51 protein-coding genes and 1 pseudogene (1 of these 52 running past the window's edge) are annotated in these 57671 nt (G+C 73.8%); 38 read left to right on the top strand and 14 right to left on the bottom strand.

Annotated features, from left to right (window positions below):
* The first annotated feature begins 146 nt into the window (after positions 1 to 146).
* The 8 genes from C8054_RS32065 (at position 147) to C8054_RS19525 (ending at position 12924) form a co-directional block, all read left to right on the top strand.
* Positions 147 to 470 (top strand): hypothetical protein, encoded by a 324-nt coding sequence (locus C8054_RS32065; RefSeq protein WP_158273872.1) that lies wholly within the window; start codon positions 147 to 149, stop codon positions 468 to 470.
* 366 nt (positions 471 to 836) lie between these two features.
* The gene (locus tag C8054_RS19495) at positions 837 to 1739 is read left to right on the top strand and encodes a lytic polysaccharide monooxygenase (protein WP_107158249.1); all 903 of its coding nucleotides are present in this window, start codon (positions 837 to 839) and stop codon (positions 1737 to 1739) included.
* A gap of 123 nt (positions 1740 to 1862) precedes the next feature.
* The gene (locus C8054_RS19500) at positions 1863 to 3164 is read left to right on the top strand and encodes a hypothetical protein (protein WP_146179938.1); all 1302 of its coding nucleotides are present in this window, start codon (positions 1863 to 1865) and stop codon (positions 3162 to 3164) included.
* 470 nt (positions 3165 to 3634) lie between these two features.
* The gene (locus C8054_RS19505; RefSeq protein WP_158273873.1) at positions 3635 to 6085 is read left to right on the top strand and encodes a glycosyltransferase; all 2451 of its coding nucleotides are present in this window, start codon (positions 3635 to 3637) and stop codon (positions 6083 to 6085) included.
* Complete coding sequence (locus C8054_RS19510) at positions 6082 to 7710, top strand: glycosyltransferase family 39 protein (protein ID WP_146179939.1); 1629 nt, start codon at positions 6082 to 6084, stop codon at positions 7708 to 7710. The genes C8054_RS19505 and C8054_RS19510 overlap by 4 nt, the downstream gene beginning before the upstream one ends.
* A complete protein-coding gene (locus C8054_RS19515) occupies positions 7707 to 9080 on the top strand; it encodes an alkaline phosphatase family protein (protein WP_107158253.1) in 1374 nt (457 codons plus the stop codon). Before C8054_RS19510 ends, C8054_RS19515 begins: the two co-directional genes overlap by 4 nt.
* A complete protein-coding gene (locus C8054_RS19520; protein ID WP_107158254.1) occupies positions 9077 to 11266 on the top strand; it encodes a hypothetical protein in 2190 nt (729 codons plus the stop codon). Before C8054_RS19515 ends, C8054_RS19520 begins: the two co-directional genes overlap by 4 nt.
* 59 nt (positions 11267 to 11325) lie before the next feature.
* Positions 11326 to 12924, top strand: a complete 1599-nt coding sequence (locus C8054_RS19525; protein ID WP_107158255.1) for a DNRLRE domain-containing protein — start codon at positions 11326 to 11328, stop codon at positions 12922 to 12924.
* Positions 12925 to 12936: 12 nt separating this feature from the next.
* Here the strand turns inward: C8054_RS19525 and mgrA are convergent, their stop codons facing one another.
* Positions 12937 to 13932: an L-glyceraldehyde 3-phosphate reductase gene (mgrA, locus tag C8054_RS19530; RefSeq protein WP_107158256.1), complete on the bottom strand. Its 996-nt coding sequence runs from the start codon at positions 13930 to 13932 to the stop codon at positions 12937 to 12939.
* Between the two features lie 65 nt (positions 13933 to 13997).
* Here mgrA and C8054_RS19535 point away from each other — a divergent pair, with 65 nt between their 5' ends.
* The 8 genes from C8054_RS19535 (at position 13998) to C8054_RS19570 (ending at position 22714) form a co-directional block, all read left to right on the top strand.
* Positions 13998 to 14966 (top strand): aldo/keto reductase, encoded by a 969-nt coding sequence (locus tag C8054_RS19535; RefSeq protein WP_107158257.1) that lies wholly within the window; start codon positions 13998 to 14000, stop codon positions 14964 to 14966.
* Positions 14967 to 14970: 4 nt separating this feature from the next.
* Complete coding sequence (locus C8054_RS19540; RefSeq protein ID WP_107158258.1) at positions 14971 to 15468, top strand: hemerythrin domain-containing protein; 498 nt, start codon at positions 14971 to 14973, stop codon at positions 15466 to 15468.
* 60 nt (positions 15469 to 15528) lie between these two features.
* Positions 15529 to 16779: a sensor histidine kinase gene (locus C8054_RS19545; RefSeq protein ID WP_107158259.1), complete on the top strand. Its 1251-nt coding sequence runs from the start codon at positions 15529 to 15531 to the stop codon at positions 16777 to 16779.
* Positions 16776 to 17426, top strand: coding sequence for a response regulator transcription factor (locus tag C8054_RS19550; protein WP_107158260.1), 651 nt, complete (start codon positions 16776 to 16778; stop codon positions 17424 to 17426). The genes C8054_RS19545 and C8054_RS19550 overlap by 4 nt, the downstream gene beginning before the upstream one ends.
* A gap of 74 nt (positions 17427 to 17500) precedes the next feature.
* Positions 17501 to 18559 (top strand): hypothetical protein, encoded by a 1059-nt coding sequence (locus tag C8054_RS19555; RefSeq protein ID WP_107158261.1) that lies wholly within the window; start codon positions 17501 to 17503, stop codon positions 18557 to 18559.
* A gap of 71 nt (positions 18560 to 18630) precedes the next feature.
* Entirely contained in the window at positions 18631 to 20148 is a 1518-nt protein-coding gene (locus C8054_RS19560; RefSeq protein ID WP_107158262.1) for a magnesium chelatase, read from the top strand.
* Between the two features lie 2 nt (positions 20149 to 20150).
* Positions 20151 to 22103, top strand: coding sequence for a VWA domain-containing protein (locus tag C8054_RS19565; RefSeq protein ID WP_107158263.1), 1953 nt, complete (start codon positions 20151 to 20153; stop codon positions 22101 to 22103).
* Between the two features lie 134 nt (positions 22104 to 22237).
* Positions 22238 to 22714, top strand: coding sequence for a hypothetical protein (locus tag C8054_RS19570; RefSeq protein WP_107158775.1), 477 nt, complete (start codon positions 22238 to 22240; stop codon positions 22712 to 22714).
* Here C8054_RS19570 and C8054_RS19575 read toward each other — a convergent pair.
* Positions 22688 to 23710, bottom strand: coding sequence for a GlxA family transcriptional regulator (locus C8054_RS19575; RefSeq protein WP_107158264.1), 1023 nt, complete (start codon positions 23708 to 23710; stop codon positions 22688 to 22690). The genes C8054_RS19570 and C8054_RS19575 overlap by 27 nt on opposite strands.
* A gap of 1 nt (position 23711) precedes the next feature.
* Between C8054_RS19575 and C8054_RS19580 the strand changes: the two genes are divergently transcribed.
* Positions 23712 to 25046, top strand: a complete 1335-nt coding sequence (locus tag C8054_RS19580) for an MFS transporter (protein ID WP_107158265.1) — start codon at positions 23712 to 23714, stop codon at positions 25044 to 25046.
* Between the two features lies 1 nt (position 25047).
* Here the strand turns inward: C8054_RS19580 and C8054_RS19585 are convergent, their stop codons facing one another.
* Together C8054_RS19585 and C8054_RS19590 are read right to left on the bottom strand one after the other, a co-directional pair.
* Complete coding sequence (locus C8054_RS19585; RefSeq protein ID WP_107158266.1) at positions 25048 to 25761, bottom strand: RICIN domain-containing protein; 714 nt, start codon at positions 25759 to 25761, stop codon at positions 25048 to 25050.
* A 57-nt stretch (positions 25762 to 25818) separates the two neighbouring features.
* Positions 25819 to 26103: a DUF427 domain-containing protein gene (locus C8054_RS19590; RefSeq protein WP_107158777.1), complete on the bottom strand. Its 285-nt coding sequence runs from the start codon at positions 26101 to 26103 to the stop codon at positions 25819 to 25821.
* 82 nt (positions 26104 to 26185) lie between these two features.
* Here C8054_RS19590 and C8054_RS19595 point away from each other — a divergent pair, with 82 nt between their 5' ends.
* From C8054_RS19595 to C8054_RS19650, 13 genes are all read left to right on the top strand, one after another.
* Complete coding sequence (locus C8054_RS19595; protein ID WP_107158267.1) at positions 26186 to 27571, top strand: FAD-binding oxidoreductase; 1386 nt, start codon at positions 26186 to 26188, stop codon at positions 27569 to 27571.
* Positions 27568 to 28911 (top strand): class I SAM-dependent methyltransferase, encoded by a 1344-nt coding sequence (locus C8054_RS19600; protein WP_107158268.1) that lies wholly within the window; start codon positions 27568 to 27570, stop codon positions 28909 to 28911. Before C8054_RS19595 ends, C8054_RS19600 begins: the two co-directional genes overlap by 4 nt.
* A gap of 89 nt (positions 28912 to 29000) precedes the next feature.
* A complete protein-coding gene (locus C8054_RS19605; protein WP_107158269.1) occupies positions 29001 to 29564 on the top strand; it encodes a helix-turn-helix domain-containing protein in 564 nt (187 codons plus the stop codon).
* On the top strand, positions 29557 to 30384 hold the full coding sequence (locus C8054_RS19610) for an SRPBCC family protein (protein WP_107158270.1): 828 nt from the start codon (positions 29557 to 29559) through the stop codon (positions 30382 to 30384). The genes C8054_RS19605 and C8054_RS19610 overlap by 8 nt, the downstream gene beginning before the upstream one ends.
* 85 nt (positions 30385 to 30469) lie before the next feature.
* On the top strand, positions 30470 to 30703 hold the full coding sequence (locus tag C8054_RS19615) for a zinc-ribbon domain-containing protein (protein ID WP_107158271.1): 234 nt from the start codon (positions 30470 to 30472) through the stop codon (positions 30701 to 30703).
* A gap of 2 nt (positions 30704 to 30705) precedes the next feature.
* On the top strand, positions 30706 to 30882 hold the full coding sequence (locus C8054_RS32070; protein WP_158273874.1) for a hypothetical protein: 177 nt from the start codon (positions 30706 to 30708) through the stop codon (positions 30880 to 30882).
* Positions 30883 to 30961: 79 nt separating this feature from the next.
* Positions 30962 to 32032 carry a hypothetical protein gene (locus C8054_RS19620; RefSeq protein WP_107158272.1) on the top strand — a complete coding sequence of 357 codons (1071 nt, stop codon included), beginning with the start codon at positions 30962 to 30964 and terminating at the stop codon, positions 32030 to 32032.
* Positions 32033 to 32075: 43 nt separating this feature from the next.
* On the top strand, positions 32076 to 33536 hold the full coding sequence (locus C8054_RS19625) for a hypothetical protein (RefSeq protein ID WP_107158273.1): 1461 nt from the start codon (positions 32076 to 32078) through the stop codon (positions 33534 to 33536).
* A gap of 92 nt (positions 33537 to 33628) precedes the next feature.
* Positions 33629 to 35182: a glycosyl hydrolase gene (locus tag C8054_RS19630; protein ID WP_107158657.1), complete on the top strand. Its 1554-nt coding sequence runs from the start codon at positions 33629 to 33631 to the stop codon at positions 35180 to 35182.
* A 141-nt stretch (positions 35183 to 35323) separates the two neighbouring features.
* On the top strand, positions 35324 to 37516 hold the full coding sequence (locus C8054_RS19635) for a trypsin-like serine protease (protein WP_107158659.1): 2193 nt from the start codon (positions 35324 to 35326) through the stop codon (positions 37514 to 37516).
* Positions 37517 to 37811: 295 nt separating this feature from the next.
* Entirely contained in the window at positions 37812 to 40004 is a 2193-nt protein-coding gene (locus C8054_RS19640; protein ID WP_107158779.1) for a bifunctional diguanylate cyclase/phosphodiesterase, read from the top strand.
* A 55-nt stretch (positions 40005 to 40059) separates the two neighbouring features.
* Complete coding sequence (locus C8054_RS19645) at positions 40060 to 40818, top strand: MerR family transcriptional regulator (protein ID WP_107158661.1); 759 nt, start codon at positions 40060 to 40062, stop codon at positions 40816 to 40818.
* A gap of 27 nt (positions 40819 to 40845) precedes the next feature.
* Positions 40846 to 41130: a putative quinol monooxygenase gene (locus tag C8054_RS19650; protein ID WP_107158663.1), complete on the top strand. Its 285-nt coding sequence runs from the start codon at positions 40846 to 40848 to the stop codon at positions 41128 to 41130.
* Positions 41131 to 41240: 110 nt separating this feature from the next.
* Here C8054_RS19650 and C8054_RS19655 read toward each other — a convergent pair whose 3' ends face one another.
* Both C8054_RS19655 and C8054_RS19660 read right to left on the bottom strand, forming a co-directional pair.
* Positions 41241 to 42758 (bottom strand): SLC13 family permease, encoded by a 1518-nt coding sequence (locus C8054_RS19655; protein ID WP_107158665.1) that lies wholly within the window; start codon positions 42756 to 42758, stop codon positions 41241 to 41243.
* 22 nt (positions 42759 to 42780) lie between these two features.
* Entirely contained in the window at positions 42781 to 44322 is a 1542-nt protein-coding gene (locus tag C8054_RS19660; RefSeq protein ID WP_107158668.1) for a gluconokinase, read from the bottom strand.
* 266 nt (positions 44323 to 44588) lie between these two features.
* On the opposite strand from C8054_RS19660, the gene C8054_RS19665 reads away from it, so the two are divergent.
* Positions 44589 to 45746: a hypothetical protein gene (locus C8054_RS19665; protein ID WP_107158670.1), complete on the top strand. Its 1158-nt coding sequence runs from the start codon at positions 44589 to 44591 to the stop codon at positions 45744 to 45746.
* 21 nt (positions 45747 to 45767) lie between these two features.
* Here the strand turns inward: C8054_RS19665 and C8054_RS19670 are convergent, their stop codons facing one another.
* Positions 45768 to 46361: a hypothetical protein gene (locus C8054_RS19670; protein ID WP_107158673.1), complete on the bottom strand. Its 594-nt coding sequence runs from the start codon at positions 46359 to 46361 to the stop codon at positions 45768 to 45770.
* 108 nt (positions 46362 to 46469) lie between these two features.
* On the opposite strand from C8054_RS19670, the gene C8054_RS19675 reads away from it, so the two are divergent.
* Positions 46470 to 47726, top strand: coding sequence for a phosphotransferase family protein (locus tag C8054_RS19675; RefSeq protein WP_107158675.1), 1257 nt, complete (start codon positions 46470 to 46472; stop codon positions 47724 to 47726).
* On the opposite strand, the gene C8054_RS19680 is transcribed toward C8054_RS19675, so the two are convergent.
* Positions 47723 to 48583 carry an AraC family transcriptional regulator gene (locus C8054_RS19680; RefSeq protein ID WP_107158781.1) on the bottom strand — a complete coding sequence of 287 codons (861 nt, stop codon included), beginning with the start codon at positions 48581 to 48583 and terminating at the stop codon, positions 47723 to 47725. The genes C8054_RS19675 and C8054_RS19680 overlap by 4 nt on opposite strands.
* A gap of 170 nt (positions 48584 to 48753) precedes the next feature.
* Here C8054_RS19680 and C8054_RS33355 point away from each other — a divergent pair, with 170 nt between their 5' ends.
* The 3 genes from C8054_RS33355 to yidD are packed head-to-tail and all read left to right on the top strand — an operon-like array spanning position 48754 to position 49683.
* Positions 48754 to 48960, top strand: coding sequence for a type II toxin-antitoxin system RelE/ParE family toxin (locus tag C8054_RS33355; protein ID WP_199199848.1), 207 nt, complete (start codon positions 48754 to 48756; stop codon positions 48958 to 48960).
* Positions 48960 to 49259 carry a helix-turn-helix transcriptional regulator gene (locus tag C8054_RS19690; protein WP_107158783.1) on the top strand — a complete coding sequence of 100 codons (300 nt, stop codon included), beginning with the start codon at positions 48960 to 48962 and terminating at the stop codon, positions 49257 to 49259. The genes C8054_RS33355 and C8054_RS19690 overlap by 1 nt, the downstream gene beginning before the upstream one ends.
* A 52-nt stretch (positions 49260 to 49311) precedes the next feature.
* On the top strand, positions 49312 to 49683 hold the full coding sequence (gene yidD, locus C8054_RS19695; RefSeq protein WP_233219725.1) for a membrane protein insertion efficiency factor YidD: 372 nt from the start codon (positions 49312 to 49314) through the stop codon (positions 49681 to 49683).
* A gap of 31 nt (positions 49684 to 49714) precedes the next feature.
* Here the strand turns inward: yidD and C8054_RS19700 are convergent.
* The 3 genes and pseudogenes from C8054_RS19700 to C8054_RS19710 all read right to left on the bottom strand — a co-directional run bounded on the left by C8054_RS19700 (position 49715) and on the right by C8054_RS19710 (position 51873).
* A pseudogene (locus tag C8054_RS19700) lies at positions 49715 to 50450 on the bottom strand (YqjF family protein).
* A 32-nt stretch (positions 50451 to 50482) separates the two neighbouring features.
* Positions 50483 to 50848, bottom strand: coding sequence for a VOC family protein (locus C8054_RS19705; protein ID WP_107158677.1), 366 nt, complete (start codon positions 50846 to 50848; stop codon positions 50483 to 50485).
* 35 nt (positions 50849 to 50883) lie between these two features.
* A complete protein-coding gene (locus tag C8054_RS19710) occupies positions 50884 to 51873 on the bottom strand; it encodes a hypothetical protein (RefSeq protein WP_107158679.1) in 990 nt (329 codons plus the stop codon).
* Between the two features lie 110 nt (positions 51874 to 51983).
* On the opposite strand from C8054_RS19710, the gene C8054_RS19715 reads away from it, so the two are divergent.
* Complete coding sequence (locus C8054_RS19715) at positions 51984 to 54146, top strand: MMPL family transporter (protein WP_107158681.1); 2163 nt, start codon at positions 51984 to 51986, stop codon at positions 54144 to 54146.
* Positions 54147 to 54155: 9 nt separating this feature from the next.
* On the opposite strand, the gene C8054_RS19720 is transcribed toward C8054_RS19715, so the two are convergent.
* Together C8054_RS19720 and C8054_RS19725 are read right to left on the bottom strand one after the other, a co-directional pair.
* The gene (locus C8054_RS19720; protein ID WP_107158683.1) at positions 54156 to 54818 is read right to left on the bottom strand and encodes a response regulator transcription factor; all 663 of its coding nucleotides are present in this window, start codon (positions 54816 to 54818) and stop codon (positions 54156 to 54158) included.
* Positions 54815 to 55954, bottom strand: coding sequence for a sensor histidine kinase (locus tag C8054_RS19725; RefSeq protein WP_107158685.1), 1140 nt, complete (start codon positions 55952 to 55954; stop codon positions 54815 to 54817). Before C8054_RS19725 ends, C8054_RS19720 begins: the two co-directional genes overlap by 4 nt.
* Positions 55955 to 56124: 170 nt before the next feature.
* On the opposite strand from C8054_RS19725, the gene C8054_RS19730 reads away from it, so the two are divergent.
* Together C8054_RS19730 and C8054_RS19735 are read left to right on the top strand one after the other, a co-directional pair.
* Positions 56125 to 56637: a DUF1772 domain-containing protein gene (locus C8054_RS19730; RefSeq protein WP_233219726.1), complete on the top strand. Its 513-nt coding sequence runs from the start codon at positions 56125 to 56127 to the stop codon at positions 56635 to 56637.
* 420 nt (positions 56638 to 57057) lie between these two features.
* Entirely contained in the window at positions 57058 to 57495 is a 438-nt protein-coding gene (locus tag C8054_RS19735; protein ID WP_146179940.1) for a hypothetical protein, read from the top strand.
* Here C8054_RS19735 and C8054_RS19740 read toward each other — a convergent pair.
* Positions 57475 to 57671, bottom strand: the end of a protein-coding gene (locus C8054_RS19740; protein ID WP_107158690.1) for a hypothetical protein. Its footprint extends 685 nt past the window's final position; the window shows 197 of its 882 coding nt (coding positions 686-882); its start codon lies beyond the right edge, outside the window; the stop codon is at positions 57475 to 57477. The two genes, C8054_RS19735 and C8054_RS19740, sit on opposite strands and share 21 nt — an antisense overlap.

Genomic DNA, 57671 nt, shown 5'->3' on the forward strand with positions numbered 1-57671 from the left:
CCGGCGCAGCGGGCCGTCGCGGAGCAGGTGCTGACCGCCGTCCCGGGTGGCGCCGACCGGCTGCTCTACGCCCGGGTCGACCTGATCCCCGGCCCGGACGGCGTGCCCGTGCTGGTCGAGTTGGAGCGGGCGCCGGGATCGGCCCGGTGCTGGTCGGCGTCGTGGCCGGGACGCTGCCCGGCGTCGGTGCGCCGCCGTCCGATCGCGCGCCGTCCGGTCGCGCGCCGTCCGGTCGCGCGCCGTCCGGTCGCGCGCCGTCCGGTCGCGTCGGACCGGCCGTCGGCGGGGTGGCGTCCGGGGGCCTGGCCGGGGTGTCCGGGGCGGTGGAGGTCGGGGTCTCGACGGCCGGCGGGGCGGTCTGGGCGGGCACGCTGGACGGGGTCTCGACGGCCGGCGAGGCGGCCTGGGCGGGCACGCCGGTCGGCGTCGGCTGGCCGGCGGCCGGGACCAGCGGCACGAACAGCGCGTAGCCGTGGGTGCCGGGCGGCACGACGACCGGGATCGCCCAGGCCGGTTGGCCCTCCCCGCCGGGCCACGGCACCGGCGGCGGCGCACCCTCCGTCGGCGGCAGCACCAGCAGGTACGGCTGTGCGGCGGGCGGCAGGTCGCCCGTCGGAGACCCGTCCGCGGAGGCGGGACGGGGCGGCTCGGAATGCTGTGCCGGCTCGGGCAAGACGCGCTCCTCGATCACAGGGTGTCGTCACTGTAGGGCCCGCCCCGACCGCTCCGCCGCCCCGGTTGTCCGTTCGGCCAGCCGAGCCTGACCGGTCGTGGCACCGGTGCGGATCGAACCTTTGCCGCTTCCGGCCCGTACCAGTGCGCGGGAGGTCGATCACATGGGCACACGTCGCGCGCTCGTCGCGTTCGCCGTCATCGGCACGACGCTGCTGCTCACCGCCGTCCCGGCGAGCGCCCACGGCGCGCCGACCAGCCCGCTGAGCCGCGCGGCGGCATGCGGGCCGGAGGGCGGGCGGGCGGACACACCGGCCTGCCGGGCCGCGATCGCGGCCGGCGCAGCGGTACGGGAGTGGGACAACATCCGGGTGGCCCGGATCGACGGGCGGGACCGGGAGCGCATTCCGGACGGCGAGCTGTGCAGCGGGGGGCTCTCCGCGTACCGCGGGCTGGACCTGCCCCGGACCGACTGGCCGGCCACCACGCTGACCGCCGGCGCCCGGCACACCTTCCGCTACCGCACCACCATCCCGCACCGGGGCACGTTCCGGTTCTACGTCACCACCGCCTCGTACGCCCCGGACTCGCGGCTGACCTGGGCCGATGTGGAACGCAAGCCGTTCCTGTCGGTGACCGACCCGCCGATCCGCGACGGCGCGTACGAGATGCCGGGACGACTGCCGGCCGGGCGCACGGGCCGGCACCTGATCTACGTGATCTGGCAGAACTCGAACACCCAGGACACCTACTACTCCTGCTCCGATGTGATCTTCCGCGCCGCCTCGCGGGCCACCCGGCCGGCCGCACCGGCGGCGAGCGCGGCGGCCCCGCGTACCCGCTCGGAGTCGGCGACCGCGGACGCGCCGGGAGTGCCGGTCGCGGCGGTGACCGGGACCGGCCCGTTCTCCCGGCCGCTGGTCGTCGGCGCGTCGGCGGCGGTGGTGGTGGTCGCCGCGCTGCTCGCGGCCGTGGTCGGCCGGCGGATGCGGCGGGCCGGCGGCCCGCCGCCCGGGCGGCCGTGCGGGGTCCGCAACCATCGCGCCGGGCGGCGCCGGATCTGGTGAGTCGACGGCCCGGGCGCGGCCCGGGTCGTCGCGCGGGCCGGTGACCGGCCGCGCAGTCACCCGACCGGTCGCTCCCGCGTTGCCCCGGTGTCGGACCCGCCAGGGCAACGCAGAGGAGTGTCGATGTTCCTACGTCTCGCAGTGGTACTCACGGTGCTGGCCGCCGCCGTGCCGGTCGGCCCGTCCGCGTCGGCGGCGCCACCTGTCGCCGCCGACGACTTCTCGCTGACCGTCGCGCCCGCCGCCGTCACGGCGGTGGCCGGACATCCGGCCCGGGCGACCGTCGACACGGCCACCACCGGCGGGGCGCCGCAGCCGGTGGCGCTGCGGGTGACCAACCTGCCCGCCGGCGTCTTCGCCACCGTCACGCCGGCCACGGTGACGAGCGGCGCCTCGGCCGCTCTGTCCGTCCAGACCTCCGTCTCCGCCCGTGCCGGCACCTTCACGCTCGTCGTCGAGGGCGTCGGCGCGTCGGCGCGGCACCAGGCGGCGCTGCGGCTTGTGGTGCGGACGCCGACCGCCGTCCGGGCCGCCTTCTACTACCCGTGGTTCCCGGAGGCGTGGCGTCAGCGCGGGCTGGACCCGTACACCAACTACCGGCCGGGCCGGGGACGCTACACCGTGGACGAGACGGTGGTCCGGGACCAGGTGGCGGACATGCGGTACGGCGGCATCACGGTCGGGCTGGCTTCCTGGTTCGGTCAGGGCACCACCACCGACCGGCACTGGCCGGCGCTGTTCCGGGGCGCCCGGGACACCGGGTTCGCCTGGGCGCCGTACTACGAGCCGGAGGGCACCGGCCGGCCCACGCCCGACCGGATCGCCGCCGACCTGCACCACCTGCGGAGCACGTACGGCGGGGACCGCTCGGCGCTGGCCGTGCTGCCCGGCCGGGGCATGGTGGTCTTCGTCTACAACGCCCACGATCTGACCATGGCCGACGGCTGCGAGACCGTCGACCGGTGGGTCCGCGCCCGGTCGCTGCTCCAGCGGCTCTGGGGCGAGTCCATCTATCTCAGCCTGAAGGTGTTCTCCGGCTATCGCCACTGCGCCAACAGCGTCACCGTGGACGCCTGGCACCAGTACGCCCCGGCCCACGCCGAGTCCGACTTCAGCGGGGCGCCGGGCGGCGGGTACTCCGTCTCGCCGGGCTTCTGGAAGGCCGGGCTGTCGTACGGGCACTCGCCGTTCCTGGCCCGGAGCCTGGACCGGTGGCGGGCCGGAGTGGCCCGGATGACCGCCTCCGGGGCGTTCTGGCAGCTCGTCACCACGTACAACGAGTGGGGCGAGGGCACGGCTGTCGAGAGTTCCGTGGGGTGCCGGGGCGTCGCGCCGGCCGGCGCGCTCTGCGACTGGAGCGGTGGTGGCCGGTCCGACTTCGTCACCGTGCTGCACGACCACCCGCCGATCGTGACGTCCGGCTGACGTCGACGCGCGGCGTCGACCACGCGCCGCCGCCGCGCGACCGTCGCGTTCCGCTGTCCAATTAACGCATTGCCGCCCCCGAGTCGGGGCGTCCCCATTCACAACTGCGCCATTGTTGCGACGCGGCGCGTCGCGGCGGTGGCGCAGTTTTTCGTGATGCCGGACGCGCGTGGCGCGGCGACGTGAAAGCCCTGCGCCTACCGCCTCTGGGCTGGGAATGTGTCTCGTCTATCTATGAACCACTGCGGGCCGGTTCGTTTATTGCACGTGTCGTGGTGCTGACGTTTCAGGAACTGGAAGTCCGCTGTTAACCCTCCGTACTCTTTGCGTATCCGAGCCGCCACCCCGTGCTGCGGGTTCGTCCCTTACCGGGCTCCGGGAAATCGATTCACTTCTCCGGCGGACGGTTCTGCATCAAGTACCCGTCATCAACGTGGCTCACGCCGCTCGTGCCGCCCATGGGGGTTGACATGAACAGAGTCGGATCCGGAGTTCGCGACCGGCGAACCGAGCCGGAGGCGCAGCTCCAGGTGCTGCACGAGGCGGACGAGGGCCGCCCGCCCCGACTGACCGTCATCGTGCCCACCCGAAACGAGGCGGAGAACGTCCCGATCCTGCTCGCGCGGCTCGGCCCGCTGCTGGCGCCGCTCGACGCCGAACTCCTCGTGGTCGACGACAGCGACGACGGCACACCGGGCGTGCTCACCCGGGTGGCCGCGGCGGCGTCGATCACCGTACGGCTGCTGCACCGGCCGCCGCACGACCGCGCCGGCGGACTGGGCGGCGCGGTCCTGCTCGGCACCGCGCACGCCCGCGGCGAGTGGGTGCTGGTGATGGACGCCGACCTCCAGCACCCGCCGGCCGCGGCGGCCACGCTCGCGCGGATCGCCATGCGCCACGACGTCGACGTCGTGATCGGCACCCGGTACGCCGGCAGCGGCTCCCCGGGCGGGCTCGACGGGGCTCTCCGGACGGCGACGTCGTCCTGGGCGACCCGACTGGTGAAGGGCATGTTCCCGCGTCGGCTGGCCACGGTGACCGACCCGATGAGCGGGCTGTTCGCCTTCCGCCGGGCCGCGGTACGCCTGGACCGGATGAACCCGACCGGCTTCAAGGTGCTGCTGGAGCTGCTGGTACGCCATCCCGGCGCCCGGGTCGCCGAGGTGGCGTACGACATGGCGCCCCGGCACGGCGGCCGGTCGAAGGCGTCCCTGCGGGAGGGCGTGACGTTCCTGCGGCACCTGGCCCGGTTGCGGGGCCGCCGCCTCGTCGGGCAGATCCGGCGGAGCCCGCGCACCCACGTCGAGCGGCTGCGTGAACTGGGCCGGATGATCGCGTTCGGCATGGTCGGGCTCTCCGGCATGGTGGTGAACACCGCCGTGCTCTGGTTCTGCTACGAACCCGCCCGGATGCACCACCTGATCGGTGCGACGCTGGCCACCCAGGTCTCCACCTCGTGGAACTTCCTGCTGATCGACAGCCTGATCTACCGGCGGAACCGGCACGGCTCGTTCGCCGCCCGAGCGGCGAGGTTCTTCCTGCTCAACAACGCGTTGCTGCTGCTGCGGCTGCCCGTGCTCCAGGCCCTGGTGTGGGCGGGGGTCGGCATCCTGGTGGCCAACGCGGTCACCCTGGTGGCGCTCTTCCTGGTCCGTTTCCTGATCAACGACCGGGTCATCTACACCGCCGTCGACAAGGCTCGACGCGACCCGGTGCGGTTGCTCGTCGCCGGCGCCTCCGAGACCCCCAGCACCCCGTCGCGCCGTCGCTACCAGTACCTCAAGTACCGCTACGACGTCGCCGGCGTGGTGACCATCGGCTCGCAGATCATGCTGCCGGAGCTGGAGTTCTTCCGGGCCCAGTGGGTGCCCGACTCCGAGGTGGACATCGCGGTGCGGGTCAGCGACATCGGCGGTCGCGGGCCGCAGCGCCGCGCGGCCATGACCCAGTACGCCGACCAGTCCGTGCTGCGCTACGAGGAGCAGCTCGGCCGGTGGGGGGCGAACTTCCGCATCCAGCTCGGACCGCCGATCGAGATCCAGGTCGGCCCGCTGCTGGCCCACTCGCCGCACGTGGTCTACACCAACATCATCGAGGCGCTGCTCCGGTTCGTCATGGTGGCCCGGGGGCACATGCTGCTGCACTCCGCGTGCGTCACGCTCGACGGGGTCGGGGTGATGCTCTCGGCGCTCACCGACACCGGCAAGACCGCCACCGTGCTGCGGCTGCTCCGCGACCACGGCGGTCTGTTCCTCTCCGACGACATGACGATCGTCCGGCCGGACGGGGTGGCGACCTGCTTCCCCAAGCCGCTCACCATCAGCGCGCACACGCTCCGTGCGGTGCAGGCGCAGGACCTGACGCCCGCCGAGTGGCGGCGGCTGCAACTCCAGAGCCGCCTGCACTCCAAGGGCGGCCGGTCCCTGGCGCTGACGCTCAGCCGGTTCAACCTGCCGATCATGGGGATCAACGCGGTCACCCAGTTGCTGATCCCGCCGCCGAAGTACAGCGTCGACCGTCTGGTGCCGTGCCGGATCGGCACCACCACCCGGGTGGAGGAGCTGTTCGTCATCGAGCGCGGCAAACCCGACATCACCGAGCTGGACGCCGCCGACACGCTCGACCGCATGATCGACAACACCGACGACGCGTACGGGTTCCCGCCGTTCCGGTACCTCGCGCCGTCCATCACGATCGACGGCCAGGGGTACGGCCAGCTCCGGGCGCGGGAGCGGGACATCCTCGCCAGCTTCCTGTCCCACGTCCGCAGCCGGGTCGTCGTCTCGGACAACTTCGGCTGGGCCGACGAGATCCCCCGGCTGCTGCGGGAGGAACGCGCCGGCCGGGGCGCCCCGATGGTGCCCGCCCAGCCGTGGCCGAGCTGGAGTGGTGACCTGACCGTGGCGGGAGAACCGGCGTGAGCGTGAGCCATCCGGCCACCACCGACAAGCTGCCCGAGCAGCGCGGCGGCGACGCGCAGCGACCGGCCAGGTCCGCGCCACCGTCCTGGCTGCCGGCGCTGCGGCGGCCACGGTGGAAGGTGGCCGGTGGACTGACCGGGGTCGCCGTCCTGGCGCTGTTCGTCCGGACGTGGCAGATCGACGCGTTCGGCTTCAACAGCGACGAGGCGGTGTACGCCGGGCAGGCCGCCTCGCTCGCCGGCAACCCCCGCTACACCGAGTACTTCCCGGTCTTCCGGGCCCACCCGATGCTCGTCCAGGCGCTGCTCTCGCCGTTCTTCCGGGCCGGCGAGGTGGACGTGGCGGGCCGGCTGGTCGTCGTGGCGCTGGGCGTGCTGACCGTGCTCGCCGTGTACCCGCTGGGCGCCCGGCTCTACACCCGGCGGGTCGGGCTCATCGCCGCGCTGTTGCTGGCCGTGATGCCGTACCACGTGGTGGTGACCCGGCAGGTGCTGCTGGACGGGCCGATGGTGCTGCTGGCCACGCTCACGCTGTACTGCATGGTCCGGTTCGTCCAACGGCAGGACGCGCTCTGGTACGTGGCCACCGCCGCCATGCTCGGCCTCACCATGCTGGCCAAGGAGACCAGCATCGTGCTGGCCGGCAGCGTCTACGCGTTCCTGGCGCTCACCCCCGGCGTACGCCGGCCGGTGCGGGCCACGCTGCTGGCGTTGCCGGTGCTGGCGCTGGTCTTCGCCACCCATCCGATCTCCCAGGCGCTGGCCGGCCGCACCGAGACGGGCCGCAACTATCTCGTCTGGCAGTTGTTCCGGCGCCCCAACCACCCGATGTCGTTCTACCTGGAGAACGTGCCCTCGTCGATCGGGCTGCTGGTGCTGCTCGCCGCGTTCGGGGGTCTGTGGTGGGCCCGCCGGCAGCGGAGTTGGCGGGAGACGCTGCTGCTGTCCTGGATCGCCGTGCCGGTGGTCTTCTTCCAACTCTGGCCGGTCAAGGGTTTCCAGTACCTGCTGCCGGTCGTGGTGCCGGTGGCGGTGCTCGCCGCGCGGGCGTTGGCCGTCCTGCCGGTGCCGGCCCGGGTCGCCGCCGTCCCCCGGCGGGTGATGCCCCGGGCCCGGGTGCACCTGGTGGTCCGGCTGGTGGCCGTCGCCACGGTCGCGCTGAGCCTCCTCGGACCGTGTTGGCGGGCGGTGAGCCAGCAGGGTGGGGCGCACTTCCTGGCCGGCTCCGGCGGCGTGCCGGGCGGCCGGGAGGCCGGACGGTGGTTGACCGACCACACGCCGGACGGGTCGGTGATCCTCACCCTCGGCCCGTCCATGTCGAACATCATCCGCTACTACGGCCAGCGGCAGAGCTACGGGCTGTCGGTCAGCCCGAACCCGTTGCACCGCAACCCGTCCTACGTGGCGCTCAACAACCCGGACGGGTGGCTGCGCAACAACAACCTGCACTACATCGTCTGGGACTCGTTCTCCGCGCGTCGCTCGACGTTCTTCGCCGACCGGCTGGCGACCCTCGTCCGGCGCTATCACGGCCGGATCGTGCACACCGAGTACGTCGGCGGCGCCGACGCCTCCGGTCGCGCCGTTCCCGTCCCCGTGATCATCATCTATGAGGTGCGTCCATGACCCGTCGGATCGTTTCCGTGCTCCGGCGCCGCGCCGGACGGCTGGTGGCCGTCGCCGTGCTGCTGGCGCTGTCCGTGGTGACGGCGACGTCGGCCGCCGCGTCGGCCGCCCCGGCGACGCCGGCCACACCGACCACGCCGATCGAGAACGTGGTCTTCCTGATGCAGGAGAACCACACGTTCGACAACTACTTCGGCACCCGGCCCGGGGTGGACGGCATCCCGAAGGGCGTCTGCATGCCGATGCGGGCGGACCTGCCGGAACCCTGCGTCAAGCCGTTCCACATCGGCAAGCTCGGCGCGATCGACCTCGACCACTCCGCCGACGCGTTCGCCCAGCAGTACAACGGCGGCCGGATGAACGGCTTCGTGGAGGGGGTGAGCAGGGCGGGGAAGGACGGCCGGATGGCGATGGCCTACTACGACGACCGCGACCTGCCGTACTACTGGAACCTGGCCGACGAGTACGTGCTCTTCGACCGCTTCTTCAGCTCGTCGCACTCCGGCAGCATCCGCAACCACATGTACCGGGTCACCGGTGGGCCGGGCGCGGCCGGCAAGGCGGAGACCATCCCGGCGACCGGCTGGGGGAACATCCCGACCATCTTCGACCGGCTGGAGGCGGCCGGGATCAGTTGGAAGTTCTACGTGCAGAACTACGACCCGACCATCACGTTCCGGTCCCGGGTCGAGGAGGAGGACATCGACCGGGGCGCGCAGGTCATCTGGGTGCCGCTGCTGGGGTACGCCCGCTACGTCGACGACCCGCGCCTGTTCTCCAAGATCGTGGATCTCGACGAGTACTACGCGGACGCGGCCCGGGGCGACCTGCCGGCGGTCTCCTTCATCGCGCCGGCCGGCAACAGCGAGCACCCGCCGGGCAACATCGGCGCCGGTCAGAACCTGGTCCGGGCGCTGCTGACGCAGCTCATGCGGTCCCCCGAGTGGTCCTCCTCGGCCTTCATCTGGTCGTACGACGACTGGGGCGGCTGGTACGACCACGTCAAGCCGCCGAAGGTCGACCAGTACGGCTACGGGTTCCGGGTGCCGGCGCTGCTGGTCAGCCCGTACGCCCGGCGCGGACGGGTCGACTCCACCACGCTCGACTTCACCTCGGTGCTCAAGTTCATCGAGGTCAACTGGCGGCTGAAGCCGCTCGCCAGCCGGGACGCCAAGGCGAACACGTTCCTCGACGCGTTCGACTTCGACGCGCCGCCCCGCCCCGGCGTCCTGCTCAGCGCCGAACGCACCACCGTCGCGTTGCGGCGGCCCGACCCCCGGCCGGTCTACGGCTCGTACGCCACCGCGCTGCTGCTGGTCGGCGCGCTGGTCGGCGCCGCGGCCGTCCGGGGCCGGCGGCGGTCGCGGTGAGCGCCGCCCGTCGGCTGCTGCCGCCGCTGCTCCTGGTGCTCCTGGTCGTCCTGCTCACCCCGGCCGCCGCCACCGCGGCGCCCCGCTCCGCGCTGCCCGGCACGCTGCACCTGCAGATGGTGCCGCCGATCCGGGGCGTGCCGGTCGCGGTGGACGGCAACACCGGCCGCTCGGACGCCAAGGGCCGGGTGAACATCCGGGTGAAGAACTTCCTCGGGCTCGACAATCGGCTCACGGTCGGGTCGGCGACGGTCGGCGTCGACCGGAAGGTGGTGCTCGACCGCATCCGGGGCAGCGTGGACCACGGCGTCCGGGACCGGATCGTCGAGGTGGGCCTGCGCACGATCCGGCGGGTGAGCTGGCGCTACACCGACCGGTTCGGGTCGCCGGTGCCGCTTGAGCGGGCGACCGCGATGCGGCTGCGCAGCAACACCGGCGAGATCATCGAGCTGACCGGCGACCAGTTGGCCAAGCCGCTCTGGGTCGCCGAGAGCCGCACCCAGCAGGGGCCCCGGGGGCTCGTCTCGAAACGTCTCTACTACGTGGTGGACGCCGTGGTGGTGGACGGCACCTCGGTGGTCAACCGGGCCGGCCAGAAGTTCGTGCCCTGGGACCGGCAGGCCTGGGTGGTGCAACTGCTCTTCTTCAAGGTGTCGTTCACCGCCTCGGACATGCTCTTCCCCCGGCGGGCCGGCAGCGGGATCCAGCTCACCCGGGCCGACGGGCGGGTGCAGCGGCTGGGGTTCGGCCCGGACGGCACCGTCCTGGTCCCCGACCTGCCCCGGGGCACCTACACCCTGACCGTCCGTGGCGGCGGCCTCTCCTTCGGCCGGCCGGTGACCATCAGCCGGGACCAGGAGGTGACGCTCACCGTGATCAGCATCGTCGACCTGACCCTGGTGGCGGTGGGCGTGCTCGGAGTGGCCGTCGGGTTGGTCCTGCTGGGCCGCCCGCACCTGCGCCGCCCGTTCCGGGCGCTCCGTCGCGCCGCGCGGCGCGACGGTCGGCGTCGCTGGCGGCCCCGCGCCGCCGCCGGCCTGGTGCTGGTGCTGCTGGCGGTCGCCGCGGCGAGCCTGCCGGCGGGTCGGGCCCAGGCCGCGTCCGCCCGGTCCGGGCCCGGGCCGGCGGCGACCCCGACGTCGTCGCCGGTTCCGGTGCTGGCCTACTACTACATCTGGTTCAACCCCAGCTCGTGGAACCGGGCGAAGAGCGACTACCCGGTGCTCGGCCGCTACTCCAGCGACGACCAGGAGATCATGCGGCGGCACGTCCGGATGGCCAAGGCGGCCGGGATCACCGGCTTCCTGGTCTCCTGGAAACACACCGAGCAGCTCGACGAACGACTCGCCGCGCTGGTCGAGGTCGCCCGCGCCGAGAGCTTCCGGCTCGGCATCGTCTACCAGGGCATCGACTTCAGTCGTAAGCCGTTGCCGCTGGCCACGGTCCGGACCGACCTGGCCCTCTTCGCCGAACGCTACGCCGCCGACCCGGTCTTCGGGATCTTCGACCAGCCGGTGGTGATCTGGAACGGCAGCGACAGGTACTCCGCCACCGAGGTCGCGGACACCGTCCGCCAGGCCCAGGAGAAACTCCAGGTCCTCGGCACCGCCAAGAGCGTCTCGGTGGTGAACAGCCAGTCGACGTTGGACGGGCAGGCGTACTACTGGTCGTCCGCCGATCCGCTCGTCGACAAGAGCCGGGACAAGCTCACCGCGATGTCCCGGGCCGTCCATCTCCGGGGCGGGCTGTGGATCGCCCCGGTCTCGCCCGGCTTCGACGCCCGCCAGATCGGCGGGAGAAGGGAGGTGCCCCGCCGGGACGGCGAGACCCTGCGCGCGTCCTTCGCCGCCGCCCGGCTCTCCCAGCCCGACGCCCTCGGCGTCATCAGCTGGAACGAGTTCACCGAGAACACCTACGTGGAACCGAGCGAACAGTGGGGCAGCAGGTACCTGGAGGTCCTGGCCGACCTGCTCGGCGTCGCCCCGCACCCGGACGCGCAACTGGACAGCAGCGCCGAGGGTGACGACTGGGGCCTGCCCGCCTGGGCCGCGCTGATCCTGGCGGTCGGCGCGGTGGTCCTGGTGCCGCTCTGGCTGTATCGCCGTCGACGGCGCGCGCGAGCCGCCGCCACACCGTCGACCCCATCCGGCGCCACGCGGTCCGAGGAGGCGCCGCTCCACCACTGACCGGGCGACCCGATGTCGCGGCCGGCCCGGACCACCCTCCACATCGTTCTGGAGGACCGATGACAACTCGATCCCGATCCCTGGCCCGTCTTCTCGCGCCGGCACCCGTCCTGCTCCTGGCCGTCACCGCCGTCGCTCCGCCTGTCGCCGCGGCACCCGCCGGCACCCCGGCGAAACCGCACGTCACCACCGCGGCCCAGGTGGCCCGGGCCGCCGCGGCCGTGACGCTCAACCCGGTCGCCGACGCCTGGGTGGACGCCTCCCACCCGACGGTCAACGCGGGGCGGACCGCCTCGCTCCGCGTCGACGCCGTGCCACGGCAGGTCGCCTACCTGCGCTTCGAGGTCGCCGATGTGGCCACGGACCCGACCGCGGTGCTGCGTCTCTACGTGGAGACCGCCAGCAGCACCGGGGTGGACGTACACCCCGTCGCCGACAACAACTGGGACGAGAACACCATCACCTATGGCAACGCCCCACCGATCGGCGCGACTGTCGTCCGCAGCGGACCGGTGGGCGCGGACACCTGGGTGTCGGTGAACGTCTCCTCGCTGGTCACCGGCAACGGGCCGGTGACCATGGCGCTCACCACCACCAACGACACCGGCCTGCGGGTGACCAGCCGGGAGGGCGTCGACAAGCCGCAACTGATGACGCCGGCGCCGCCCAACCCGTCGCCGTACGTGGTGACCAGGACCGGGGCGACGACCTACCGGGCGGCCTCCGACGTCACCGGGGAGACCTACACCGGCAGTCTCAAGACCGTGCTGGAGAGCGCCGTGGTCGAGCTGAACCGGCTGGGCGGCGGCACGGTCCGGTTCGAGGCCGGCACGTTCGACTTCGGCGCCGAATACATGAAACTGGAGGGCGTCCGCAAGGTGACCTTCGTCGGCGCCGGCATGTACGACACGCTGATCCGCAACGACAACTCGTCGGCGGGGGACACCGAGCCGTTCAACACCAAGGGCTGGGACGGCGTGGTCGTCCGGGACCTCGCGGTCTCGGCCGGCGGGGCGTTCCGGAGCACCAGCGACGCGCTCGACTTCGACGACGGCAACAACATGGTCGTGGAGCGGGTGCGGGTGACCGCGTCCCGGGGGCGGGGCATCGTGTTCGACGGCAAGAACCAGACCTGGACGTCGATGGGCAACACGGTTCGGGACTGCGTCATCAGCGGCGCCCAGAGCGACGGCGTCGAACTGCTGGCGACAAGCGGTGACACGGTCACCGGCTGCACCATCACCAACGTGGGCGGGCACGGCATCCAGGTCAACCGCGCCTCGTCCACCGCCGACCAGCCGAACAAGACGGCCGACCACAACCTGATCAGCGACAACGTCATCGACCAGGCCGGGCAGGACGGCATCAACATCAACAGCGGCACCGGCAACCAGATCATCGACAACCACGTCACCGACAGCTCCGACGACACGCCGAACCGGGACGGCATCCGGGTCACCACCGCGACCGGGATCACCTGTGTCGACACCGTGGTCAGTGGGGACGTGGCCATCGACGACCAGACCGTCAGGACGCAGCGTTACGGGCTCTACGTCACCGAGGGCTGCAACGCGACTGTGGTCGGGCCCGGCAACACGTTCACCCCGAACCGGGTGAGCGCGGTCCGGGACGCCGGCAACGGCACCATCTTCCGGTAGCGTCGCGCGTCCTCAGGCACCGGCGAGGATCTGGTCGATCTCGGCCAGGTCCTCGCCGGCGAGGTCCAGGTCGTCCAGCGCGGCGACGTTGCCGGCCAACTGCTCGACACTGCTCGCGCCGATGATCAGGCTGGTCATCCGGGGGTCGCGCAACGCCCAGACCAGGGCGAGCTGGGCCAGGCTCTGCCCCCGCCGCCGGGCCACCTCGGCGAGCGCGCGGACGGTCGCCATCCGCGACTCGTCCAGGTCGCTCTCGTTGAGGAAGACGCTGGTCCGCACGCGCGAGTCGGCCGGGATGCCGCCCAGGTAACGGTCGGTGAGCAGGCCCTGGGCCAGCGGGCTGAACGCGATGCACCCGGCGCCGACCTGGTCCAGCGTGTCCAGCAGGCCGTCGGACTCGGTCCAGCGGTTGAGCATCGAGTACGACGGCTGGTTGATCAGCAGCGGGGTGCCCAGGTCCCGGAGGATCTCGGCGGCCCGGGCGGTCTGCTCCGAGTCGTAGTTGGAGATGCCCACGTAGAGCGCCCGGCCCGAGCGGACGATCGCGTCCAACGCGCCCATCGTCTCCTCGAGCGGAGTGTCCGGGTCGAACCGGTGCGAGTAGAAGATGTCCACGTGATCCAGGCCCAGCCGGCGCAGCGACTGGTCCAGCGACGAGATCAGGTACTTCCGGGAACCCCACTCACCGTACGGGCCGGGCCACATCAGGTAGCCGGCCTTGCTGGACACCACCAGCTCGTCCCGGTACGGCTTCAGGTCGGTGGCGAGCAGCCGGCCGAACACCTCCTCCGCCGCGCCCGGCGGCGGGCCGTAGTTGTTGGCCAGGTCGAAGTGGGTGATGCCGAGGTCGAAGGCGCGGCGGACGATGTCGCGCTGCCGTTCGAAGGGCCGGTCCGGCCCGAAGTTGTGCCACAGGCCGAGGGAGATGACGGGCAGCTTCAGCCCGCTGCGGCCGCTGCGCCGGTAGAGCATCGAGTCGTAACGGTCGTCGCTGGCGAGGTAGGTCACCCGATCATTCTGCGCCCACCGCCGAACCGGTGTGCGGGCACCGGGGCGCGGGTAGCGTCGGAGCCATGCGTTTCGTGCGGCTCGACACTCCCAAGCCCATTTCCAAGATCGGTCTCGGCACGTGGCAGTTCGGCTCCCGCGAGTGGGGCTACGGCGCCGACTACGAGCGGCGGGCGGCCGAGATCGTGCGGCGGGCGCTCGACCTCGGGGTCACCCTCTTCGACACCGCCGAGCTGTACGGCTTCGGCCGCAGCGAACGCATCCTCGGCGCGGCGCTCGGCCACGACCGGGCCAAGGTGGTGGTGGCCAGCAAGATATTCCCGCTGCTGCCGGTCGCCCCGGTGGTGCAGCAGCGGGCGGTGGCCTCCGCCGCCCGGCTCGGCGTCGACAGCATCGACCTGTACCAGGTGCACCAGGCCAACCCGGTGGTCGCCGACACCACCACCATGCGCGGCATGCGCACGCTCCAGGACGTCGGGCTGGTCGGCGAGGTCGGGGTCAGCAACTACGACCTGCGCCGGTGGCGGTTCGCCGAGGCCGCGCTGGGCCGCCGGGTGCTGAGCAACCAGGTCCGCTACAGCATGATCGACCGTGGCCCGGAGGAGGACCTGATCCCGTACGCGGAGCAGGCCGGCCGGATCGTCATCGCGTACAGCCCGCTGGCACAGGGGTTCCTCTCCGGCCGCTACGACGCCGCCAACCCGCCGTCCGGGGCGGTGCGCCGGGCCAACCCGTACTTCCTGCCGGAGAACCTGGCCCGGGGTACCGAACTGATCGCCACGCTGCGCGAGGTGGCCGACGCGCACGACGCCACGCCGAGCCAGATCGCGCTCGCGTACGTGCTGCGGCACCCGAACGTGGTGGCCATCCCCGGCGCGTCCGGGGTGGAGCAGATGGAACGCAACGCCGCTGCCGCCGACATCGACCTGACCGACGACGAGTACGCCGCGCTGGTCGCCGCCGCGCACGCGTTCCGGCCGGTCACCGGCCTGGCCGCGATGCCCCGGCTGATCCGCGCCCGACTGGGGAAGTGACCGCATGGACGACGTCACCGCACTGATCCTGGACGACCACGCCGCCTTCCGGCGCGGCTTCGCCCGACTCGACGACGCCCGCGACCCGGCCGAGATGCTGGCGATCTGGGAGGCGCTCGCCCTGCACCTGGACATCCACGCCGAGGCGGAGGAGGCCATCCTCTATCCGCACCTGGTGAGGCACGGCGACGACGGTGAGGACGAGACCGCCGACGCGATCGGCGACCACAACAAGATCCGCGACGCGATCGCCGAGGCCAAGCTGCACGAGGTCGGCTCGGACGCCTGGTGGGCGGCGGTCGGCACGGCCCGCCGGGAGAACAGCGAGCACCTGGCCGAGGAGGAGGACGAGGCGCTGCCCGACTTCCGCCGGCACGCGAGCGTGGAGCTGCGGGCCGAGCTGGGCGCGCGGTGGCTCACCTTCTACGGCGAGCACAAGAACGGCCGGGACCTGCCGTTCCGCGACAAGGACCCGCAGGGCTACGTGCGCGACCACCGCTGACGGGCCGATCTCCCCGGCGCGGGGGAGTCGCCCGGCGACCGGCGACGGGACAATGACCGGATGACGGTCCGGGGCGTGCTCGAGCCGCTGGTGCGCGGCAGCACCTGGCGGCGGGCCGTGTTCCTGCTGCTCGGCGGCGTGCTCGCGCTGCCGTACGCGCTGCTGGTGGTGGCGTTCGCGCAGCTGTTGACCAGCACGGAGGTCCCGCGCCCGCTCGGGTACGGGCTGCTGCTGGTCGGCGTCGGGCTGGCCGTGGTGCCGGTGTTCCTGGCGGGCAGCCGGGCGCTGGAGATCGCCGCCGCCCGGGCGCTGCTCGCGGTCGACCTGCCGGAGCCGCTGCCGGGCCACCGCGTGGACCGGGAGACCCGGTTGCGCGCCGCGCTCTGGATCGCCATGCACCTGGGCACCGGCGCGGCCGTGCTGTTCGCCGCGATCAGCGCGTTCCCGATGGCGCTGGTGTTCGTCGTCGGCCTGACCGGGATCGACACCGGGGCCGGGCCGGGCGAGCGGTTCGGGCCGTTCGACCCGACCCGCCCGGTGCCGGCCGGGCTGGCCGGGGTGGCCCTGCTGGTCGTGCTCGGGTACGCGGTGGCCGGGCTGGGCGCGCTTGCCGCCTCGATGGCGCCGGTGCTGCTCGGCCCGGCCCAGGCCGAGCGGATCGCCGCGTTGGAGGCCCGGGCCGTGCGGCTGGCCGAACGCAACCGGCTGGCCCGGGAACTGCACGACTCGGTCGGGCACGCGCTGACCGTGGCGACGCTCCAGGCCGGCGCCGCCCGGGAGCTGCTCGACACCGACCCGGAGTTCACCCGGCGGGCGCTGCGGGCCATCGAGGAGACCAGCCGGCGGGCCATGGACGAGCTCGACCAGGTGCTCGGGCTGCTCCGCGAGACGGACGCCGGGCGGTCCTCCGCGTCCACCGCGCCGCAGCCCACCCTGGCCGGTCTCGCCGACCTGGTCGCCGCCGCCCGGGCCGCCGGGCTGGTCGTCGAGTCCCGGGTCGACGGCCCGCTGGACGCGCTGCCCGCGGTGGTGTCCCGCGAGGGCTACCGGATCGTGCAGGAAGGGCTGACCAACGCGGCCCGACACGGCCGGGGACCGGTCACGCTGCGGGTCGGCGTACCCCCGGACGGGTTGGCCATCGAGCTGGTCAACACCGTGCGCGGCGGCACCGGCCCGACCGGCGGCGGACGCGGGCTGGACGGCATGCGGGAACGGGTGCTGCTGCTCGGCGGGCGGCTCGACGCCGGCCCGGTCGGGGACCGGTGGCGGGTCCGGGCCACCCTGCCGGCGCCGAGGAAGGAGCCCGGGTGACCATCGACGTGCTGATCGTGGACGACGACGAGCTGATCCGGGTCGGGCTGCGGGCCATCGTGGACGCCCAGCCGGACCTGCGCGTGGTCGGTGAGGCGGCGGACGGCGCGGCGGTGCCGCCACTGGTGGCCAGGCTGCGGCCACGGGTGGTGCTGATGGATGTGCGGATGCCGGCCATCGACGGCATCCAGGCCACCCGCCGGCTGCGCGCCGCCTCCGCCGACCCGCCGCGCGTGCTGGTGGTCACCACGTTCGCCAACGACGAGTACGTCTACGAGGCGCTGCGCGCCGGCGCGAGCGGCTTCCTGCTCAAACGGGCCCGCCCGGCCGAGGTGGTGGAGGCGATCCGGGTGGTCGCGGCCGGCGAGTCGCTGCTGTTCCCGGCCGCGATCCGGCAGCTCGTCGGCGCGTACGGGCGACGCGGCGGGGACCGGCTGGCCGCCGCCCGACTCACCGAGCGCGAGGCCGAGGTGCTGCGGCTGATGGCGGCCGGGCTGTCGAACCCGGAGATCGCCGCCCGGCTGGTGGTCGGCGGGGAGACGGTCAAGACACACGTCGGGAACGTGCTGGCCAAACTCGGGGTGCGGGACCGCACCCAAGCGGTGATCGCCGCGTACGAGTCGGGGTTCGTGGTCCCGACCGGCTGAGTTCCCCCGGCCGGGGGAGGCGTCTCACTCCGCCTCGGGAGGGCTTCGGGTCGCCGGGGGCCGAGGCTCGAACCATGACCGCCACGTCGCTCGCACCGACCCGTCATCGGTCCCGGACCGCGCCGCTCGCCGCCGGCTGGCTCGCGTTCTGGGGCGTGCTCGCCCTGATCTCCACCGTGACCCGCGCCGGCTACCCGTTCGGCGTGCACGACCGGGACCGCGACGTCAACCTGCTCCGCCTGGTGCCGGTGTCGGTCGGCCCGGCGCTGTTCGCGGCGCTGCTGCTCACCGCCGCGGTCGCCGCGCTGGCCATGGCCGGCCCGGTCGCCCACCCGTCCCGGCCGCTGCGCGCGCTGCTGCTCGGCTACGGCTGGACGGTCGCGTTCGGGCTGGCCGTGGTGGTGCCGGACACCCGGGTGCTGATCACGCTGGGCTACGCGCCGATCCTGCTCGTCGGCGCGCCGTTCGGCTGGCCACCTGTCGACTACGCCGACGTGTTCACCTGGACGCTGCTGTGCAAGACCGCCGCGATGGCGGGCGGGGTGCTGCTCGCCCTGGCGGTGCTCGGCTGGCAACGCCGTACCGCCGGGGCCTGTGCCGCCTGCGGCCGGGACGACGCCGGGCGGGGCTGGACCACAGCGGCCGCCGCGGCCCGCTGGGGGCGCTGGGCGGCCTGGACCGCCGCGGTCATCCCCACCCTGTACGCGCTCACCCGGCTCGCCTGGGCCGCCGGCATCCCACTCGGCATCTCCCGCGACTTCCTCGACGAGATGCACGACAGCGGGCTCGTCTGGGCGGGCGCCGGGCTGGGCGCCTTCGCGGTGGCCGGGGCGGCGCTCACGCTCGGGCTGGTCCGACCCTGGGGCGAGCGGTTCCCCCGGTGGATGGTCGGTCTGGCCGGCCGCCGGGTGCCGGCGTCGCTCGCCGTGGTGCCCGCCACGCTCGTCGCGCTCGCGGTCACCGCCGGCTCCCTCGGGCTGCTCACCGCCCCACGGTTCTGGGCGTTGACCGGCGGGTTCAGCCTCACCACGCTGCCGATGCTGCTCTGGCCGCTGTGGGGCGTGGCGCTCGGCGCCGCCGCGTACGCCTACCTGCTGCGCCGCCGCGGTGCCTGCCGCCGCTGCGAGCGCTGACCGCCCCCGGTGGTCGGTCCCGGTCACGGGGCGGGACCGACCACCGGGCGACGCGGGAAAACTGAGCTAGCGTGGTGCGGGTGAGCGCTCACTCCCAGGTTTCCCCGGCTCCGCCGGCCGAGCTGCCCGCCACGCTCGGCGCGCTGCGCGCGACCGGCCACCACTACCGCACCGTCAAGCAGGAACTCCGCGACAACCTCCTCGCCCGGATGCGGTCCGGCGAGGAGCGCTTCCCCGGCATCGTCGGCTACCAGGACACGGTGCTGCCCGAGGTCGAGCGGGCGCTGCTCGCCGGCCACGACATGGTGCTGCTCGGCGAGCGTGGGCAGGGCAAGACCCGGCTGATCCGCGCGCTCGGCGGGCTGCTCGACGAGTGGACCCCGGTGATCCCCGGCTCGGTGCTCAACGAGCACCCGATGCACCCGCTCACCCCGGCCAGCCGGGCCCGGGTGGCCGAGGCCGGCGACGACCTGTCGATCGGGTGGCTGCACCGCTCGATGCGCTACGGCGAGAAGCTCGCCACGCCGGACACCAGCGTGGGCGACCTGATCGGCGACGTCGACCCGGTCCGGCTCGCCCAGGGGCGTACGCTCGGCGACCCGGAGACCATCCACTTCGGCCTCGTCCCGCGCACCAACCGGGGCGTGTTCGCCGTCAACGAGCTGCCCGACCTGGCCGAACGGATCCAGGTGGCGCTGCTCAACGTGCTGGAGGAGCGGGACATCCAGGTCCGCGGCTACCAGCTCCGGCTGCCGCTGGACCTGCTGCTGGTGGCCAGCGCCAACCCGGAGGACTACACCAACCGGGGCCGGATCATCACCCCGCTCAAGGACCGCTTCGGCGCCGAGATCCGCACCCACTACCCGCTCGACCTGGAGCTGGAGCTGGAGCTGATCCGGCAGGAGGCCGACCTGGTCGCGACCGTGCCGGAGCACGTGCTGGAGGTGCTCGCCCGGTTCGCCCGCGGGGTGCGCGAGTCGCCGTCGGTGGACCCGCGCTCCGGGGTGTCCGCCCGGTTCGCCATCGCCGCCGCGGAGACCGTGGCCGCCGCCGCGCTGCGCCGCTCCGGCCTGCTCGCCGCCGGATCCGCCGGTGACACCGGATCCACCGGCGACACCGGGTCCACCGGTGACGCCGCCGACGCCGGGTCCCGCCGCGCGCCGGAGGAGGCGGTGGCGCGCGTCGGCGACGCGGTCTCGGTGACGTCGACGCTGCGCGGGAAGGTCGAGTTCGAGAGCGGCGAGGAGGGGCGCGAGATCGAGGTGCTCGCGCACCTGCTGCGTACCGCCACGGCGGAGACGTTCCGGGCCCGGCTGTCCGGGCTGGACCTGTCCGGCTTCACCGCGCTGGTCGCCGAGGGCGGCGCCGTCGAGACCGGGGAGCTGGTCTCCGCCACGGAGCTGCTGCGCCAGGTCGGCACCGTGCCGGGGCTGGCCAAGGTGCTCGACCGGCTCGGGCTGGGGGACGCGCCCAGCCCGGCGGAGGCCGCGGCCGGCGTCGAGTTCGTCCTCGAAGGGCTGCATCTGACCCGCCGGCTCGGCAAGGACGTCACCGACGCCGGGCGCACCGTCTACGGCGGCCGGGGCTGACCGTGGCCGGCAACCGGTTCCGGTACGGGCAGTGGCGCGGCGGGCCCGACCCGCTCGCCCCGCCGTACGACGTGCGTGCCGCGGTGGACGCGGTCGGCGCGGAGGTGCTCGGCGGGGGCAGCCTCCGGGAGGCGCTGCGGGACCTGCTGCGGCGCGGTCCGGACGGGCGCGGCGGCCTCCAGGACCTGGCCGCCCGGGCCCGCCGGCTGCGCCGGGAGGCGCTGCGCCGGGGCGACCTGGACGGCGCGGTGACCCGGGCCCGCGCGCTGCTCGACCAGGCGCTCGCCGCCGAGCGGGACGAGCTGCGGGGCCGCGACGGCGACGACGCCCGGTTCGCCGAGGCGGTGCTGGACAACCTGCCCCGGTCCACCGCGCGCGCGGTCTCCGAGCTGTCCGGGTACGACTGGGCCAGCGCCGAGGCCCGCCAGGCCTACCAGCGGATCCTCGACGGGCTGCGGGGCGACGTGCTGGAGCAGCGCTTCGCCGGGCTGCGGGCCGCGGCGCGGGCCGCCGGTGACCCGGATGCCCAGCGGCAGCTCGGCGACATGATGCGCGACCTCAACGAGCTGCTCGCCCGGCACGCCCGCTCGGAGGACACCACCGACGCGTTCGCCGAGTTCATGCGCCGGCACGGCGAGTTCTTCCCGGAACAGCCCCGGAACGTCGACGAGCTGATCGACGTGCTGGCCCGCCGGTCGGCGGCCGGGCAACGACTGATGCGGTCGCTGTCGGACCAGCAGCGCGAGGAGCTGGCCGGGCTGATGCGCCAGTCGCTCGGCGACCGGCTCGCCGGGGAGCTGTCCCAACTCGACGCGCACCTGCGCTCGCTGCGCCCCGACCTGAACTGGCAGCGCGGCGAACGCGTCCGGGGCGACCAGCCGCTCGGCTACGGCGAGGCGACCGGCGCGCTCGACGAGATCGCCGAGCTCGACGAGCTGCTGGACTCGCTCGACCAGGACCAGGCCGGCGCCACGCTTGACGACGTCGACGTCGACGCGGTGGCCCGGACGCTGGGCCGGGACGCCGCCGACGACGTACGCCGCCTGCGCGACCTGGAGCGGGAGCTGCGCCGCCAGGGCTGGGTGACCCGGGACGCGGAGGGGCTCACGCTCAGCCCGAAGGCGCTGCGCCGGCTCGCCGGCACCGCGCTGCGGCGGGTCTTCGCCGACCTGACGGCCGGTCCCCGGGGCCAGCACGACCTGCGGTCCGCCGGTGCGGCCGGCGAGGTCAGCGGCGCGTCCCGCCCCTGGGAGTACGGCGACGAGCAGCCGCTGGACGTGGTGCGCACGCTGACCCGGGCGGTCCGCCGGGCCGGCCCCGGCGTGCCGGTGCCGCTCGCGGTCGAGGATTTCGAGGTGATGGAGACCGAGCGTCGGGCGTCCGCGGCGGTGGTGCTCTGCGTCGACCTGTCGTACTCGATGATCTCGCAGGGGCGGTGGGGCCCGATGAAGCAGACGGCGCTGGCGCTGTCGCACCTGATGGCCACCCGGTTCCCGCAGGACGCGTTGCAGATCGTCGGCTTCGGGCGGGAGGCGATGCCGCTGACCCAGCAGGAGCTGGCGGCGGCGGAGCCGGACATGGAGCAGGGCACCAATCTTCAGCACGCGTTGCGGCTGGCGGGCCGGCACCTGCGCCGCCATCCGGGCGCGGAGCCGGTGGTGCTCGTGGTGACCGACGGCGAGCCGACCGCCCATCTGGATCCGGACGACGGCGAGGCGTACTTCAACTGGCCCCCGCTGCCGGAGACGATCGAGGCGACCATCCGCGAGGTGGACAAGCTGACCCGGTACGGCGCCACGCTCAACCTGTTCATGCTCGGTGACGACCCGGGCCTGCGCCGGTTCGTCGACGCGGTGGCCCGCCGTTCCGGTGGCCGGATGTTCACCCCCGACCTGAACGACCTCGGCGAGTACGTCGTCTCCGACTACCTCCGCGCCCGTCACGGCCGCCGCTGACCCCCGCCCGCCCCGCCGGGCTGCTGTCCCCGCGGATTCACGGAAAGCGTGGCCATTCCGCGCGCCATGGCCACGCTTTCCGTGAATCTGCGCGGGGCGGGGGTGGGATGGGGTTGGATGCGGGCATGGACGAGGTGGATGCCGGGGCGCTGCGGCGGGCGTACGACGAACTGCTCGCCGAGGTGGACGCGGGCGGGTTCGGGCCGCCGCCGGAGGGGGAGCTGAGCGCCGAGCAGATCGTCGCGCACCTCGCCGCCAACGACGAGCTGATGAGCGAGGCGACCGAGGCGGTGCTGGCCGGGTCGCCGTTCGCGTACTACGACCTGGACACCGTGCACCGCCCGCAGCTCGACGCGCTGGTCTCCGAGTGCGGCGGGCTGGACGCGCTGGCCGCGCTGCTGCGGGCCACCAGCCTGAAGCTCTGCGCGCTGGCCGAGCGGCTCGGCCCGGCCGCCGAGACGCCCGTCGAGACCGTGCTGCGCGAGGGCTTCGACCTGGACGTGGATGACGCGCTGCCCTGGGGGCGCGCGCTCGACCTGCACATCCGGGTGCACCTGCCGCTGCACCTGACCCAGCTCCGCGCGCTACGCCGGCAGCCCCACCTGGCCTGATCCCACGGGCGCGCGGAAGGCGCGACGGTAGGCGGTGGGGGCCACGCCCACCCGGGCGTGGAAGTGCTGGCGCAGCGCGGCGGTGGTGCCGAAGCCGGCGTCCCGGGCGATCCGGTCGACGCTCAGGTCGGTGGTCTCCAGCAGCACCCGGGCGTGCTCGGTGCGTTGCCGCAGCAGCCACTGCGCCGGGCTGAGCCCGGTCTCGGAGCGGAAGTGCCGGGTGAACGTGCGGACGCTCATCCGCGCGTGCGCGGCCATCTCGCGCAACGCGACAGGTTCGTGCAGCCGGTGCCGGGCCCACTCGCGGGTGGCCGCGGTGCCGGTGGCCGTGGCCGGGGGCACCGGCCGCTCGATGTACTGGGCCTGGCCGCCGTCGCGCCACGGCGGCACCACGCAGCGACGGGCCGCCCGGTTGGCCACCGCGCTGCCGTGGTCGGTGCGGATCACGTGCAGGCAGAGGTCGATGCCGGCGGCCACTCCGGCCGAGGTGAGCACCGGCCCGTCGTCGACGAAGAGCACCTCGGGGTCGAGCCGCACCCGGGGGTGCAGCCGCCGGAAGCGGGCCGCGTACGCCCAGTGGGTGGTGGCCGGTCGGCCGTCGAGCAGGCCGGCGGCGGCGAGCACGAACGCGCCGGTGCAGATGGACATGATCCGGGCGCCCCGCTCGTGGGCGGCGCGCAGCGCGTCCGCCACGTCGGCGTCCACCGTGCCGGCGGTGAGCGGTGGGCCCTCGTGGATGCCGGGAACGATCACCGTGTCGGCGGTGTCCAGCGCGTCGAGGTCGTGGTCGGGGAGCACCCGGAAGCCGCCCGTGCTGCGTACCGGACGGGCCCCGGCCGTGCAGGTGGTGACCGCGTACAGCCGGGTCCGGTCGGTGCCGCGGGCGGCGCCGAAGAGCTGGGCGGGGGTGCCGAGGTCGAGGGCGACCACGCCGTCCAGGGCGAGGACGACGACGCGGTGCGGCGGCCGGGCGGTCATGGCCCGATTATTGCGCATGATGGCTTTCCGGCCACTCGTCCCCGGAGCCCGCCGTGGCGAGACTCGGTGGGTGAGAAGACTGCACCCGGCCTGGCTGGTCGCCGGCGTCGCGTTCGTGGCGCTGGTCGGCGCCGCCGGCTTCCGGGCCACCCCGGGCGTCCTGCTGCACCCGTTGCACGCCGAGTTCGGCTGGCCGCTCGCCACCATCTCCGCCGCCGTCTCGGTCAACCTGCTGCTCTACGGCGTCACCGCCCCGTTCGCCGCGGCGCTGATGGACCGGTTCGGCATCCGCCGGGTGGTGGCCGTCGCGCTGCTGCTGGTGGCCGCCGGCAGCGGGCTGACCGTGGCGATGACCGAGAGCTGGCAGCTCATCCTCTGCTGGGGCGTCCTGGTCGGGCTGGGCACCGGCTCGATGGCGCTGGCGTTCGTGGCGACCGTCACCGGTCGCTGGTTCGTCCGCCGCCGGGGCCTGGTCACCGGCGTGCTCACCGCCGGCGGGGCGGCCGGGCAGCTGGTGTTCCTCCCGCTGCTCGCGGTGCTGGTGCGCGACCACGGGTGGCGGACGGCGGCACTCGTCGTGGCCGGGGCGGCGCTCGCCGTCGTACCCCTGGTGGGGTGGTTGCTGCGCGAGCACCCGGCGGATCTCGGCCGACCCGCCTACGGCGCCACCGAGGTCGTACCGCCGGCCCGGCCGGCGGGCGGCGCGGCGGGCCGCGCGGTCGGCGCGCTGGCCGCCGCCGCGCGGACCCGGCCGTTCTGGTTGCTGGCCGGCGGCTTCGCGATCTGCGGCGCGACCACGAACGGGCTGGTCGGCACGCACTTCGTGCCGGCCGCGCACGACCACGGCATGCCGGAGACCACCGCCGCCGGCCTGCTCGCCCTGGTCGGGATCTTCGACATCGCCGGGTCGGTGGCGTCCGGCTGGCTCACCGACCGGGTCGACAGCCGGCTGCTGCTCGGCGCCTACTACACGCTGCGCGGCGGATCGCTGCTGGTGCTGCCGAGCCTGTTCACCGGCCGGGCCGAGCCGAGCATGCTGGTCTTCGTCGTCTTCTACGGGCTGGACTGGGTGGCCACCGTGCCGCCGACGGTGGCGCTGTGCCGGGAGTGGTTCGGCGCGTCCGGCGCGGTGGTGTTCGGCTGGGTGTTCGCCGCGCACCAGGTGGGCGCCGCGCTGGCCGCCACCGGCGCCGGCCTGGTCCGGGACCGCCTCGGCGACTACGCGATGGCCTGGTACGTGGCCGGTGCGCTCTCGATCGGCGCGGCCGGGCTCTCCCTGCTGCTGCGCCGACGGCCCGCGCTCGCGTTGCCCGTGGTCGCGGCCGGCCGGCGGGCGTGGAGCTACCGGGGCTGAGTCAGCCGAGCGCCCACTGCTGCTCGGCGGCGCCACCGCACGGCGCCTGTGCCAGCTCCCGACCGGCCTCGGTGCCCGCGTCGTCGACCTGCGCGCACTTGCCGCTGTGCACGGCGACCAGCAGCACCGGCCCGCCGCCTGTCGGCTGGAGCTTCCACTGCTGGTTGGCCTGCCCGTTGCAGGACCACTGCTGCACGTCGGCGCCGTCGTCGGTGCTCGCCTCGTTGACGTCGAGGCACTTGCCGCTGGCGGCGTTGACCAGCAGGTAGGTGTCGGGGGCGACCGGCGTGACCACCCACTGCTGCTCCGGCCCACCGGTGCAGTCGGCGAGCGCGGCCTGCGCGCCCTCCGGGTCGTCGCCGGTGACGCCGACGCAGCGCCCGGACGGCACGCCCCGGATCACCCGGGGCGTGGCCACCGGCGCGGCCGGTGTCTCCGGCGTCGCGCTCGGCGTGGGTGACGGCGCGGCCCCGGTCGTCGGCGGGGCCGAACTCGGCTCGCTCTCCGCCGGGGTCGGCACGGCCGCCGCCGGCACCACCGGCCGGTCGGCCCCGCCGCCCAGCACGCCGGTCGCGAAGAACACCCCCAGGAGTACGCCGACCAGGCCGATGCCCAGCGCGGTCCGCATCAGTGGGTCCCGGGGCAGCCGGCTCCCGCCGCGGGCGGGGCGGGCACCGTAGACGGTGCCGGACGGGTCGGGACGCGGGTCGGCCATGGGGGCATCCTGACCCACCGGAGCCGCCGAGGGCCAGTCGCCCCGGCGGCCGGTGACTCAGTCGACGACCCGGACGTCCTTCCAGAACGCCACCCGGTCCCGCACCATCTCGGCCCCGGACTTCGGGTCGGGGTAGTACCAGACCGCGTCCGGGCTGGTGGCGCCCTCGTGTTCCAGCGTGTAGTAGGAGGCGGTGCCCTTCCACGGGCAGACCGTGTGCGTGTCGGAGGAGCGGATCAGGTCGTCGCGCAGGGCCGTACGCGGAAAGTAGTGGTTGCCCTCGACCAGCACGGTGTCGTCGCTCTCCGCGATGACCAGGTCGTTCCAGACTGCTTTCGGCATGGCCTCCACGCTATGCCGGGGTCGGCCCGCCGGCCACCGTTGAGGGGCCGCGAATTGTCGGCCCGGGGCGTAAAGTGATCTCATGCGAGCTGTCCGTGATCATGAACGGGCGGTGGACGCGCTCCGGCGGTCCTACGCCGCGGTGCCCGCCGGCGAAACGGTGCGGCTGGCCAAGCAGACGTCGAACCTGTTCCGTCCCCGTTCCGCGCCCCGGGTCCCGGGGCTGGACGTGCGCGGGCTGACCGGGGTGCTCGACGTCGACGCGACGGCCCGCACCGCCGACGTGCAGGGCATGTGCACCTATGAGGATCTGGTCGACGCGACGCTCCCGCATGGGCTGATGCCGCTGGTCGTGCCGCAGTTGCGCACCATCACGCTGGGCGGTGCGGTGACCGGCCTGGGCATCGAGTCGACGTCGTTCCACAACGGCCTGCCGCACGAGTCGGTGACCGAGATGGACGTGCTCACCGGCGCGGGGGAGCTGATCACCACCCGCCCTCTGGGCGAGCACGCCGAGCTGCACCGCGCGTTCCCCAACTCGCTGGGCAGCCTCGGTTACGCCACCCGGCTGCGCATCGAGCTGCAACCGGTCGGCCGGCACGTGGCGCTGCGCAACATCCGGTTCACCCGGCTGGAGGAGCTGGTCGACGCGATCGGCGAGGTGGTCGACAAGGGCGCGTTCGGGGGCGAGCCGGTCGACGCCATGGACGGCGTGATGTTCAGCCCCGGCGAGTCCTACCTGGTGCTCGCCACGTTCACCGACCAGGCCGACGGCCGTCCGTCCGACTACACCGGCCAGGAGATCTACTACCGCTCCCTGCGTCGGCGCACCCGCGACGTGCTGACCGCGTACGACTATCTCTGGCGGTGGGACACCGACTGGTTCTGGTGCTCGTCCGCGTTCGGCGTGCAGCACCCGGTGGTCCGGCGGCTCTGGCCGCAGCGCTACCGGCGCAGCGACTTCTATCACAAGATCGTGCGCTTCGAGCACCGGCACCAGGTGGCCGCCCGGGTCGACAGGTGGCGGGGCCGGCCGGCGCGCGAGCGGGTGGTGCAGGACGTGGAGATCCCGCTGGCGCGTACGCCGGAGTTCCTGCGCTGGTTCGCGGCGCACGTGGGCATGGATCCCGTGTGGCTCTGCCCGCTGCGGTTGCGGGAGCCGGCCGGCCCGGGATCGGCCCGGGCGTGGCCGCTGTATCCGCTCCAACCGGGCGAGACCTATGTGAACATCGGCTTCTGGGGCAGCGTCCCGATCACGCCGGGCGCCGCCGACGGCGACGTCAACCGGCAGATCGAGCACATGGTGTCGGAGACGGGCGGCCACAAGTCGCTCTACTCCGACGCGTACTACGACCGGGCCGCGTTCGACCGGCTCTACGGCGGGGAGACCTGGCGCGCCGTGAAGGATCGCTACGACCCGGATCACCGACTCACCGGACTGTACGAGAAGGCGGTATCCCGAGCATGAGTCTGACCGACCGAACTCCGGGGGCGGCGAGCACCCCGGCCGGGCCGCCCACGGGCGGCCGGCGCACCGGACCGACCGTCGCGGACGTGATCCGCGCGGTGACCACCGGCGACCTGCCCGTCCGGGTCACCGGGTACGACGGCAGCGCGGTGGGCCCGGCCGACGCCGGGATCACCCTGGCGATCCGCACCGAGCGGGGCCTGTCGTACCTGCTCACCGCGCCGGGTGACCTGGGCATGGCCCGGGCCTACGTCAGCGGCGACCTGGGGCTCGACGGCGTGCACCCCGGTGACCCGTACGAGGCGTTGCAGGTGCTCAAGGACGAGATGCCGCTGCGGATGCCGCCGGTGGCCGACGCGCTGGCCCTGGTCAAGGGGCTGGGCTGGGAGCGGCTGCGGCCCCCGCCGGCCCCGCCGCAGGAGGCGGCGCCGCGCTGGAAGCGGGTGGTGAACGGGCTGCGTCACTCGCGGGCGCGGGACAGCACCGCGATCTCCCACCACTACGACGTGTCGAACGCCTTCTACGAGAAGGTGCTCGGCGAGTCCATGACGTACACCTGCGCGGTCTTCCGCACTCCCGGCGACACGCTGGAGGAGGCGCAGCGGGCCAAGTACGACCTGGTCGCCGGCAAGCTGGCGCTCACGCCGGGGATGCGGCTGCTGGATGTCGGCTGCGGCTGGGGCGGCATGGTCAGGCACGCGGCCCGGGAGTACGGCGTCAAGGCGCTGGGCGTGACGCTGTCCAGGGCGCAGGCCGAGTGGGCGCAGGCCGCGATCGAGCGGGAAGGGCTGGGCGACCTGGCCGAGGTGCGGCACCTCGACTACCGGGACGCGCCGCGCGAGCAGTTCGACGCGATCTCCTCGATCGGGCTGACCGAGCACATCGGCGTGCGCAACTACCCGGCCTACTTCGGCGCGTTGCGGTCCCGGCTCAAGCCCGGTGGGCGGCTGCTCAACCACTGCATCACCCGGGCCGACAACCGGGCGCCGCACCGCTCCGGCGCGTTCATCGACAGGTACGTCTTCCCGGACGGTGAGCTGGCCGGCCCGGGGCGGCTGATCAGCGAGATCCACGACGCCGGGTTCGAGGTGCACCACGAGGAGAACCTGCGCCAGCACTACGCGCTGACGCTGGCCGGCTGGTGCCGCAACCTGGTCGAGCACTGGGACTTCTGCGTCAACGAGGTCGGCCCGGGCACCGCCCGGGTGTGGGGCCTCTACATGGCCGGCTCCCGGATGGCGTTCGAGCGCAACGAGATCCAACTGCACCAGGTGCTCGCCACGCACAACGGCCCGCAGGGGGTGAACGGCTACCCGCTGCGTCCGGACTGGACGCCCTGACCCGTACCGACGAGAGGCCGCGCGGACCGCGCGGCCTCTCGTCGAGGTCATTGACAAACAATTTTTGTACGTACAAACTTGCTTTTGCCATGAGAGACGTCCTGTACCTGGAAGCACGCGAGCAGGCGGAGACCCTGCTCAAACCGCAGCGCATCGAGGTGCTGCGGCAGCTCGCCGAGCCGCGCACCTGCACCGAGGTCGCCGCTCGGCTGGACCAGACGCCGCAGCGCGTCTACTACCACGTCAAGCAACTGGTCGCGGCCGGCCTGGCCGAGCAGGTCGCGCAGCGGCAGGTGCGCGGCATCACCGAAGGCATCTACCAGGCCGTCGCCCGGTCCTACTGGCTCTCCCCACGGCTGGTCGGCCGCATCGGCGCCGGGCGCCGGGTGCGCGACGAGCTGAGCCTCGGCTACCTGCTCGACCTGATGGAGGAGGTCCAGGCGGACATCGCCGCGCTGGACCGCGCCGCCCCGGAGCTGCCCTCGATCGGCGTCTCCGGCGAGATCCGGGTGCCCGCCGAGCGGCGCCAGGAGTTCCTGCACGACCTGCAGTCGACGCTGCGGGACCTGTTCACCCGATACGGCGGCGCCGAGGGAGACCCCTTCAAGCTCGCCGTGGCCTGCTACCCGAAAGGCGACAACGCTGATGACTGAGCCGCTGACCGTCCGCGCCCGCCTCGCCGCCGACGTGGCGACCGTCCGCCGCGCGCTGACCGACCCGGCCGAGCTGCGCGTGTGGCTCGCCGAGCACGCCGAGGTCGAGCTGCCCCGGCGGTACGAGTTCTGGGGCCGCTTCACGCCCGAGGGTGACGCGCCGCACCAGCGGCTGCGGCACGTCGACGACACGTCACTGCGCTTCACGTGGACGCTCGACGGGGTGGAGACCACCACCGAGATCGAGTTGGCGCCCGACGGCGACGCCACGATCCTCACGCTGCGGCAGAGCCACTTCTCCTTCGAGGAGGCGATGAGCGGCAGCAGCATCCGGGGCGTGCTCCAGACGTACTGGGCGCTGTCGATCGCCAACCTCAACGCGCACCTGGAGGGCCGGCCGCTGCTGCCGCGTACCGACTTCACCGCCGCCGACCTGCGCGGCGAGCTGCTGATCGACGCCCCGATCGACGCGGTGTGGACCTCGCTGACCGACTCGGAGCAGGCCAGCGCCTGGTTCGGCTACCCGATCGGCATCGAACCGTGGGCGGGCGGTCGCTACGCGATGGGCGGCTTCGACACGGGCTACGTCGCCAAGGTGCTCGACGTGACGCCCGGGCAGGCCATCTCCGTCGACTGGGGCCCCACCGGCGTCAGCACCTGGGAGCTGGCCGAGTCCGCCGGCCGGACGAAGCTGACGTTCGTGCAGTCCGGCTTCGACGAGGGCCACCCCCCGTACGCGGCCTGGACCGGCACCGTGGCCGGCCTGGCCGAGCTGCGCCGCTTCCACGAACTCCCCGCCTGGCGCCCCATCTGGCTCTGAGGTGTAAGGAGGGGCCCCCTGTTAACGCCTCAGGTATAGGAGGGGGCCCCGCTTAACACGTGCCCCGGGTGGGTAATGCCGGGCGATGTTCTTCATCTTCGGGCTGCGGACCAAGGTCACCCGGTCCGGTGTCGTCACCCGGGTCTGCCGTCACTGCGGTAACCAGGCCGCACAGGTGATCACCCGGCGGGCCACGAAGTTCAGCCTCTTCTTCGTCCCGCTGATCCCGGTCCGCACCCGGTACGCGCAGCAGTGCACGTTCTGCGGCGCCGAGTACGACATCTCCCGCGCCGAGGCCGAGCGCCTCCCGGTCGGCTGACCGTGACGCGCTTCCTCTGCTGGCTGATGGGGCGGCAGATGGTCACCCCACCCGCCGTACCGGTGCACACCGCCGCCCGTCCGCCCTGTACGCCCGGCCGCCGGCACCGTCGCCGCAGCCGGCCGGCGGCGGGCGCGCTGTCCCCGCGCTCGCCGTGGAACCGTTCCGCCGGACGCTGAGCCGCCAGAGCGGGTGTTAAGCGGGGCCCCCTCCTCTACCGGAGGCGTTAACCGGGGCCCCCTCCTTACACTTCATCGGGTGGAAGATCGGCTGGGGGAGATTCGGGGTGGGGGGCCGCCGCGGCGGCACAACGCCCGCACCATCGCGGCGCTGACCGGCAACCCCGGGTGCACCCGGCGCGCCGTGCTGGACAGCGCCGGCGCGGACAAGCCGGCGCTGGCCGAGCGGCTGGGCTTCCCGGCGCGGTTCGGGCAGTCCCGGTTCGCCATCACCCGGGGCAACGCGTTCGAGGCCCAGGTCAAGGCGGACGGCGGGGTGGAGCTGCTGCGGCTGGTGGCGGAGCGGCTCGGCGTACCGGTGCCGGCGGGCGCGACCTGGACGGACCTGGGCGGCGACGACGACCGGACGGCACGCTCCCGGGCGGCGTTGACGGCGGGCGGGGACGGCCCGGCGCTCTTCGACCATCCGCTGCTCGGCCTGGACGTGGCCGGCCGACGCGTGCACCTGGAACCGGACCTGGTCGCCGCGCGGTTGGCCGGCCGGTTCCACGTCGTGGAGATCAAGTCGTTTCCGGTGATCGACGGGCAGGCCGACCCGGCGAAGGTGGCCGCCGCCGCGATCCAGTCCGCGGTCTACGTGCTGGCCCTGCGGGAGCTGCTCGCCGCCGCGGGACGCGATCCGGAGCTGGTCTCGCACGAGGTGGTGCTGATCTGCCCGCACGACTTCGCCAACCGGCCGGTGGCCAGCCTGCTCGACGTCCGCCGGCAGCTCCTGGTGCTGCGCCGGCAGCTCGCCCGGATGGCCCGCGTCGACGACCTGCTCGAGACCCTGCCGGCCGGCTTCACCGCCGACCCGGCGGCCGACCCGGCCACGCTGGCCGCCGCGTTGCACGAGGTGCCGGCCCGCTACGCGCCGGACTGCCTGGCCGCCTGCGAGCTGGCCTTCTTCTGCCGGCACGAGGCGCGCGGCCAGACCGGCGCGCTGGGTCGGCCGGTCCGGGAGGCGCTCGGCGGTGTGCCGGCGGTGGCGGACGTGCTGGCGCTCGCCGAGGGCGTCCGTACCCCGGAGCCGGAGCAGGCGGAGGCCGCCGCGCTGCTGCGGGCCGCCGCGCGCCTGCGCGCCGACGCCCTCGCCGGAAACCCCGCATGAGTACGCCTCCGGCGGCGCGGGCGCGTCGAGCGGGGGAGCCGCGGTGAGTACGCTGCGCGCGCTGGCCCGGGCACAGGCGGTCGCCGCCGGGCGGGCCCAGCCGGTGGCCACGGTCCGGCACCTGCACCTGTCGGACCGGCCGCTGGTGCTGGTGCCGCTGGCCCTCGCGGGTGAGGCGAACGCTCCGCTGGCCGTGCTGGTGGGTGCCGCGCCGGACGAGGCCCGGCTGCTGGTGGTGCCGCAGCCCCGCAACCGGGACCAGCGGTTCGCGTTCGCCGCCGAGTTGGCCGGCATCGTGTTGCCCTACCTGGACTCGTTCCGCGGCGTGACCGAGGCGGTGGCGGTGGACCGGGGCCGGGACGTCCGCCACCGGTACGTCGACGCGCCGCAACTGCTGGTGCCGAACCCGGCCGGGATCACGTTCCTGCGGCTGTTCGGCCGGTCCACCCGGTTCCGCCGTCCGGACGGCGACCATCCGGTGTACCCGTCGGTGCCGCTGCTCGGTCGCTGGTTGACGTTCTTCGCGGAGCGGGCCGAGCAGCCCGGCTCGGCGGCGCTGCTGGCGATGACCGACGCGTTGACGCTGCACTGGGCGACCGGGCAGAGCGCGGTGGAGGACCTGCACCTGCCGGCGGTGCTCGGCTGGCTCGACCCGCCGCCGGGGTCGACCGGGGCCGAGGCGGCGCTGCGGGCCGAGGACCCGGCGCTCGTGCCACCGGCCGGGCCGGCCACCGACCCGGACTTCGACAACCACCGGCTGGCCCCGGCGATCGAGGCGTACGCCGGGGCGGAGGACGATCCGGCGGCGTACGACGAGCTTGCCGGGCTGCTGCGCGGCCAGCTCGCACCCACCTGGGAGCTGATGTGGCGCGGTGTCGGGCTCATGCGGGCGTTGCCGCCCGGCGCGCGGGTGGCGGGTCGGTGGGCGGGGGACCGGGACGCGTTCACCGGGTACGCCGAGCACGTCGACGCCGACGGTGGTCCGCAGCCGCGCCGGGACGGCGCGGTGGCCGCGGCGCTGCGGTTGCAGCGGCTGGAGCGGGCGTTGACCGCGTGGGCGGTGCAGCGGGCGTACGACGATCCGCTGGTGATGGCCGAGCACCGGTTGGCCGGGGAGGCGTTCGTGGGCGAGGTGACGCTGGCGGATCCGAAGCGGGTGGACGACTCCGGCCGGCGTCCGGTGCTGCGGCCCCGGATCCAGGTGGTGACCGTCGAGCCGGTGCCGATGCCGGTGGGCGCGACGCTGTACTCGCCGGCCCGGCCGGGGCAGAAGGCGACCGTGGTGTTCGTGACCCCGGGCGGGGACGGCAAGACGGAGGTGGTGCTGGAGCTGTCCGGCGGGATGGGGCGCGGGCTGACCGCGCCGGCCGGCAGCGTGCCGGAGGTGGGGGAGCGGATCTGCCTGACCAGTCTCTCCGACGGCTACCTGCCGGGTGGCGTGTTCCCGACGCCGGAGGAGACGCCGTGGACGCACGGCGGACCGCCGGAGCATCACGACGGGTAGTTGTATCAATTCATTCACATGCTTGAAACTTAATCGGTTCAGTAGTGCACTGGTGGCAGCCACACCCGCCCCCTGACCCGAAAAGGTGACCCATGCGAAGCCGCAGGATCCGCCTCGCGTCGACCGCCGCCGCCACCGTCCTGGCCGCCGCCACCGCGCTCTCCGTCGTCGCGCCGGCCGAGGCGCACACCGTCGCCCCGGCCAACGCCAACGCGTCCACCGCCACCCGCAACGTGCTCAACTGGCTCGCCCACCTGCCCAACCGCAGCAGCAACCGGGTCGCCTCCGGCTTCTTCGGCGGCTACAGCAACAGCGGCTTCTCGCTCAGCCAGACCGAGGAGCTGCGCGCCGCCACCGGCCAGTACCCGGCGATCCTGAGCTGCGACTACGGCTCCGGCTGGGCGACCAACAACGACATCACCGCGCTCGTCGACTACTCCTGCAACTCGTCGCTGAAGTCCTGGTCGGCCAGCGGGGGCCTGGTCACCATCAGCGTGCACCTGCCCAGCCCGGCCAACGCCAACGGGGGCGGGCTGAACACCCCGATGGGCAACTTCGCCGACCTGCTCAACCCGTCGACCGCCGCCGGCGCCCGCTGGCGTCAGCTCCAGGACAAGATGGCCGCCGGCCTCCAGGACCTGGAGAACGCCGGGGTGCCGGTGCTGTTCCGACCGTTCCACGAGGTCAACGGCGACTGGTTCTGGTGGGGCAACCGCGACCCGAACACGTTCAAGCAGGTCTGGCAGCAGATGTACACCTACCTCACCGGCACCAAGGGGCTGGACAATCTGCTCTGGGTCTACTCGGCCGACTTCAGCCGGGGCAACCGCACCACCTACTACCCGGGCAACTCCTACGTGGACGTCGTCGGCATGGACGCGTACGACGACAACCCGCAGGTCTCCGGCATCCAGTCCGCGTACAGCGAGCTGGTCGGGCTGGGCAAGCCGTTCGCGTTCGCCGAGATCGGGCCGGACAGCCAGGGCTCGTTCGACTACGGGCGCTGGGTCACCGCGTTCCAGCAGAGCTACCCGAAGACGTCCTACTTCCTGGCCTGGAACGACGGCTGGGGCCCGGCCCGCAACGCCGGCGCGAGCACGCTGTTCAACAACTCCTGGATCGCCAACCGGGGCGAGGTCGACCTCGGTAACGTCACCGAGCCGGGTGGCGGCGGCACCACCCCGCCCCCGTCCGGCGGCACGCTGCTCAACGGGTTCGAGTCCGGCACCGAGGGTTGGACCGGCGCAGGCGTCACCGGCGGGCCCTGGCAGGTCACCGAGTGGGCGGCGGAGGGCACCCGCTCGCTGAAGTCCGACGTCAACCTGGGCGCCGGGGCCGCGTACCTGAAGAAGTCCGCCACCACCAGCCTGAGCGGGCGCGGCACGCTGCGGGCCACCGCGCGCGTCGCGCCGTGGGGCAGTTTCGGTACCGGCAGCCAGGCGAAGCTCTACGTCAAGACCGGCGCCGGCTGGCAGTGGTTCGACGGCGGCACGGTCGCGGTCACCTCGGCCGGGGTGAACCTGTCGCTGCCGCTGGCCGGCGTGGCCAACCTCGGCGACGTGCGGGAGATCGGCGTGCAGTTCGTGCCGGGCAGTGGCGCGGGCGGCACCTCGGCGATCTATGTGGACAACGTCACCGTCCAGTGACGACGGACCGGTCCGGTTCGGCTGGCTGTCGCTCTTGGGCGGTTATGTTCCGGCGTGCTACACGTCGCGTGTCCGCCGGATAGCATCCAGCGGGACCGGACCGGACCCCCGGTCCGCGCCGATCGAACCACGGGGGATTCGTTGTCAGTTCGCCATGCCCGTCGATGGGGAGCCGCTCTCCTCGGCGTCGTCACCGTCTCGACACTGCTGGGTGGTGGGACCGCGTCGGCCGTCAGCGGCGCCACCGGAGTGCCCGACGGCACCTACGCCTTCACCGCCAAGATCACTTTTGGTGACCTGCGCGCCTGCACCGGCGCGCTGGTCGACCCGAACTTCGTGGTCACCGCGAAGACCTGCCTGACCGACGGCGCCGGCCCCGTCACCGCCGGCGCCCCGGCCCGCCCCACCACCGTCGTCGTCGGGCGCACCGACCTGACCGGCACCGCCGGGCACGAGCGCGCCGCCGTCGCGGTCCTCCCGCACCCGGACCGCAACCTGGCGCTGCTCCGACTCGCCAACCCGGTCGCCGGCGTCACCCCGGTCGCGCTCGCCACCGCGGCGCCCGCCGCGGCCGACACGCTGACCATCGCCGGGTACGGCCGCACCGCCACCGAGTGGGTGCCGGACCGGCTGCACGCGGCCGACTTCACCGTGCAGGGGGTCGGCGCGGCCACCGCCGACGTGACCGGTGCCTCGGCCGGGGCCACCATCTGCCGGGGCGACGCCGGCGGCCCGGCGCTCCGCGTCGTCGCCGGGGTGCCGCAGCTCGTGGCGATCGGCAACACCTCCTGGCAGAAGGGCTGCCTCGGCGAGACCGAGACCCGCGACGGGGCCACCGTCACCCGGGTGGACGACCTGACCGCGTGGATCCGCGAGCGGACCGCCGACGTGCAGATCTTCGGCGTGACGGCCGCCGGCCAGCTCACCTACGGCGTCGTCGACGCCGCCAGCGGCGAACTGCGCGCGAACCGGGTGTCGACCGCGACGCTCGGCTTCACGCCCAAGGCGATGGCCACGCTGAACGAGAACACCATCCTGGTGACGGACACCAGCGGAAAGATGTACCGGCTGGACGTCACCGGCGTCGACCCGTTGACGTTCACCACCACCTGGATCATGGACGGCTGGTCGACCTACGACCGGCTGACCTACGACGGCTACGGCTCGCTCTACGGGCAGATCGGCTACGAACTGCGTCGCCGGACGCTCACCACCGAGAAGCCGACCTCGCAGAACGACCTCGGGTACCCGGTGACGGTCGCCACCGGCTTCAGCCAGAAGACGCTCACCTCCCCGGCCCCGGGCCGCATCCTCGGCAACCTCACCGACGGCCGGTTGCTCTCCTACCGCATCAACGGAGGCGGGCCGGAGGGGTTCATCCTCAGCACGCTCGCCACGACCGGCTGGGCCGGCTACACCCACGTGCTCTCGCCCGGTGGCGGCTGGTACTTCGCCCGCACGGCCGGCGGCGGGCTGGACCGCTTCCGCGACGCGAACCCGGTCGACGGCAGCGGCGCCGACCTGACGAAGTCCACAGCGGTCAGCACCAGCGGCTGGAACCAGACCCTGCTGTCGGCCCGGCCGTGGCACGGCGCCATCTCGGTCTTCGGCGCCCGGCCCGACGGCCGGCTCACCTACACCGCCCTCGACCCGGTGACCGGCGCGATCGTGGTACGGACGGTCTCCGAGCAGACGCTCGGCTTCACGCCGAAGGCGCTGGCCACCCTCAGCTCGGACACCCTGCTGGTGACCAACGGCGGTGACCTCCACCGGGTCGACGTCACAAGCGTGCAGCCGCTCACCTTCACCCGCACCACCGAACGCCTCGGCGGCGGCTGGACGCACGACCGGCTGGTCTACGACGGCAACGGCTCACTCTTCGGGCAGGCCGGCAGCGTCCTGCACAGGTACACGGTGGCCAAGGCCAAGCCGGCCGACGCGACCACCGACCTGCCCAACCACGTGGTGCCGATCGCCAGCGGCTTCGGGGTGCAGTCCCTCGGCGCCAACGGCAAGGGGCATCTGATCACCACGACCAGCACCGGGGCCCTGGCCACCTACGTCGTCACGCCGGCCGGCGCCTGGGACGGCCGGTTCGACCCGGCGACCAGCGGCTGGACCGGGGTCACGTCGATTTTCTCGCCGGGCGGCGGCCAGTACTACCGGCGCGACGCCAACGGCGTGCTGACCGGCTACCTGGAAACCAGGCCGTTCGACACGAGCGGCGCCGACCTGGCGGCGTCCGTGCCGACCGGCACGGCCAGCGCCGGCTGGGACGCGATCCTCTCCGCCCAGTCGTACGACTCCTGGCCGGACAGCACCCGACGCTGGTGATCCGCGACGAGGTCCGATGAGGACGCGGGCCGTCTCCACTGCGGTGGGACGGCCCGCGTCACGTCCGGTGACCGACACCGGACCGAGTCTGGCGGCGGCCCCCGGCGCTGACTAGGCTTGCGCCGTTCGTCGTCCGCCGTCCGGTCCTCATCACCGAGGGCGCACGTCTGGAAGAGAGCCGGAGCGCATCGTTGTCCCCCCGCACGACGTGAGCCTCGCCGCCGCGGCGCCGGCCCGTCACCCGCTCGCCGGCCGTGTCGGACTCGTCGCGGCCGCCGTCGTCGTACTCGGGGAAATGATCTGGCTGGTCGCCGCCCTGCCCGGCGCGGCGCTGGTCAGCGACCTCGGCGCGATGGCGGTGTCGAGTTGGGCGGCGGTGCTCTGCGTCGGCGCGGCCCGCCGGCACCCGGTCCCGCTGCGGCGGTTCTGGTGGTTGCTCGCGACCACCATGGCCCTCGCCGCGCTCGGCCGTACGGTGTGGACGGTCGAGCGGCTCAGCGGGATCGACCTGCCGCACACGCCGCTGGTCGGCGGTCTCTTCACCGCCGGCATCGTCACCGGCACCGCCGCGCTGCTCTGCTCCCGGGCCGGCGGAAGCAGCCTCATCGGGCAGGCCCGCACGCTGCTCGACGGCGTGATCGTCGGGCTGGCCCTGATCCCGATCGGCTGGGTGGTGGTGTTCCGCGACCTCGCCGCCGCGGACCTGTCCGACCCGCTGCGCACGTTCGGGCTGCTCTATCCGATGTTCGACCTGATGCAGCTCACCATCCTGGTGGCGGTCGCCGGGCCGGGCCGGCCGATGTGGCGGGCGCTCACCCTGATCGGCGCGGGCCTGGCGATCCGGGCCGGCGCCGACGCGGTCTACGTCTCGCTCGTCGCGCACGGCAGTTACGTCCCGGGGCACCCGGTCGACGTCTGCTGGCCGCTGAGCTACCTGCTGGTCGGCCTGGCCAGCCGCTATCCATCGCCGGGGTGCGGTGACCGGGAGGACGACGCCGGCGAGTCGCCGCTGCCGCCGTGGTGGCGGGTCGCGCTGCCGTACCTGCCGGTCGGCGGCGCGATCGTCGCGGTGATGGTGTCCCGGCAGCCGACCGGGCAGACCCCGCACCTGGTCTTCGTCGGCATGATGGCGCTGCTCGGGGTGCTCGCGCTGCGGCAGGGGCTGGCCGCGAACGAGAACCTGTGGCTGGTCGCCCGGCTGCGCCGACTGGCGTACTCCGACCAGCTCACCGGCCTACCCAACCGGCTGACCTTCATCCGGCGACTGCGCCGGGCGCTTCGGGTGGGCGGGCCGGTCGCCGTGGTGCTGCTCGACCTGGACGGCTTCAAGCAGGTCAACGACCGGTTCGGGCACGCCGCCGGGGACCGTCTGCTCACCACCATCGCGGCGCGCATGCGGGACGCGATCGGCCCGGACGGGATGATCGCCCGACTCGGCGGCGACGAGTTCGCGGTGCTGGTCGCCGGGGACCGCCCGGTGGCCCCGGAACGGCTCGCCGTCCGGCTGCTCGCCGCGCTCGAACCGCTGCCCGGCGAGGAGGACCTCGGCGTCCACCCGTCGGCCAGCATCGGCATCGCCGAGTACGGTCCGCAGCACAGCTCGCACACCGACCTGCTGCGCGACGCCGACATCGCCATGTACGCGGCGAAGGCGGCCGGCAAGTCCGCCTGGCGCACGTGCACGCCGGAGCTGCGTGAGTCGGCGGTGAGCCGGGCCGAGCTGATCGCCGACCTGCGCCGCGCGGTCGACGAGGGTCAGTTGCTGATGGAGTTCCAGCCCATCGTCGACCTGGCCACCGGCACGGTGCGCAGCGCCGAGGCGCTGGTCCGCTGGCGGCATCCCCGGCTCGGTGTGCTCACCCCGGCGCGGTTCCTGCCGCTGGCCGAGGAGACCGGGCTGATCCTGGCCATCGACCGCTGGGTGATCCACGAGGCGTGCCGGGCCGCCGCTACCTGGCGGGAGCGGGCCCCCGAGGTGACCGTCGCGGTCAACATCGCCGCCGCCCACCTGTGCCGTCCGGACCTGATCGCCACCGTCACCGGCGCGATGGGCGCGGCCGGGCTGCCGCCGCGCGCGCTCACGCTGGAACTCACCGAGTCGGCGCTGATCGAGGGCAGCGAGGCGGTGCTCGACCGGCTGGCCCAGCTCCGCGACCTCGGCATCCGTATCGCCATCGACGACTTCGGCACCGGCTACTCGTCGTTGAGCTACCTGCACCGGATCCCGGCCACCGAGCTGAAGATCGACCGATCCTTCGTGTCCCGGTTGGGTGCCGGCGACTCCCGCGCGTACGCCACCGTGGAGATGGTCAACCGGCTGGCCGGCGCGTTCGACCTGGCGGTGGTGGCGGAGGGGGTGGAGACCGGCGCCCAGCACGCGGCGGTCACCGCGATCGGCTGCCGGCAGGGCCAGGGCTGGCGGTACGGCCGCCCGAGCGCCCTGCCGGACCTGCTCCCCACGCTGGCGCACGAGAGAATCAGCGGGTGACTTGACCCTCACGCTGCGGGAGGCGGGAGCCTTGGTCGCGGAAGGGAGGGAACCCATGGCGTACACGGTGGGTCAGGTGGCGCGGTCGGCCCGGGTGACGGTCCGCACGTTGCACCACTACGACGAGATCGGGCTGCTGCGGCCGAGCGGGCGGACCCCGGCGGGCTACCGCCGCTACGACGACCGCGACCTGGACCGTCTCCAGCTCATCCGCTACTACCGCGAGCTGGGGTTCCCGCTTGACGAGATCGCCGCGATCCTGGACGACCCGGACGCCGACCCGGCGGCGCACCTGCGCCGGCAGCACGAGTTGCTCTCCGGGCGGATCGGCAAGCTCCAGGAGATGGTCGCGGCGATCGAGCGCGCGATGGAGGCGAGAAAGTTGGAGATCCGATTGACGCCGGAGGAGCGGTTCGAGGTGTTCGGGGACTTCGACCCGGACGAGCACGCCGAGGAGGTGTCGCAGCGGTGGGGTGACACCGAGGCGTACCGGCAGTCGCAGCAGCGGGCCAGCCGCTACTCGAAGGAGGACTGGCTGCGCAACAAGGCGGTGAACGAGGACTGGGGGCGGCGGCTCGCCGCGCTGATGGACTCGGGCGCGCCGGCCGACGGCCCGGAGGCGACGGCGCTGGCCGAGGAGCACCGCCAGCTCATCACCGAGTGGTGGTACGACTGCTCGTACGAGATCCACACCGGGCTGGCCGACATGTACGTGGCCGACCCCCGGTTCACCGCGTACTTCGAGACGATCCGGCCCGGGATGGCCGCGTACCTGAACGAGGCCATCCACGCCAACGCGATCAGCCGGGCCTGAGCCCGCCCCGGATGGCACGATGGCCGGATGTTCATCGTCGCCGGCACCCTCTACGTCGATCCGGCCCGGCGGGACGCCTACCTGGCGTCCTGCGCGGAGGCCGTCCGCGCGGCCCGCGCCGCACCCGGCTGCGTCGACTTCGCGGTCAGCGCCGACCTGGTCGAGCCGGGCCGGATCAACGTGTACGAGCGGTGGGAGTCCGACGAGCAGTTGCTCGCGTTCCGCGGTTCCGGGCCGGACGCGGAGCAGGTGACGGCGATCCTCGGCGCCGAGGTGCACAAGTTCCGCATCTCCGGCGTCGAGGCCCCCTGACCGCCGGCGGTCAGGGCGCTCCGAACGTTGGCCAGGTGTGCCGTGGTGTCCCTTTCGAGCTGATTCGTTGGTGATATGACCGGCCGCCGCCGGCCGGGAGACCACGACGGCTAGACGAAGACGTCGAGCAGGAGGACGCCGAGGAAGCCGACCACCGAGATGATGGTCTCCATCACCGACCAGCTCTTGATGGTCTGCCCGACGGTCAGCCCGAAGTACTCCTTCACCAGCCAGAAGCCGGCGTCGTTGACGTGCGAGAAGAACAGCGACCCGCAGCCGATCGCCAGGGCCAGCAGCGCCACCTCGGGGCCCTGGAGCGTGGCGGCCAGCGGCGCGACGATGCCGGCGGCGGTGATGGTGGCGACCGTGGCCGAGCCGGTGGCGACCCGGATGCCGACCGCGACCAGCCAGCCGAGCAGCAGCGGCGACAGGTTGGCGCCGGTGGCGGCGTCCGCGACCAGGTTGCCCACGCCGGCGTCCACCAGCACCTGCTTGAAGCCGCCACCAGCGGCGACGATCAGCAGGATGCCGGCGATCGCCGGCAGCGAGCCACCCAGGAAACCCGAGACCTGGGTACGGCTGAAGCCGTTCCGGTAGCCCAGGAAGACCATGGCGAAGATGACGCCGGCGAGCAGCGCGACGATCGGGGTGCCGGCGATGTCCAGCGCCTTGCGGCCGGCGGTGTCCTCGCCGAGGGTCAGCTCGCCGACGGCGCGCAGCAGCATGAGCGCCACCGGCAGCAGCACGGTGACCACGGCGGCCCAGAGCGCCGGCGCGCGGCGGGACCGCGGCCCGGCCGGCTCGTCGATCGACGCGCCGGGACGACCGGCGCCGGGGTTGACCAGGTCGTCCTCGGTGACCAGGTCGCCGTCGGCGTCGGCCCGCCCGTCGCCGGGGCGGGTGGGGCTGCGGTCCCCGGCGACGGCCAGGTCACGCCGGGTGGGCAGCAGCGCCTCCGGCGCGGTGGCCGGCACGTACCGGGAGATGAAGTTGCCGAACACCGGGCCGGCGACGATCACCGTGGGGATCGCCACCAGCAGGCCGAACGCGAGCGTCTGGCCGAGGTTGGCGCCGAGCGCGTCGATCGCGACCAGCGGGCCCGGGTGCGGCGGCACCAGACCGTGCAGCACCGACAGGCCGGCCAGTGCCGGGATGCCGAGCTTCATCAGCGGCACGTCGACGCGGCGCGAGACCAGCAGCACGATCGGCACCAGCAGCACCACGCCGACCTCGAAGAACAGCGGCAGTCCGATGAGCGCGGCGACCCCGGCCATCGCCCAGGGGAGCGCGCCGCCGGAGACCCGGCCCACCACCCGTTCGACGATGCTGTCCGCCCCGCCCGACTCGGCCAGCATGCCGCCGATCATCGCGCCGAGCGCGATCAACAGGCCGACGCCGCCGACCGTGGAGCCGACGCCGCCGCTGAACGAGGTGACGATCTTGTCGGCGGAGACGCCGGCGACCACGCCCAGCACCGCCGCGCCGAGGATCAGCGCCAGGAACGGGTGCACCTTGCCCCAGGCGATGAGCAGCACCACCGCCGCGATGCCGAGCAGCGCGGCGACGACGAGTTGGGTGTTGCCGGCGTTCGTGAGTGGTTCCGCCGGTGCGGCGAGCAGTGTGACCACGGCTATCACGACCTCTGTTCGGTCATCTGGGTGGGGCGGTGGGTGGTGGCTCCGGCGGCAGGCTCGGGGCCAGCCGTCGCAGCGACGCGAACGTGGGCACGAGCGCGTCGTACAGCTCGGAGAAGAGGGGGAGCAACGCCGCGTACGTGGCGGCGGCGGCCGGATCGGGCCGGACCGTCTCCTCGATCCGGACCAGGTCGGCGGCGACCTCGATGGACTCGATCAGACCGAGCGCCTGCATGCCGAGCAGCGCGGCACCGAAGCCGGACCCCTCGTGCCCGGCCGGGAAGCGCACCGGCATGCCCAGCGCGTCGGCCAGGATCTGCCGCCACAGCGGGCTGCGGGCGAAGCCACCGCTGGCGCGGACCTCGCGGACCTCGTTGCCGGCCGCGCGGACCGACGCGAGAACCAGCGCGAGCTGCTGGCAGACCCCCTCCAACGCGGCCCGCACCAGGTGGGCGCGGCCGTGGCCGTGGGTCAACCCGACGTACGCGCCGCGCGGCAGCGCGCTCCAGTGCGGCGCCCGCTCGCTGAGCAGGTACGGCAGCATGATCAGCCCGCCGGAGCCGACCGGCGCCTGGGCGGCCAGGCCGAGCAGTTCCTCCTCGGCGTGCTCGCCCAGCTCCGGGGCGAGCGCGTCGTGGGCCCACTGGAGCACGATCCCGCCGTTGTTGATCGCGCCGCCGACCACCCAGCGGTCCTCGGTCAACGCGTAGCAGAAGACGCCGCCCAGCGGGTCCACGCCGGGGCGTTCCACCATCACCCGCATCGCGCCGCTGGTGCCGATCGAGCAGGCCACCACACCGGGGCGGACCGCGCCGAGCCCGAGGTTGGCCAGCGGACCGTCGCCGGCGCCCACCACGAGCGGGGTGTCCGCCGGCAGGCCGGTGGCCCGGGCGGCCTCGGCGGTCAGCCCGGGCAGCACGTGCGTGGTGGGGACGAGCTGGGGGAGCTGCTCCTCGGTGATGCCGGCGACGCGCAGCGCCTCGGTGTCCCAGGCCAGCCGGTGGATGTCCATCAGGCCGGTGGCGGAGGCGACCGAGTGGTCGGTGACCAGCGCCTCGGCGAGCCGCCGCAGGACGAGATCCTTGATGCCGACCCAGTGCGACACCCGCTCGTGCAGCTTCGGCTCCTGCTCGGCGAACCAGACCAGCTTGGACAGCGGCGCCATCGGGTGCACCGGGGTGCCGGTGCGCCGGTGCAGAGCCAGCCCGGACGGTGCGGCCCGCAGCCGTTCGGCCTGCGCGCTGGCCCGGGAGTCGGCCCAGGTGATCGACGCGGTGAGCGGGTTGCCCTCGGCGTCCAGCCCGATCAGGCTGTGCATCGCGGTGCTGAACGACAGGCCGGCGACCGGCCGGCCCAGCTCGTCGACGACCGCGCGGATCACGCCGAGCACGGCCTGGTAGATGAGGTCCGGGTCCTGCTCGGCCCAGCCCGGGTGCGGCTCCTCCAGCGGGTAGCCGATCGAGTGGCTGGCCAACTGCCGGCCGTCGGTGTCGAACGCGACCGCCTTGCTGCTGGTGGTGCCGATGTCCACGCCCACCACGACGGCCGGGTCGCCCACCGGTGCACCTCCACTCGCCGCCGGGGGCCGCGGACGCCCCGCCCTGCGGCTGACGTTACCGACGTGTTCACCGGCCCGCATGGCGAAGCGGGGCGGCCGGAGGCGGACCCACACGAAACATGAATCGGCGCAGCGCTTTCCGTCGATTGCGACCGTCAATCAGCCAATCGGTCTAATTGGTGACTTTGGCGTGTCTTCGTACCCCCCGATCACCGTTGAGACCAGTGACACCCCGGTTGGTGGGCTCGCGCGGCGGAGGAGTCGGCGTGGCGATGACTGATTCGACGGGTTCCACATGGCGTTACCGGTGGGCACACCGGCAGAACGAGCGGCGGCAGCGGGCCTTCCGCGCGGCCGACGAGGCGTGGCGACGCCGCGACGACGAACTGCGTCGCCTGCGTACGCTCGCGGTGTCCTTTCACGGCTCGGTGCGGGCCGGCGTGGGCCTGCCGATGGAGCTGGCCCCCGGCGAGGTGGTCTTCTGGACGCTGCCGGCCGCGCAACTGGTCGAGGTGCGGCACACCGCCGTGCTGCCGGCCCCCGAGTTGACCGTCGACCCCGACCCGCCGGCGCTGCGCCCGCGCCGCCCCGAGGGGGTGCGGGTGGTCGACGCCGGGCTGGCCGTGCTCACCAACCGGCGGCTGGTGCTGCTCGGTGGGCGCGGGCGGCGCGACTGGGTGTACGGCCGGATGACCGGGCTGTCCCACGACCCGGCCGCGCCGGTCACCCTGATCCAGGTGCTGGACCGGCGGCGTACCTCGGGACTGCTGCTGCCCACCGGCGCGGCGGCCGACTTCCGGTTCACGCTCACGCTGGCCTTCGCCGACGCGATCGAGCAGCGCGCCGCGGTCGTCGCCGAGCTGGACGAACTGCTCGACGAGCACGCGGAGTCCCGCCCGCAGCGCCCGGCCGTGCTCACCCCCGGCCAGGCCCGGCCCTCCGCGCTGGTGCCCGGCGGCCGGCGGACCGTCGCGGTGGGCGCGGCGCTCGCGTTGGCCGTGCCGGCGATGCTCGTCGAGTCCAACCCGCCCACCCGGGCCGGGTCGGAACGCGCCGCCGCCGCCACCCCGGCGGCCACCGGCACGCCCGCGCCGCCGGTCGTCGCCCCGGCCGTCCAGGTCCGGCCCAGCACCGACCCGGAACCGCGCCGCACCCCACCCGCGTCGCCGCGCGACGCCGTCCCGCAGCCGGCCACCGAGCGGCGCTGCGGCGCGCCGGTGAACCCCTTCGGGTACGACTTCTGCGGCGGCGACCGGATCCGCAGGCCGGCCGCCGGCGTCTGCGACTGGTTCGAGTGCGTACCCGGGTTCTGGTCCGGTCGAGGCTGGCTGGTGCAGTGCCGCGACGGCACGATCAGCCGGACCGGCGGCCAGCGTGACGCGTGCGCCAACCACCGGGGCCCGCGCCGCCCCCTCTTCAGCTGAGGTGAAAGGCCGGGCCCCCGGTTAACGCTTCCGGTATAGGCGGGGCCCCCGCTTAACACCCGGGCCGCGCAGCGGTAGCAGGCCGGCCAGGACCAGCGCGGCGCCGACCGGCAGCAGGTCCAGGTTCACCGCGATCGCCACGAACCCGACCAGCACCAGCACCGGCGCCCACCCCGGCAGCAGCCGCGTCGCCGCCGCCCGGCACAGCAGCACCAGCAGGCCCAGCTCGAACAGCACCGGGCCGCCGAACAGCACCACGCCGGGCGTGTCCACCGCGTCGGCGAAGCGCGGGAACAGGTCGCCGAGGATCACCCAGACGAAGGCGGCGGCGCCGATCAGGCCGGCCACCGCGGCCACGTCGTCGAGCGTCCGCAGCCGGCCCGACCGGGTACGCAGCAGGCCGTGCAACCCGACGATCAGCGCGCCGAACCCGAGCACGCCGAGCAGGAACAGGGTGTGCCCGGTGTTCCACGCCCAGGCGCCCTTGTCGCTGTGCCCGTCCAGGCGGTCGAGCAGGCGCAGCAGCCCGTAGCCGAGCAGCAGCACCGCGGCGGTCACCGCGACCGGCCGCAACCAGCGGTACGCGGGAGGAGTCCGGGAATCGAGAAGGCTCATCGCCCCAGCGTGTCCGCTGCCCGTCGCCGCGACATCCGGGAGCCGCCCCGCACCGCTCCCGGATCAATCCGCTCGCCTCCCGTAGGGGTGCCCGGTTAGCGTCCGGCCGTGTCCCGCACCGTGACAGTGGTCCTGGTTGACGCCGCCGGCCGGCCACTCGGCGCGCTGCCTCCGTTCGACGTGCCGGACCCGTGGTGGCAGCAGGTCGCCTCCGTCGTCGACGGCGCCCGCCACCGGTACGGCGTCGACGTGGCCGTGCTACGGCTGCTCGACGCCGCCCGCCCGCACCCACCCGGCGGCCACGTCCGCTACCTGGCCCAGCTCACCGAGGCCTCGGCCGCCGCCGCGGCGCCTGGTACGAGCCTGGAGCCGGTCGCGGTGGACCGCGCACCGCACCCACTGCGCCAGCCGTGGGCGGAGCCCGGCGGCCCGGCCCGCAGCGTGGCCTGGGCCACCGACGAGCTGCGCCGGCTCGGCCGTCCAGTGACCGCCGTGGCGCAGCAGCGCACCTGGAACCTCTCCGCGATCTGGCGACTGGACACCCCGCCGGGCCCGGCGTGGCTGAAACAACTCCCCCCGTTCGCCCACCACGAACCCGCCGTCCTGACCTGGCTCGCCCACCCCGATGTCCCCGTTGATCAAGGAGTTTGCGTCCCGGGGGAGATCAACGCCGACGCAAACTCCTTGATCAACAGGGCTGGGGTGGAGGTGCTGGGCGTGGGTGGGGAGGGGCGGGTGCTGGTGGAGCACGTGGCGGGGGAGGACCGGTACGGGGCCGGGGAGGCGGAACTGGCCGGTATCGCGGCGGCGCACCATCCGGTGCAGGTGCGCGCCGTGGGGGCGGTGGGTCGGCTGGTCGCGGCCGGGGTTCCCGACCTGCGCGGGGCGCGGCTGGGCGGATGGATCCGGAGGTGGCTGACGGGGCACGACGTGTCGGTCGCCGCGGAGCTGCTCGACCGGCTCGACGAGCGGCTGCGGCGGATCCGCGACTGCCGGCTGCCCGACACGCTCGTGCACGGCGACCTGCACCCCGGCAACGTTCGCGGCGACGGCGTCCGGCGCGTCGTCATCGACTGGGCGGACGCGTTCGTCGGCCACCCCGCGTTCGACGTCCTGCGTCTGACCGAGGGCCTGGCCGCGCCGGCCGCCGCCCGACTGATCGACGAGTGGGCCGACCGGTGGCGGGCCGACGCGCCCGGCTGCGACCCGCACCGGGCGGTCGACCTGCTCCGGCCGGTCGCGCCGCTGCGGCTGGCCGCCGCGTACGCGATGTTCCTCGCCGGCATCGAGCCGAGCGAGCACCCCTACCACGCACTCGACGTGCCGGCCGCGCTGACGCGGGCCGCCGCCGAGGCATGCCGCTAGACCCGGCGCACCGGGATCCACAGCTCCGCGTCGGCGGTGCCGCCGCCCTCGGCGATCCGCACCCGGGAGATCTCCGGCCCGGGGCGGATCTCGTACGGGTTGGACGGGAACCACTGGGTGAACACGTCCCGCCAGAGGTACTGCAACGCCTGCGGGAACGCGCCGGAGCTGCGGAAGACCGCCCAGTCCCCGGCCGCCACCGGCAGGGTGTCCAGGTCCGCCGGCACCGGCGCGCCGGTCACGACCGCGTGCCAGTAGTCCAGCTCGGTGCCCTCCGCGCGGGACCCGGCCAGGTCGTCGCTGACGTTGACGACGCCGCGCGGCTCCTGGTCGGACAGCGCCTCGATCCGGCGTACGGTGGCCGGGTCCACGCTCCTGACGAACGCCACGATGTGCGCGTTCATCCCCTCGTGGACCAGCGGCACCCGGGCCTTCCGGCCGGCGAGGTGGCAGGCGCCCTTGGTCACGATCCGGTAGTCCATGCTGCTGCTGCCTTCGACGACGAGCCGGAACGACATCCGGGGCTGGGACCGCAGCACCGCACCGGTACGCCGGGCCTGCGCCGGGCCGACGCCGTGCACGGACCGGAACGCGCGGGCGAACGCCTCGTTCGACCCGTAGCCCCACCGGATCGCCACGTCGAGCAGCGACTCCCGGTCGGCGAGCACGTCGGCGCCGGCCAGCGTGAGCCGGCGACGGCGCACGTACTCCGACAGCGGCATCCCGGCCAGCGCCGAGAAGAGCCGCCGGAAGTGGTGCTCCGACGTGCAGGCGACGCGGGCCAGCGCGGCCACGTCGAGCGGCTGGTCGAGCCGTTGTTCGAGGTGGTCCATGGCCTGGTTGAGCCGATCCAGCACCGGATGCTCCTTCCTGGGTTCGCCCTCGACGCCATGGTCCCGGCCGCCGGTGCGCCCGCCCCCACCGGCCCCGTCCCGGTCGGCCGAGCCGCCCTCCGGTGCGGCGACACGCCCGCTCATGGCCGGTGCCGAGGGCCGGCCAACTCATAGCATCGACGCTATGGGCTGGTGTGGTCGAACTGGAGACAGAGGTCCGGAACTGGCTGGAGGGATTGTCCACCGCGGAGTTCGCACGAGCCGCTTTCTACATCGACCTGCTCGCCGATCGGGGACCATTGTTGGGGGAACCCCACACACGGCAGCTCGACGGGAAGCTTCGTGAGCTCCGCTTCCACCTGGAGCGTGAGGCGATCAGGCTGACGTGGGGGGTTGAGTGATGACGGAGCGGGCCGACTGGGCGGAGCTGCGGCAGCGACGAATGGCGGAGCCGGGCGCCGACGAGGCGTACGCCGCCGCACGCCTCGCCTTCGAACTCGGGCACGCCGTTCGTGAGCTGCGGGAAGGGCTCGGCTGGAGCCAGACCCAGTTGGCGCGTGCGGCGGGAATGACGCAGTCGGCGGTGGCCCGGTTCGAGGCGGGGGGCACCGTGCCGACCCTCGTCGTCCTGGAACGACTGGCGCGTGCTCTCGACATGCGGCTCGACGTCCGGTTCTCACCGCTCGCCGACGCCGCCTGACCGACGACCTCCGAGTCCACTGGCGGGGGTGTCGCATCATGGCCTCGTGATCATGCGGAAGCGACACCACAAGAAGAAAAAGCACCGGGACTGGTGCGACTGCGACTGCGATCTGCTCGACTGTGACGGCCCGGGCTGCTGCGACCTGGGGCTCTTCTCGACACTCCTCACCCTCGGCTCGGTGACCGCCGGCCTGGTGCGGACGCCGGCCGTGGACCGGGCCGGCCGGGCCGCCATCCTCGGCTACCGGCGCTGGCTGTCGCACCGCTGGCCGGCGACCTGCCGTTACACGCCGACGTGCAGCGCGTACGGGCTGGCCGCGGTGGAACGGCACGGCCTCGCGGTGGGTGGCCGGATGGCCGCCGACCGGGTCCGCCGGTGCCGCCCCGACGTGCCGCGCGGCACCCACGACCCGCTGCGCTGACCGTCGGCCGGGACCGTCGCCCGGCGCGCGGTCAGGGGACCGACGTGGGGCCGCCGAAGACGACCGGGACGCCGGGGGAGTGCAGCACGCTCACCGGCGGCCCGTCCGGCGCGGGCAGGCCGGCGGCGGTGACCAGCTCGTCGTCCAGGTGCAGCAGCTCGGCGCGGTGCAGCGGCCACCGCGGATGCCAGTTCGGCAGGTGCCGGGTGTGCCCGTACGCCCGGGTGTGCAGGCCCCACCGCGCGGTGAGGAAGTGCTCCAGCGGCGTCGGCTCGGGGATCGGCGCGCCGACCCGGACGGTCATCCGGCTGGCCGCGCCCGCCGGGCCGGGCCAGCGCCGCCGGCAGTGGTAGGTGAGCCGTGTCGCCGGCCCGCTCCAGCCGCATCGCCGACCACTTGTAGGGCAGCCGCAGGCTGAGCTGGGCGACCAGCACCGGCACCAGCCGGGACGCGTCCAGCGAGCGGAACACCACCGCCCGCCGGCCGGCGCCGTCGACCGAGTAGAGCCGCACGTTGGTCTCCCAGAACGTGCCGAAGTAGGGCACCCCCGGCCCGCGGCCGAACCCCAGCCCGACCATCCGGAAGCCGATCAGCCCGACGTAGCTGAGCCCGTCGAACGTGTCGGGACGGGTGCCGGCCGGCAGCAGCGGCGCGACCCGCTCCGGCGGCACCGCCCAGTGCAGGAACGTGAGATCGTGCCAACGTTGCGCCAGCCAGGCCCGACGGATCGCGCGTGCGGGCGCGTGCTCGACCGGTTCGATCTCCACCCGACCATCCTGCCTCCCGCCGGGCCGGCGGGTCACTCCGGCCGGTGGCAGACCGCCTCGACGTTGTTGCCGTCCGGGTCGCGGACGAACGCGCCGTAGTAGGCGGCGTGGTATTCCGGCCAGACCTTCGGCGCGTGCAGCACCTCGACCCCGGCCGCCACCGCCGCGTCGTGGAACGCCCGCACGGCCGCCCGGTCGGGCGCGGTGAACGCGATGTGCACCGGCGCCGGGGCGGCGTCGGCCGGCGCGTGCTCGACCCAGAAGTCGGGCGTGTCGACGCCGTAGCCGATCGGCCCCGGCTCCATGATCCGCCGGCCGCCCAGCGGGGCGAGGACCGTGTCGTAGAAGGCGGCGCTGGCCGCCAGGTCGCGCACCGCTACGGAGAAGTGGTCGAGCACGTCGCCTCCCTGCGATCGTCGAGAACCCCGCCAGGCTACGAGCCCACTACGACACTTCCCGGGCGTTCGGGCGCCGCGCTCCCGCCCACCCGCCGGGCGGCACGGCGCCGCCGGGCGGTGTCCGCGCCGACGAGCAGGCCGGGCAGCGCGCCGAGCAGCCAGATCACGCCCACCGGCCAGTGGATCAGCGCGCCCACCGCGCCCCGGATCCGCGGCTCGTCGCCGACCACGTAGGACGCCTCCGGATCCGACGTCCGGCAGGTCAGCGTCCACGCCCCGGCCGTCGGCAGCCGGATCGAGGCGACCCAGGCGTAGCTGGCGGCGTCCCCGCCGTAGCCGCCGGGCGGCACCCGGACCGGCTCCGCCACCCGGACCGCCGCGCCCGCGCCGGTGAGCCGGCAGTCCGGGGCCGCCGGTGCGAAACCCACCCCGAAGATCGCGTACGCCCCGGGCGCCGGCACCGTGACCCGCCCGGCCGACGTCGCGTAGGGGCCCGTCCCGCCGTACTCCCGAAGGGGCTCCCCGACCGTGCTGCCCTCGGCGCCGAGCCGGACCGCGGACTGCGCCAGCAGCGCCCCGAACACGACGGCCAGCGCGCCGACCAGGTAGCCGCGCCGCGACGGCGGCCGGTCCCGGCGGGGCAGGCGCGCACCGGCGGCGTACCCGGTCAGCGCGCCGGCCACCGCGAGCGTCAGGCCGCCGAGCAGCGCCCGCCCCCAGCGGGCCTCGCCGGTCAGCGGCACCACCCAGCGGAAGAACGCCAGCGACGCGCCCAGCAGCACGGCCGTGGCCGGCGTGGCGACGGCCACCGCGAGCGCCGGGCCGGCGACGCCGCGGCGGCGGGGCTGACCGGCCGCGACCAGGGCGGCGAGCACCGGCGACGCCAGCACCGGCCACCACAGCGCGGCGGCGAGCGACGGGTCCTCCTCCCACCGGTGGGTCGCCTCGAAGAAGAGCAGCGGGACCGGCACGGTCGCCAGCAGCCACGCCGCCAGGACACCCGGACCGGGCCACCGAACGCTCATCCACCGATCCTCGCACGCCGTTCATCGACGCGACGGCGCGTGCCGTCCGAAAAGGATTGGTCACCGACGGTAGGATGCTGGCGAGACAGTCGAACTCCACGGGGGAAACGATGTTCGAGCGACTGGGCAGATTCGTCGTCGGCAAGGCCTGGTGGGTGATCGGCGGCTGGGTCCTCGCCGCGATCGCCGTGGTGGTCACCAGCCCGTCGTTGAGCGACATCACCTCGGCCGACCAGGAGAGCTTCCTGCCGCGCTCCTACGAGTCGGTGCGGGCCACCGAGCTGGGCGCCAGGGCGTTCCCGCAGGCGGCCACCGCCACCGCCACCATCGTGGTCAAACGCGGCGACGGCACGCCGCTCAGCGCCGCCGACGAGGCGCGGGTCGGGCAGCTCGCCGCCGCGCTGAAGGGCCGGAACATCCCGCGGACCTCCGGCTACCTCACCGGCCCGCCGGCCGTCGCGCCGGACCGGTCCGTGCAGATCATCTCCGTCGGCCTCGACGCCGAGACCCCGAGCGACCCGAAACTGCTCGACGCCGTACGCGACCTGCGCGCCGCGCTCGGCCCGGACCTGGCCGGCAGCGGTCTCACCGCCGGGGTGGCCGGCGACGTGGCCAGCTTCGTCGACAACGAGGACACGTTCAACTCGGCGTTCGCGATCGTCGGCGTCGCCACCATCGTCCTGATCATCGGGCTGATTCTGATCATCTTCCGCAGCCCGATCGCCGCGCTGCTGCCGGTCGTGGTGATCAGCGTGGTCATGTCCGTCACCACCGGGCTGGTCGCCGCCGCCGGCAAGGCGTTCGACCTCAACGTCAGCCAGGACCTCCAGACCATCCTGCTGATCGTGCTGTTCGGCATCGGCACCGACTACATTCTGTTCCTGCTGTTCCGCTACCGCGAACGGCTGCGCGCCGGCGACGACAAGCGCACCGCGATGATCGTCTCGGTGCAGCGGGTCGGCGAGGTCATCACGTCCGCCGCCGGCGCGGTCATCGTCGCGTTCCTGGTGCTGCTGCTCGCCTCGCTCGGCTTCTTCGGCTCGCTCGGCCCGGCGCTCGCCATCGCCGTCGGCGTCATGCTGGTCACCTCCCTGACCCTGATCCCGGCGATCGTGTCGCTGCTCGGCCGCTGGGTGTTCTGGCCGTCGAAGGCATGGCAGCGCCAACCGAAGGCGACGCTGTCCCGGCGGCTCGGCGCCGCCGTCGGCCGCCGGCCCGCCGTGGTGGCCGCCGCATCGGGCGCGCTGCTCGTCGCGCTCGCCGCCGGGGTGCTCAGCTACCAGGCCGACTACGACTTCAGCGCCGGCTTCCCGCAGGACACCGAGTCGGCGCGGGCCGCCAAGGACCTCCAGCGCGGCTTCGCCGCCGGCGCGCTCGCGCCCACCGAGGTCTACCTCACCACCGGCAACGGCACCCCGCTCACCGACCAGCAGGTGACCGCGTTCGCCGCCGCGTCGGCCGACGCGCCCGGCGTGGCCCGGGTGCAGCCGGCTGAGCGCAGCACCACCGACCCGAGCGTCGCCCGGATCAACGTGCTGCTCGACGAGAACCCGGTCTCCAACGAGGCGATCAGCCTGGTCCGCGACGACCTGCGGGACGCGCTGCACGCCAAGGCACCGCAGGGCACGACGGCGCTGGTCGGCGGCCCGACCGCGATCTTCGCCGACATCAACTCGGCAAACAACCGGGACCTGTCGGTGATCCTGCCGGTCGCCGCCGCCCTGATCGCGCTCATCCTCGGGCTGCTGCTGCGCAGCCTCGTCGCGCCGGTCTACCTGGTGATCGCGGTGCTGCTGAACTTCGCCGCCACGCTGGGCGCGACCGTCTACCTGTTCCAGGGACTGGAGGGCAAGCCCGGCGTCACGTTCCAGCTCCCGATCATCCTCTATTTGTTCGTGGTGGCGATCGGCACCGACTACAACATCCTCATGATCGCCCGGCTCCGTGAGGAGGCCCGGGAGGGCCACGAACCGCACCGGGCCGCCGCCATCGGGGTGGAACACGCCGGCCCGACCGTCGCCGCGGCCGGGCTGATCCTGGCCGGCACGTTCGGGGTGCTGATGCTCGCGCCGATCTCGTTCCTCCAGCAGATGGGCTTCGCGGTGGCGATCGGGATCGTGCTGTCCGCGTTCGTCATGTCGATGTTCTTCGTGCCGGCGTTGACCGGGCTGATCGGGCACAAGGCGTGGTGGCCGGGGCACGGCGACGAGCGACGCGACGGCGGCCGGCCGGCCGAACCGGAGCCGGAGCCGGCCACCGCCGATGTCGGGTAGCCGGCTGGGTCACCCCTCGCCGGGGCGCACCAGCCCGCTCTCGTACGCGATCACCACGAGCTGGGCGCGGTCGCGGGCCGTCAGCTTCTGGAGCAGCCGGCTCACGTAGGTGCGTGCGGTGTCCGGGCTCAGGAACAACGCCGCCCCGATCTCCGCGTTCGACCGCCCGGCGCCCACCTGCGCCAACACGTCTCGCTCCCGGGCGGTGAGTCCGGCCAGCCGCGCCGGGTCGGCCACCGGCGAGCGGGCCGCCGCGGCGAGCACCCGACGGGTGACGGCGGGGGAGAGCAACGCGTCCCCGCCGGCCACCACCCGCACCGCGTCGCGCAGCGCGTCCGGCGGGGTGTCCTTCAGCAGGAAACCGGCCGCCCCGGCGCGGATCGCCTCGAACAGGTACTCGTCGTCGTCGAACGTGGTCAGCACCACCACCTGCACGCCGGCCAGCGTCGGGTCGGCCAGGATCCGCCGGGACGCCGCCAACCCGTCCCCACCCGGCATCCGCACGTCCATCAGCACCAGGTCGGGCCGCTGCTCCCGGACCACGGCGACCGCGCCGACACCGTCGCCGGCCTCGCCCACCACCACGATGTCCGGCGCGCGTTCCAGCAGCGCCCGCAGCCCGGTCCGCACCAGGTGCTGGTCGTCCACCACGACCACGCGCACCGGGTTCACGTGGCGACCCGGGCGAGCGGCAGGTCCGCGTACACCCGGAAGCCGCCGGCCACGACGGCGCCCGCCGCGACCGTGCCACCGAGCAGCGCGACCCGCTCCGCCATGCCCCGCAACCCCTGGCCGGCGCGGCCCGGCGACCCGCCGCGACCGTCGTCGACGACCTCCACCGTCAACCGGCCCGGCGTCGCCCGCACCGCGACCGTGACCCGGCCGGCCCCGGCGTGGCGCACCACGTTGGTCAACGCCTCCTGCACCACCCGGTAGACAGTGCTGCCCACCACCGCCGGCAGCGCCGCCACCGGCCCGTCGACGCGCAGCTCCACCGCCAACCCACCCCGGCGGACGCCGTCAACGAGCGCCGGGAGCTGCGCGAACCCGGGCGCCGGCCGGTGCGGTCCCGGCTCGCGACGCAGCGTGCCCAGCGTGGCCCGCAGCTCCGCCATGGCGCTACCGCTCACCGCGTGGATCGCCGCCAGCGCGGTCTCCGCCCGCGCCGGCTCGTGATCGGCGAGCGCCTCCCGCGCCACCGCCGACTGCAACGTGACCACCGACATGGTGTGGCCCAACGTGTCGTGCACCTCCCGGGCGATGCGCAACCGCTCCGCCTCCACCTGCCGGGCCGCCTCCCGGCGGCGGTCCTCGGCCGCGGTGACGGCCTGCCGGTCCAGCGCAGCCCGCAGCGACCGCCGGTTCCGCACCGCGTCCCCAAGCGCGATCACCGCCAGCATCAGCGCCGCCTCCGACCCCAACGCCGCTCCCACCACCACCGCGACGTCGTCGCCCTCGACCAGCCGGGCGGTCACCGACACCGTCAGCAGCCCGCCGGCCACCAGCGCGGCCGGCAGCACCCGTCCCCGCTCCGCGACCCGGTAGAGCACCGCCGCGGCCGGCGCGGCCACCCCGAGCGGCGGCAGGTCCAGCGCGTAGTACCCGAGGATGCCGACCGCCGTGGCCAGCAGCGCCGGCAGCGGCCACCGTCGGGCGCACCACACCAGCGCGGCCAACCCGACACCGAACGCGCCGGCCAGCGCCGCCGCGCCCGGCGCGGTCGCCTCCGTCGCCACGGCGACCACGACCAGGCCGAGCGTGGCCGCCGCGAGTACCGCGTCGGCGCGGGTCAGCGAGAGGTCCGGCACGGCCCCGAGCCTAGGTCCGCGCGGCCCTCCGGCGCTGCCGCCCACAGGCGTCACTGACAACCCCCGGGTGTACGCCGAGAGGCGACAACCGCGCACGCGGCTACGCGGACGACGACCGACGGTTGCCGCCCTAGCGTCGATGACGTCCCCTTGAGATGAGGAGAACCGTCGTGTCCCGCACCAAACTGACGTGGCTCGCGCTGATCGTGATGGTCTGGGCGGCGATGCTGTCGTTCGGCGGCGTGGCCGCCGAGACCGTCATGCTCTACCCGAACATCTTCAACGACCCGCCCGCCTCACTCGACCGCGCCCGCGCGTTCCTGGTCGACGGCGGCCCGCACGACTACTTTCCGCCGCTCGGCGCGTCAGTGGTGCTGAGCAGTCTCGCCGCGACGCTGCTCACCTGGCGCGACCGGCGGCTGCGCTGGTGGGTCGCCGGTGCCACAGTGGTTTTCGTCGCCTGCGAGTTCCTGTTCTCGGCGGTGTTCTTCTGGCCGCGCAACGAGATCATGTTCGTGGACCCGGTGGGGACGCACTCGCCGGAATACCTGCGGCAGGTGGCCTCGGAATTCGTCGCCGGGCACTGGGTGCGGTTCGCGGGTGGGGCGGTGACGGCCGGGTTGGCGTTCGTCGCGTTGCTGCGGTTCGTGCGCTCGACCGCGCCGACGGGTGAGCCGGGCTGACCTGTTCTGCGTCAAGACGCCGCTCGACAATGAGCTGGCCTGCCAGGAACACGAAACCGAGGTGCTCGGCCGCAGCGAGATGCACGCGGCGATCCTGGCGATGGGCTTCCACCCGACGGTACGAATCGTCAAGACCCGCCGGACCGCCCGACTCGATGAGATGGTGCTCTGCCTGGACGAGCTACGACTCGCTGATCAGGGCGGCGTCGGCGGTCGTGGTCTGAGCGGTCGACGCCTGGTCGAGGAGCCGCCGTACCTCGACGAGCAGTGCGGCGGCGACCTGGTCGGGGGTTGCTCGCCTACGTCGTGCAGGTGCACCCGGAATCAACGGGGGCGCTGGGGGGAGGCCACCAGGCCGGCGATGCTCCACGGCGTTCCTCCCGAACAAGCAAGATCTTGCCGCTCTGTAACATGCCGCGCATGTACGCGCTTTACGCCTGGGGAAACTTCATCAGCGAGGTCGGACTCGACCGGCGGCCGGCCTGGCTCGACCCGGCGGTACTCCGTGGCGAACAACAGGTCATCGACGAAAGCCTGATGATCGGCGACACCGACACGCTGCTGGTCGACGGTGCCGGCACTCTCTTCGAGATCGATGGCGACGACGAGAATCTCGTGCGCGGTAGTGAGCTCATCGGCCGCGACCTCAGCGGTGTCGAGTGGCGGGTCTCCCGCATCCGGGCAGCCACCGACGGCACCCGCGAGGACGCACTGCGCATCGTCGCGGCGATCGAGGAGGACGGCGACTACTCCGAGGAGGACGAGCGGCACGAGTACAACTCGGTCCCGGTTGGCGAGATCGTCACCCTCTGGGAAGACGATCACGGCCAGTGGACGCTAGCCCTGGTCAAGCTCTGAAACAGCTCCGCCAACCTCACCAGCGTGACGAAGAAGAGATCGAATCATTGGGCCTGCGACGCGTCGACCCTGGAACACGTCTTCGATCACCCGGTCCGCCTCAGCCCGGTTGACGCATGACCGGGAGTGGGTGAGGGTGCTCGGTAGCGTCCCGTAGCGCCAGACCGAGCGCAGTA

This window comes from Micromonospora sp. RP3T, from assembly GCF_003027925.1.
Classification (GTDB): domain Bacteria; phylum Actinomycetota; class Actinomycetes; order Mycobacteriales; family Micromonosporaceae; genus Micromonospora.

What these genes read in the sequence shown, in the direction of transcription:
- C8054_RS19525 (WP_107158255.1), top strand. Translation starts at nt 11,326, where the DNA reads ATGACAACTCGATCCCGATCCCTGGCCCGTCTTCTCGCGCCGGCACCC.
- C8054_RS19495 (WP_107158249.1), top strand. Translation starts at nt 837, where the DNA reads ATGGGCACACGTCGCGCGCTCGTCGCGTTCGCCGTCATCGGCACGACG.
- C8054_RS19535 (WP_107158257.1), top strand. Translation starts at nt 13,998, where the DNA reads ATGCGTTTCGTGCGGCTCGACACTCCCAAGCCCATTTCCAAGATCGGT.
- C8054_RS19735 (WP_146179940.1), top strand. Translation starts at nt 57,058, where the DNA reads ATGTACGCGCTTTACGCCTGGGGAAACTTCATCAGCGAGGTCGGACTC.
- C8054_RS19690 (WP_107158783.1), top strand. Translation starts at nt 48,960, where the DNA reads ATGACGGAGCGGGCCGACTGGGCGGAGCTGCGGCAGCGACGAATGGCG.
- C8054_RS19715 (WP_107158681.1), top strand. Translation starts at nt 51,984, where the DNA reads ATGTTCGAGCGACTGGGCAGATTCGTCGTCGGCAAGGCCTGGTGGGTG.
- C8054_RS19630 (WP_107158657.1), top strand. Translation starts at nt 33,629, where the DNA reads ATGCGAAGCCGCAGGATCCGCCTCGCGTCGACCGCCGCCGCCACCGTC.
- C8054_RS19600 (WP_107158268.1), top strand. Translation starts at nt 27,568, where the DNA reads ATGAGTCTGACCGACCGAACTCCGGGGGCGGCGAGCACCCCGGCCGGG.
- C8054_RS19670 (WP_107158673.1), bottom strand. Translation starts at nt 46,361, where the DNA reads ATGAGCCTTCTCGATTCCCGGACTCCTCCCGCGTACCGCTGGTTGCGG.
- C8054_RS19515 (WP_107158253.1), top strand. Translation starts at nt 7,707, where the DNA reads ATGACCCGTCGGATCGTTTCCGTGCTCCGGCGCCGCGCCGGACGGCTG.
- C8054_RS19645 (WP_107158661.1), top strand. Translation starts at nt 40,060, where the DNA reads ATGGCGTACACGGTGGGTCAGGTGGCGCGGTCGGCCCGGGTGACGGTC.
- C8054_RS19650 (WP_107158663.1), top strand. Translation starts at nt 40,846, where the DNA reads ATGTTCATCGTCGCCGGCACCCTCTACGTCGATCCGGCCCGGCGGGAC.
- C8054_RS19580 (WP_107158265.1), top strand. Translation starts at nt 23,712, where the DNA reads ATGGCTTTCCGGCCACTCGTCCCCGGAGCCCGCCGTGGCGAGACTCGG.
- C8054_RS19540 (WP_107158258.1), top strand. Translation starts at nt 14,971, where the DNA reads ATGGACGACGTCACCGCACTGATCCTGGACGACCACGCCGCCTTCCGG.
- C8054_RS19575 (WP_107158264.1), bottom strand. Translation starts at nt 23,710, where the DNA reads ATGCGCAATAATCGGGCCATGACCGCCCGGCCGCCGCACCGCGTCGTC.
- C8054_RS19615 (WP_107158271.1), top strand. Translation starts at nt 30,470, where the DNA reads ATGTTCTTCATCTTCGGGCTGCGGACCAAGGTCACCCGGTCCGGTGTC.
- C8054_RS19545 (WP_107158259.1), top strand. Translation starts at nt 15,529, where the DNA reads ATGACGGTCCGGGGCGTGCTCGAGCCGCTGGTGCGCGGCAGCACCTGG.
- C8054_RS19610 (WP_107158270.1), top strand. Translation starts at nt 29,557, where the DNA reads ATGACTGAGCCGCTGACCGTCCGCGCCCGCCTCGCCGCCGACGTGGCG.
- C8054_RS19585 (WP_107158266.1), bottom strand. Translation starts at nt 25,761, where the DNA reads ATGGCCGACCCGCGTCCCGACCCGTCCGGCACCGTCTACGGTGCCCGC.
- C8054_RS19640 (WP_107158779.1), top strand. Translation starts at nt 37,812, where the DNA reads ATGATCTGGCTGGTCGCCGCCCTGCCCGGCGCGGCGCTGGTCAGCGAC.
- C8054_RS19605 (WP_107158269.1), top strand. Translation starts at nt 29,001, where the DNA reads ATGAGAGACGTCCTGTACCTGGAAGCACGCGAGCAGGCGGAGACCCTG.
- C8054_RS19595 (WP_107158267.1), top strand. Translation starts at nt 26,186, where the DNA reads ATGCGAGCTGTCCGTGATCATGAACGGGCGGTGGACGCGCTCCGGCGG.
- C8054_RS19500 (WP_146179938.1), top strand. Translation starts at nt 1,863, where the DNA reads ATGTTCCTACGTCTCGCAGTGGTACTCACGGTGCTGGCCGCCGCCGTG.
- C8054_RS19590 (WP_107158777.1), bottom strand. Translation starts at nt 26,103, where the DNA reads ATGCCGAAAGCAGTCTGGAACGACCTGGTCATCGCGGAGAGCGACGAC.
- C8054_RS19555 (WP_107158261.1), top strand. Translation starts at nt 17,501, where the DNA reads ATGACCGCCACGTCGCTCGCACCGACCCGTCATCGGTCCCGGACCGCG.
- C8054_RS19710 (WP_107158679.1), bottom strand. Translation starts at nt 51,873, where the DNA reads ATGAGCGTTCGGTGGCCCGGTCCGGGTGTCCTGGCGGCGTGGCTGCTG.
- yidD (WP_233219725.1), top strand. Translation starts at nt 49,312, where the DNA reads ATGCGGAAGCGACACCACAAGAAGAAAAAGCACCGGGACTGGTGCGAC.
- C8054_RS19505 (WP_158273873.1), top strand. Translation starts at nt 3,635, where the DNA reads ATGAACAGAGTCGGATCCGGAGTTCGCGACCGGCGAACCGAGCCGGAG.